Genomic DNA, 57,671 nt, shown 5'->3' on the forward strand with positions numbered 1-57,671 from the left:
GAGAGAAGACCGGAGTGTGGTTTCCACACGAGGATCTGAACGAGTGAAGCGGACGAAGAGATTCGCCGCTCATCACTGGCCGCAGCCTTCAGTGCCGATGGTAGTTGGGGCTCCCCCTGTGAGAGTAGGACGTCGCCAGGCACATAGGAAAAAGAGTAGCTCTTAGGAGTTATTCTTTTTATTTGTATAAAGCCATTCTATATAAAAAACCATTTTTTCCTCTTTCCTTTTTGACCTATTCGGAGAAGTTGACTTCTTATTCAATAAGTTCTACGATAATAGTAAACAGAGGTTTGACTCGAAAGGGTGGTACACTTGCAGGAGTCTCCTAGTGCTACTATTGAACAATTTTTAACATGGCTTGAACATGAAGGGAAATCATCAAATACCATCTCGACTTACCATCAGGAACTTAAGAAATATGAGATATGGCTACAGGATCACAATCAAAAACTTGAAGACATTACTCAGCAGGATGTTCAGGACTATATATTATTTTTGGAGGAAAAGGGAAAGAGTCCGACCACGACGGATAAGGTTCTTGGCGTGATCAGAACCTTTGGGAAATATTTAAAGAGACCTGCCGTTACGTTTGATATAAAGATCAAACAGGGAATTAAAAAAGATGAAATTGAAACTCTTTCAAAGGAAGAGTGTACTACACTTTTATCTGAAGTAAAGGAAAGTGAAAATGAACGAAACATAGCGATTGTTTATATGTTGCTTCATACGGGTATTCGGGTTTCAGAGCTTTGCGCCCTGAATATATCCCATATAGATTTTAGGGGGAAACAGGTAAACGTTCTGGATACCCATGGAGATATAAGGAGCATTCCTTTGTCTGAAGAATTGATAGAGTATCTTTCTTTCTATCTGAATGCTTTCCAACCAAAGAAAGCAGTATTCGTTTCAAAAAGCAATGAGCGTTTAACCGAGCGTTCGGTACAATATATGCTAAAGAAGTTCCATGTAAATGCTCAAAAACTGCGTCATACATTTTGTCAGCATCTTATCGATCATGGTGTCAGCCTTGAAGTGGTATCTAAATTGGCGGGACATAGGGACATAAACGTAACGAAGAGGTATGCGAGGTCGCGCGTTCCCGATACTGAATTTGAGAGAGCGATTCGACAAACTTTTTCGAAGGATTCATAAGTGAACTATATATTGATATGAGGTGAAGATATTGAGTAAGGATATTGGCAAATAAAAGATGGATGGCCATACCAGGTCACATACGTAAAGAGCTTGAGAGGAATGTTTTTTTGTAGAAACTGTGGAGTGACTACGATTATTGATTATATTGTGGGTTCTGAAAACCATAATATTGTATTGGAAGGCAAATGTGAGAAGTGTGGAACAGCGGTAGCCAGGTTAATTGAATAATGAATGGCAGAGCCTCTTTATCAGATAGTGATAAAGGGGTTTTTTTGAAGTGAGTAAACGTGTAATGGTCACCCAGATTTCATACTCTGTTTCCATAACAAGTCCGGTCTGGAATAACAGTAACCTAAATTATTATCCGTCATATTTTTTGTCGGAACTTTGTGGATGGTCATCTACATATATATACAAAATATGTAAGACTCCTTTTGTATCATAGAGTTACAAAATGATAGATTATGGGGGAATTCAGGTGAAGAAGTTTCTGCTAATCATTCTAGCCATTATGACCATTTCAACAGTAATAGGAGGGAAATACCACTGGAATCAAAAGGTTAGCGCCGTTCAAGGAAAGGTGAGTGAAACGGAACAGAAGAGTAAGGTAATTAGTGAAGAAGAATTGAAATCCATTGAGAATCAGAAGGTGGAAAGAGCACGGGAAAAAGATAGATTACTAAAGCTTGATAAGGTCAACTTCTTGCCTAAGGAACTACACCCTGCCTTTCAAAAAGCAATAGAAGAAAGTCGTCCTGTGCACCTAATGATCACCGGTTCATCCTCCACTTCACAAAAGGACGGAGCATGGCCGGAATTGCTGGAAAGGCAATTAGTCGATACATATGGGGAGTCGTTAATCCATGTCACGATTAAGGAAATTGACGGCAAAACATCCCAACAGGTAGTGAAAGAAAATCTATATAATGACATGGTTAAGATGAAGCCAGACATTCTTTTGTTGGAACCATTCTTACTCTACGATAATGGAGAAATCAAGATGTCTGAAAGACTGAAAAATATTTCAAAGATCATTCAGTCTTTCAAGAAAGCGAATCCGGACCTGATCACCTTGCTTCAGCCTGCAAATTCCATCTATGGAGCCACTTATTATCCAAATGAAGAGAAAGATTTAGAACGTTATGCTAAACAAAACGACTATATATATATGGATCATTGGAAAGCGTGGCCAGACTATAATAAGAAGGAAATTGAAGAATATCTAACTGAAAAAAATGTACCAAATGAGAAAGGGAATGAAATGTGGGCTGCGTACTTGAAAAAGTATTTTGTGAGGGATGGCGGTATAGAGTAATCATCACTTAACATTTATATAATTGATAAGTCCTCAAAATTTTGAGGGCTTTTTTAGATGGAAAACACTTTTTTAAACTGTGAATTTAGATTCATGAAATTTCAGCTTTTGCTCATACTGTTTCTTCATTTTTTCATCCAGACAACTTTGTATAAGATTAAAGTAATAAGTGGCAAGAAGCTTATGAAATAGTTTCATAACGCACCTCCTTTTTTCATAATAAAACTCACGACTGCTTCTTTTGAATATCGTATGTATTATTACATTCATTCTGTACTATAAACACTTTAAAATGAATAGGGAATCGTATGTATCTTTCTTACAAATTTCGTCGTCTTTTTCTTTATAATGAGTCAGAAATTAAGTCTAATCAATGCTAATCGATTACACGTTGGTGATGATTAAAGAATAGAATGGGAGGATGGTAATGAAACAGGAGGTTAGGTTTGTTACTAATTGTCGAAGGGGAATTAAATTTTAAGGTGAAGATGGACACGGAGAAGACTGACACTTTATTCAAACGTTTGTTTACAGAGAAAAGAACCACTAATAGAGGTGTAAATAAGTATCGAATTTTTAAACTTCCATTCTATTATCAAACTGCTTAGATTTGGTGATAAATGTAGAAACTAATACAGCATTAGTAGTAAGAAAGTACGTATCTTTCGTTCTTAATAAAGTTAATGGTTTTCTTAGTGAAAACAAAATATTGAGAGAAAGGAAGGTAATTCGAGATAAAGAACGTTTTTTGTTCTTTTTAATGATAAAATGACTATTTTTAACCATTTCTTATCTGGGGAATCTGTCATATACTTCAATTATTGGTTCTTTAAAAAGAACAAAATGTTTTGAAACGAACTACGTAGTTGGAACCGTCGAGGAATTTTGGATGGGAATGAAACAAAAGTGGGGCATGGGTGTAGCTTCCGAGGTTCATCAGGTACTCTAAATATTAATACAGCCCCTATATAGGTTACTCCATGAACATCATGAATTTCAAAAACGGAAGCATGCCCTGCATCATCCCAGGAATTTTACTCCTTTGCTATTCAGGCTTTGTCATCGGTAAAGCCCTTTCTCAGATTGAGATAAAGAAAACATCAGAGCCTATTGATAAAAATGTATCGTAAAGAATGTCTAGAAGGAAGTGGAGTTTATGGGGAATAAGCGATTCACGTTATTAACGATATGTGCAGTATTCCTGCTTGGGTTTTTTGTTTTTTCAATGGAGAAAGCTCAAGCGGATCAAGGGGATGCCACGAATGAAGTGGATATTGCAACATCTCCAACTGGAGTACTTTTTCAAGTGGATAATATGAAGCCGGGTGACTGGGCTACGAAAACCATCAAGGTCAAGAATCAGGGGTTGAAGGATTTTCAATATACGATGTCATCGGAACTGAAATCCGGTTCGGATCAATTATACAATGCACTAATGATGACGGTGTCAGATGCTAAAGGGGTCCTCTATGAGGGAAAGGTTTCTGGATTCAAAGGGTTTGATGCCCGTAAACTAGGTAGTTCAGAAGAGGAAGGTATGACCTTTAAGATCGAGTTTCCTGAACATCTGGGGAATGAATTTCAAGGACTCATGTCTGAAGTGAAATTCACTTTTCAAGCAGAAGGTATTGTGGGCGAATCTCTTCCAGTCGGAGGAATGACGCTTCCGAATACGGGAACATTCATTTATAAACTTCTATTGATAGGAGGACTATTATTCTTTAGCGGGCTTGGGGTCTATGTTTACCAATACCGAAGAAGAATGAATATGGTAAATGGATAGAGCCTTGATGAGCAACAGATCAAGGCTTTCTTTTTTGCATCCATAACCAGGGATATTCTTCAGCAAAAAAGGGTACTATTTGAGTAAGATTGATGGAGGTGAAGTATGAAGAAACTGTTCCTGGGGGTGGCTTTTCTGAATCTGCTGGATGGGATCATTTCTTTCATCGGGCTTAACGGATCCTTTATGGTAGAAGCCAATCCTTTTATGAATGCATTATATAGTACAAGCCCAGTACTATTCTTAGGTTTCAAAATGACGTTATCCCTCCTCCTGCTCCTTCTTGTATTTTACGACAAAATCCCCCGAAGAAAATGGGTGACACTCATGGCAAACGTTGTTAGTATCATCTATATTTTCGTATTCTGTCTTCACGGTATCTGGATCATACAATCCATTTTTTGATTGAAATCATTCGCCTCTCACTTAGGGAGGCTATTTTATTTTCGTGAAATCAACAGTCTATTATGTCCTCATTCGACACTATCTCCCAGGAAATATTCCATTTCCTCAAATTATGAGATTTTTCTCAAAAATTAGCCAAATACAAATGGAAATATTTTGGGATTGGTATATAATAGTAATAAAGTCTCATATCTAAGAAGATTCTGATAATAGAGGCTTATGACAAAAAGGGAAAAAGGAAGGTGTTTGATTTGAAAGGTTTAAAAGAGATGGTTACTCGAAGGACTGTGGCAATTTGCCCGGCATATGATGGGGTTCATCGGTCGGTGGTCCATGACTTTGATAGGAGGAAGACTTTCAGTGGAAAATCCTCCATGGAGATTCTGGACGAATCCTGTATGGCTTACAGGTCCACCTACGATGGAAGGATCAAAGCCGTCCGGCATGCATTCGACTACCTTAGAAAAACACCTCTCATGATCTGCCCGCAGCAATACATCTATGCGATACCCACCAAGGCCCCGACCGATTATGATTGTATGTGGCTGTTCTGCCAGCATATCGAGTCAACCTCCACCAGAGAAGGAAAAACCTATGTGCATTTCACCAACGGAGAACAGCTTGAAATCAACTGTTCAGAAAGTGTCATCACCAAACAGAGGGAGAGGGCAGCCGTCACCATTACCCATTTCTCCACCATCCCGACCATCTCATCCATGAATCGGAACGAAACCGGACTCTACCTCCCTGGATTCCACTCACACCTACAGAACATGGACGAATTCGGCGCCGATTTCTGAGGGACGGACCTCTAACTGAATATCAAAAAACAGGAGTAGGAATCGTGTGTTCCAACTCCTATTTGTCGTTGGTTAAATAAATTGGCTCAATTCGATGAGGTTGTTTTAATAATAGTATCTATATAAGGTTTTGTTATTTAGTATGAATTGGAGGAACTCTAAATATATGTATGTATTTTACCATTTAATCTTAAGCTTATGAGTTGATTGGAGCGGAAGGTGCTCGACTCCTGCGGGAAACTAGGGAAAGCGGAGGCGGCTTGCTCAGCCCCGACCAGCATAAGATGAATGGGCCTAAGAAGGCGTTTTTTGCCTTCTTGGGCCATTTAGCTTATGACCTCGAGGGGCTAGCCGCCGGAGCTGGACAAGGTAGAACACCACTCGCAGCCGAGGAGGCTCACCGTCAGCCCCGCGGAAAGCGAGCACCTGCAGCGGAAATCAACCAGCACTTTCCCTATTAATCAACCACGAATACGAAAAATAACGATTAAATTAGAAAACTTCTCCACTATTCCCACCCAAAACACTGGTCTATTCTAAAATTAAATTTCATATAATGAAAAATGTAATTGAAATTTTATTTTAAAAATGAGTATAATAGAGTTAATGAAAACGCATACAGATTTCTGGGAGGAATGACTTGTGAAAGAAGATAATGTTTTTGAATTATCAACAGAGAAGGTGAATCAGAATACGCTGGGGATCGATACAGCGAGTACCGGCGACATTCTTCACATGATGAATGAGGAAGATCAGAAGGTTGCGGCAGCGGTCAGGCTCGTCATCCCACAAATAGAAGAAGTGGTCGATAAGGTCGTGGCATCCATCTCACAAGGAGGAAGATTGATTTATATGGGAGCCGGCACTAGCGGAAGGTTAGGTGTCCTGGATGCAGTGGAATGCCCGCCGACGTTCAGCGTGGATAGTGACGTCGTAGTCGGGTTGATTGCCGGTGGTGAGAAGGCATTTGTGAAGGCGGTTGAAGGAGCCGAGGATGATGAAGGATTAGGGGTGTCGGATCTGAAAGAAATCGGACTGACTCCTATGGATACGGTAGTCGGGATCGCGGCAAGCGGGCGTACTCCTTATGTTTTCGGTGGACTGAAATATGCAAGGGAGTTAGGCGCGACGGCAGTGGCTCTTTCCTGCAATACAGGGTCGAAAATTTCTGCCGAAGCTGAGCTTGCGATCGAAGTGGATGCAGGTCCCGAAGCATTGACGGGATCCACCCGTTTAAAGGCGGGTACGGCTCAGAAAATGGTGCTGAATATGATTTCCACTGCAAGCATGATCAAGCTCGGGAAAGCCTACGGAAATCTGATGGTGGATGTGAATATCAGCAATTACAAGCTTGAGCAGCGTGCAATCGGCATTATCGAGAGCATCACGGGTACCGATAAAGAAACGGCAGCAGCGACGCTGAAGAAGGCGGACAATGAAGTGAAGCCTTCGATCGTGATGATTACCCTCGGTTGTGAATATGAAGAAGCGAAGAGCCGTCTGGAAGATGCCAACGGATATGTCCGGCTGGCCATTGAAAAATAGTCTGATGGTATAGGGGTACCTGTCCCCATCCGTTCATAGAAATAGAATGGGAGGGACAATAAATAGATATAAGGAACGAAAGGGGAAGGTGAATGTGACGAATAAAGAATTGGCTGGAGTCATTTTGGAACGGTTTGGCGGTGCTGATAATATCGCAAGCTATGAACATTGCATGACGAGATTGAGAGTGAAGGTGTATAACGAGGACCTTGTTCAAAAAGCCGAGATCAAGAAAATAGAAGGAGTACTCGGGTTCGTGGAGGATGAAACGTACCAGGTCATCCTGGGACCGGGGAAAGTCAATAAGGTAACGGAAGAATTCGGGAAGCTGGTTTCAGCCGGTGCAGGAGATCTTGACCTGAAGGCAAGGGCCGCAGAACAGAAGGCTGACTTGAAGAAGAAGAATGCCACACCATTCAAACTGCTTCTAAGACGCGTGGCGAATATATTCATTCCCCTCATCCCGGCACTGATTGCGTCAGGACTGATCACAGGGTTCACAAAGTTCTTCGTACAGGCAGGCTGGCTGAACGGTGAATCCCAGCTTGTCATGATGCTTTCCATCATCGGAAGCGGATTATTCGGGTACCTCGGTATCCTTGTCGGGATGAATGCGGCGAAGGAATTCGGCGGATCGGCGGCACTAGGTGGTTTGGCCGGGATCCTGATCATCAATCCCGCGATTGGTGATGTGACGCTGTTTGGAGAAAATCTATTGCCTGGCCGTGGTGGGTTGATTGGTGTCTTGATTGCAGCCATCTTCATAGCTTTTGTTGAAAAAAACGTTCGGAAAGTCATTCCACAGGCAGTCGACATCATTGTGACGCCTACGATTGCGCTACTGGTGACTGGATTACTTACGTACACAGTATTTATGCCGGTTGGCGGTTTTATTTCAGACATTATTACAAATGGACTTCTTTCTCTTATTGATATGGGCGGTCTTGTTGCCGGATTCGTACTTGGCGCTACCTTCCTGCCACTCGTTGTGACAGGCTTGCACCAAGGATTGACACCGGTGCATTTAGAATTGATCAACACGATCGGGGACGATCCGCTATTACCGATCCTTGCCATGGGTGGAGCCGGTCAGGTTGGAGCGGCATTTGCCATCTTTATGAAAACGAAAAAGAAGAAGCTGAAGCGGGCAATCGGCGGTGCGCTTCCTGCGGGGATGCTTGGAATCGGTGAGCCACTGATTTTCGGTGTCACCCTTCCATTAGGAAGACCGTTCCTGACAGCCTGTTTAGGAGCGGGGTTCGGTGGAGCATTCCAGGCGTACTTCGATGTGGCTACGTTTGCCATCGGGGTATCCGGTCTGCCGTTGATCTTCCTGGTCAACGCTGGGGAGATTCTCTACTATACTCTTGGACTATTGATTGCCTATGCGGCAGGATTCGCTTTGACGTACCTGTTTGGGTTCAAGGATGAAATGGCGAGTGAGTTTGAATGATCGGGATTTCCATCTATCTGTCTGATGAAGATGCCGAGGCGAGGATTCTTCGTGCCTCTTCATCAGGTGTCAAACTTGCTTTTACCTCTCTTCATATTCCGGAAGAATCAGGAATAAGTCCCGACCGGGTGAGGGGTCTCCTATCCCTTTTTAAAAGGGAGGGATTCCGGGTGTTTGCCGATGTGTCGAAGAAGACGCCTGCCATGCTTGGGCTTTATCGTTTTGAAGAGCTCAAAGAATTAGGCGTTACGTCCCTGAGACTGGATGATGGATTTACGACGGATGAAATGCTCGAGTTATCCCGTCATTTTCGGATCGCCATCAATGCCAGTACCGTTGGTGGAAAAGAACTGCAGCGGTGGATCGATTGCGGTCTGGCAACAGGAAACATTATTGCCTGGCATAATTTTTATCCGAAACCGGAAACGGGGTTGGATCAGGACTATTTTCTGGAGCAGCAAAACCTGTATGATACGCTCGGTATTCCTGTTTATGCATTTATACCAGGGGATGAAAAGAAGCGTGGGCCATTACATCTGGGACTGCCTACATTGGAAGACCACCGTGGACAAAGTCCATATGTCAGTGCCTTACAATTGAAAACGTGGGGCGTGACGGGTGTATTCGTTGGCGATCCAGGCTGTTCTGAGGAACTGCAGGAGAAACTTGTGCGATTCGATCAGGAAGATATCATCGAGCTCCGTTACAGTGGAAACTGGGAAATCGATGGGGAGTACCAGCTCAGACCGGATCCGGGCCGGGATGTGTTTCGGTTGTTGGACACAAGGACTGGAAGCGAGATTCCTCCACAAACTACCGAGGAGCGGCCACGGGGTGCGATTACACAGGATAATAATCTGTATGGGCGTTATAGAGGGGAAATGCAGATTGTTCGATGTGACTTAGAGAGTAACCCCGCAGTCAATGTAATGGGAAGAGTATGTGACGAAGATCTTCCTTTACTAGAATGGCTTAAACCTGGTCAAAAGCTGCGAGTGGTCAGAGGGACGGACCTTCTTAAAAAGTAGTGAAAAGAGCATGGGAACATCCCCATGCTCTTTTCATTTTTTACAAGGAATCCACCCAAATGCCTCTTTTCATGACATATTTACATATACTCATTAAATTCCCTTTATTTTCTGTTATGATATTATCAACGAATATTTCGACAATAACCGGAATGAAGGGAATGCCAATCAATGACTAGTGCTTCAACCTTGCTGATACAATACCTGGAAGATCATTCAGACGAATTTCTACATAATTGGCGAAAAAGTATCGTACTTTCAGATAACGATTTATATAAAGAAGAAGTATTGAATAATGGTGTGAAGATGTTTCAATTAGTGAAGCGTGCGATTGTGAAACCTCTCACGGAAGAAGAAATCACTACACTTGCCCACAAGACTGCCCTTGAACGGGTCAATGCCAACGTGAATATCAGCGAATTTGTATATAACGTGAATATAGGCAAGAGCATCGTTATCAAATGGGTGAGTAATTCTGGAATCGAACTGCGGGAATTGCAGCCCTTGATTGAAGATATCAATTCGCTATTTGACCGCTTCTCCTATCTCGCCGTCAGAAAATATACGGAAATCAAAGAGCAGCAGCTTCAAGAGAAGGACCTGTATATCGATCAAACCCACAAGGAACGCTTGACAATCCTCGGTCAGATGAGTTCAAGCTTCGTTCATGAATTCCGGAATCCACTGACGTCCATCATCGGTTTCACCAAGCTCCTCCAGAACGGCTATCCTGATCTTCCCTACCTGGATATCATGCAGCATGAGCTCGAGCAATTGAATTACCGCATTTCCCAATTCCTCCACGTATCGAGAAAAGACCTGATCGATAGTACAAGGGAAGAAATCATCTTGACCGATCACCTGGAAGAGACCATCGAGTTCCTGTATCCGAGCCTCCTGGATGGGGATGTATCAATCGATTTCAAATGTGAGGAAGATATCAAGGTGCTCGGAAATCGTGATGAGTTAAGACAGGTATTTCTCAACCTCATCATGAACTCTATCGATGCCCTTCAAGAAGTGGATGGTCATAAGCAGATCACTGTCTCCTGTAATGTGAAGGATGGCAGGACGAATCTAATCATCTCCAACAATGGTCCAGAGATCAAAGAAGAAACCATCGAAGCAATCTTTGAACCTTTTTACACGACGAAGGACCTTGGGACTGGAATCGGTCTGTATATTTGTAAGAAGCTGATTGAAAAGCACGGTGGCGCGATAAGCTGTCATTCTAATGAGAAATGGACGACGTTTACGATCGTCATCCCTGTTGAATCAAACGTTGTAATGTAATGAAAACATCTCATTCACTCGGAATGAGGTGTTTTTAATACGGAATGAATGACGGGAGGTCTACCTATTGAATAATAATCAATGGCCTCACATTCAGCTTCTTCAAGGGAAAAACAATTTCGACCATCAAATAGTATAGGGTTTTTCATGAGCTTGGAGATGGTTTTCAAACGTAACACTTTAAACTCTTCCCATTCGGTTGCAATGAATAACATCTCCTGATCTTCGATGGCTTCAAAGCAATGGTCTGCATATGTCACACGCGAACCAAGGGCGGATTTTGCATTTTCCTGAGCAACTGGATCGTATACCGTAACCTGGACTCCTTCTTCCAGCAACAGATTGATCATTTCCAAGGAAGCCGCTTCTCTGATGTCGTCCGTATTGGGTTTGAAGGAGAGACCTAATAGTCCTGCCCGCTTACCTTTCAGGTCCTTTAAGCGCTCTTTCGCCATTTGAACCAACTTCACTTGTTGTTTGGCATTGACATGAATGACCGATTCCAATAAGTCGAAATCATGCTCCATTTCCCCGGCCATTTGAACGAGGGCATTCGTATCTTTCGGAAAGCATGATCCCCCATATCCAATGCCGGCTTGAAGGAATGACGAACCGATGCGCTTATCCATGCCCATTCCTTTCGCCACATCTTCAACATTCGCCCCAAGTTTTTCACACAGATTCGCAATCTCATTGATAAAGCTGATCTTGGTTGCTAAAAAGGCGTTAGAGGAATATTTGATCATTTCAGCGCTTTCGATTGATGTGTGTAAAATCGGCACCCCAAACGGTAAGACCATTTCTTCTAATTTCTTAGCTGTTTCTTCCTCTTCCGAGCCGATGACGATCCGGTCCCCGTTGAACGTATCATGAATGGCGGACCCCTCCCTCAGGAATTCAGGATTTGAAGCAATCCTGAACGTGGCGGCTGGGGAAGAATGAGTGTCCAACCAGAATTTCACCTTGCGATTGGTTCCCACGGGAACGGTGCTCTTTGTCACGACAATTGTGCCCGTTTCCCGGGCATGTGAGCCGATGTTTTCCGCCACGTCCTTAAGGGCAGACAGGTCGGCAGAACCATCCGGACGGGAAGGGGTTCCCACGGCAATGATGATGACTTCAGCTTTCTCGCAGGCAACGTGATAGTCTGTGGTAAAGGACAAATGGCCGGATCCGGTGGTCTTTTCCAGTAATTCGTTTAATCCCGGTTCATAGATAGGGGACTCTCCACTCTTTAACACCTCCACTTTTTCTTTGTTTGCGTCCAGGCAAATAACGTGGTGTCCGGTTTCTGCCAGGCATGCCCCTGTGACAAGCCCTACATAGCCGGCACCGATTACTGAAATATTCATTCGGTTCCCACCTTTTCAAGCAGTTCTTTCAAGTATGAGGTTAATGCCGGTTGCAGTTCCGGCCTTCTCATCGCACATTCAATCGTCGCTTTAATGAAGCCGAACTTATCTCCGATGTCATAGCGGTCACCGTCAAATACTTTAGCATACATAGAGTGTTCTTGATTATAGTGGTTCAATGCGTCGGTCAACTGGAACTCTCCGCCCGCCCCCACTTGCAACCGTTCTAAGTAAGAGAAGATTTCAGGAGTTAGAATGTATCTTCCCATGATTGCCAGATTTGAAGGAGCTTCATGTGGAAGGGGCTTTTCAACCAATCCCCGGATGCGATGAATAGGATTCTCATCGGATTTTCCCGTTGGGAATGGGCTGACAATCCCATACTTCGATACTTCTTCATCCTTCACTTCCTGAACCCCGATGATCGGTGCTTGAAACTCATTGAAAGAATCCATCAGCTGGCTGACACACGGCTGGTCAGAAAGGATCATATCATCCCCCAGCATGACGGCGAACGGATCATCCCCGATGAAGGACCGGGCACACAGGACGGCATGGCCCAGCCCCAGTGGCTCCTTCTGTCTGATATAATGAATGTTTGCGAGATTCGCAATCAACTGCACTTCTTCAAGGGCATCCCATTTTTCTTTTTTCTCCAAGGTTGCTTCTAATTCATATGATTTATCAAAGTGATCCTCGATACTCCTCTTGCCGCGACCGGTAATGATGATGATATCCGTGATCCCGGAATGCACGGCCTCTTCTATGATGTATTGTATGGTCGGTTTATCTACGATTGGAAGCATTTCCTTCGGCTGGGCCTTCGTGGCTGGGAGAAATCGTGTACCTAAGCCTGCTGCCGGGATGATGGCTTTTGTTACTTTTTTCTTGGGTAAGGAAAGATCGAATTGATTCACGCTACACACCTCCGAAAATATGTATCTCTTTCTATATTATCAGAGGAGGGGGCGGGATATCCCTTGGGAAAGGCTGGTTTTACGAAGAATTTACATGGACGGAGTAGGTATGGAGGGGGGGATGGTAGTTGTTTGCTGGTTTAGAAAAAAGATTTCTCGAAAAGGAGGCACAATAACTGGGGGAATCTCGTATGATTATTTCAAATCAAGCTTGAAAAATGGCCCCGCCTCGCCCACACAAAAAGCCGACCCCGGCAGGCTCTAAACGCCTGCCAAGATCGGCACCACATTCTGTTTACTCCACACCCACCGCACTATAAGCTGATTCCACCGCTTTTACTTCTGCAGAAGACTCACCATTGCGGTCAGGATACAGATCCCTCGCCGCCTGGATGGCTGCTTGTCTCATTTCGCTGAAGCCGGATGTCGCAGTCAGATAAAGAGTGAGGGCACGGTAATAGATTTTCTCTGCTTTCGCCTTGCCGATTCCCGTCACTTCCACGCCATGGTGGGTTCCGCCATCGGTCAACAGGTAAGCGGCTTTATTATTGATGGAGCTGTTAATATGCACACCGCCATTATCAAGATCCCCAAGATAACGATCGTCATAGTGATCAGGGTAGTAGCCTGATTCCGTGTATCCACCGATATTGACGGATGCCGGATCCTTCATGTCCCGAAGTCCATCGCCGGAGCGGTTCGGTGTCCAAATGCCTTCACCAAGGAGCCACAGGTCGTCTCCTGTTTTATTTTCTACAAAAGACCCCATGATGTCTGCAAGGGATTCGTTGATGGCACCGGACTCATTTTCATATACCAGGTCGGCTGTCCGGTCGATGACACCATGTGTCATTTCGTGTCCGATGACATCAAGACCACCGGAAAGGGAGATCATGCGTTCACCGTCTCCATCCCCGTAAAGCATTTGTTTTCCGTTCCAGGCTGCGTTGTTCCATTTTTCCCCGATATGGACTGTAGAAATGAGTTTCATGCCATTGTTGTCCAAGGAATTACGAGCGAATTTCGTTTTGTAATAATCAAATACTTTCCCTGCATTGATATGGGCGGACACAGCGGCGGGATCATAGAAAAAGCTTTTTGGGCTTGTTACTTCAAAACCGGTCAAACCGAAGAGGGCGGATAGTATGATAAACGTATTGGGTGGCATCTGGTTGGCTTTAAACGTATGAATTCCATTGGCTCTTGTCCCGTCAAATAGATAATGTGTGCCATTGCCCATATCTTTTACAGCGTTAAAGGTCTGCAGATTCCCAAACATGTCCATTCCCCTGGCCTGTACCGGTTGGGTGGCAGGAGGGAGGGCCCTTGTGGAAGTTTTCACGTAACTCGGTGTCATTGCCCCGCTCGATTTAAAGTCTTTCGTTGCGTCTTGGATCTCGTTGTAGTGGTTGATGATTTCCCCGGTCATAGCATCCACGAAGTAGTGGAAGTAGCCTGGTGCAGGGACGGACGTCGAGGCTTTTACCAAATAAGATAGAACATACTTCCCTTCATGAGGATAGATGATAAGTTCCGATTCAATCCCATCATAATCTGAGACTTTCCCAATTTCCACGTCGATACTCGCTTTTACTGTCTCGAGGGCTTCCTCTTTGGAAACGGATGCCTCAGTAGGGACAGCAGATTTTGATAGATTTTGAGAAACACTTCCGAAGAAGGCTTTCACATCATTATTTGAATCTAATGCGATGGTTTGCTCTGATCCATAAACAGGAACCCCGCCGAGCTGCTCGACGGTTCTGTAATGATAGGAACCATTCTTACTGTCGTCTTCCTCTTGAATGATCTTGAAGTGGTTCTTTGCCGCCTCGATGGAGACAACTGACTTCGTTTGGGGTTGTAACACTTTGGACTGCAGGAACTGATACAGCACATCCTGCTTCGACAATCCTTCAGGGGCATCCCATGACTCTACTATGTAGGAAGGACTGTTCTTCACTTGCTCATTTGCCAGCACATTGTACCCCGGTGCTGCCAGACTCCCGAATGCAAGGGAGGTCGCGATCAACACGGGTATTGTTCTCTTCTTCATCTTCTTTTGTTTCAAACCAAACACCTCTCCGAAAAGTAATGTAGAACACCTCCAATTATTCAGAATAATCAAATCATGGTCAATTGGGTTAATGAGAACGGCTTTCTATGGGGAAATAGACGTGGAGAATGACAATTTCCCTGGAAATACCCCTGAATTCGACAAGGAAATGACCCGATTTACAATCAATCACCGCTAATTTACGATTAGAACCAATAAAGCGACCAAGGAGGAGTCAGGAAATGACGTGGCGTTTCGGCAAACTCGTGATTCCATGTTTAGTATGGATCAATCTATCATTGACCCTCCATCTGATTGGGGAAACAGAAGCGGCTTTTTCCACTCAGGTAAAGAGCGGCACCCTGGCATTCTCGGCGGCATTCGTCTTTCCGGCTGCAATTCAGCAGATGGAGGAAGAAGCAAGAGTGCAGGCTGATAAGATTGAGCAGCTGTATCAAGGATATGAGAAATTAAACCAGGAAGAAGCCCTTCTGTCAAAAGAAAAATTGGTTGAGGGGAATGAGGCTTTACAGGGACTTCATGACAAAATGGAAAGCTATTATCAGGAAGCACTAAACGACCCAAAGGAATATCCCTATGTTATAGAAGGATTTTTAACAGTGGACAAGCTTGTGGGGGACATCGATGCTGAAGGGAAAATAACCAGGATGGAATCATATATTCAGAGTTTACGGGTTGCAGGGGAAACCGCTGTCGAACAGAAGATACGGGATGAAGAGGCAGACCCTGTCACAAGCGGATCGATCCCGATACAAGCCTCTGAAAGCGCTGAAAAACAGGAAGGGGAATCCGAATGAGAAAATTATTCTTCATACTCAGAAAAATAACCATCACCATCACTTTCATCCTATTCTGTTCACTTGCCTTCATCGTCTTATCCTCCAGGGCATCAGGAGGAGATCCGACGGTCCTCAATCATCAATTCAAGGTCGTCCTGTCTGGTTCCATGGAGCCCACGTTTCAAACGGGATCGGTGATTGTAATCGAAAAAGTCAAAGCCGATCGGGAATATAAGAAAAATCAAATCATCACCTTCCGATCAGAGGATAAATTGATCACCCACCGAATAATCGACATGAAAGAAAGCAACGGTCAAACTCTTTACGTCACAAAGGGGGACAACAATGACGCACCGGACCGGGGGTATGTCCTCACTCAAAACATCGTGGGAAGCTATTCCGATTTCACCATCCCGTATCTTGGTTATGCGGTGAACTATGCGTCTTCGAAACTGGGATCGGCACTTCTACTATTCATTCCGGGACTACTTCTCGTTTTTTCAGCGGTACGATCCATTTTTGTGACATTGAAGGAAGTTGAAGTCAACACCACTGGTTGATCCTGTTATTTGTCGATTGTGACGAATGATAGATTGATAAATAGATAAAACAAAGGGAGGAAGAAGAATATGAGTTTTGCAAAGAAGGTAAGCAAGGGAGTATTAACGGCAGCATTGGGGTTTTCATTGATGGGTGGAGGTACATACGCTTATTTCAGCGATACGGTGGAGACGCAGAATACGTTTGCTGCTGGAACATTGGATCTTGCTGTGAATCCTGAAGTGGTCGTGAATGTGGAGAACATCAAGCCGGGTGATGAAATCCAGCGTGAATTTACACTGGAAAACAACGGAACACTCGACATCTACAAAGTACTCCTTGGGACAAGCTATACAGTGGAGGATGCGATGCAAAACGGGGCGGCCAATGGAGATGATCTCGCCAAGCATATTAAGGTCACCATCATGTACAATCAAGGAAGCGCCTATTCACCTGTAGTGGAAACATCTTTATTTGAACTGAAGAATCAGACACCGGATCTGACGGCCATGAATACATTCGTTGGAAGTGAAGTCGTTCCAGATGGAATCCCCGCTGGCGGCAGGGAGAAAATCCTCGTCCTCTTCGAATTCGTCGATAATGGCGAAGATCAGAATGAATTCCAGGGAGACGCCCTGAAGGTCAACTGGACGTTCAATGCAGAGCAAGGCGAAGGGACGCTTCATGAATAAACGCTTAACGAAACCCCCTGGATGTCTCCAGGGGGGTTTTGTCACCCGACGGCGGAAGGGGTTTCGCATGCATGGATATAATCCAAAAGCTCCCCGGCCGGTACGGGCCTGCTGATGTAGTACCCTTGTGCATACTCACACTGCAATCTCCTCAGCCATTCCAATTGAGATTCGGTTTCCACCCCTTCTGCCACGATGGTCAGATTCAAATGCTTGGCCATGGCATGGATTGCGGAAACGATCGCTTTATTGGACTCATGATCATCGAGTCCAATGATGAAGCTCCGGTCGATCTTCAACGTTTGAATCGAGAATTTCTGGAGATAACTTAATGAGCTGTATTCGATGCCGAAATCATCGATGGCGATGGATACGCCGATCTCCCGCAGGGCATTCAGTTTTGCCAGGGCTTCCTCGACATGGTGCATCGTCGTGCTTTCCGTGACCTCGAGTTCGATGAGGGAAGGGGGGACATCGTATGTGTTCAGTACATCCCTCACCATGTCGACAAATGTAGCATCGTGAAACTGCCGGGAAGAGACATTGACTGAAATCTTGAACTCATGACCCTCCTGGATCCAGACCTTCAGCTGCTTGCAGGATTCAATCAGGATGCGGTGTCCAAGTGGAATGATCAGCCCCGTTTCTTCGGCTAGAGGAATAAAGTCCACTGGTGAAATCAAGCCCTTTACCGGATGATTCCACCTCACCAACGCTTCCACCCCGACAATCCTGTTCGTCGTTAGTGAGAGCTGAGGCTGGTAATAAAGCTCAAACTCTTCATTGATCAGCGCTTTTCTAAGATTTTCCTCTAGCTCGATCGGATTGATCCCTTTCTCTTCAAGCTGATCGGAAAATAAAAGCTGATAGGCGCCTTCGCTCTTTTTCATCGTATACATGGCGATGTCGGCCTTTTTCAAAAGAGTGGAGAGATCACGCCCATCTTGAGGATAAAGGGAGATCCCGATGGAAGTGGACGTGATGATGTCATGGCCCCCGATATCGAATGGGACTTCCAGGCTTTCATGAATCGCTGCCGTCACCTTATGGACGTCATTCCGGCATCCGATGGTAGGAAGAAGGATGATGAACTCGTCCCCGCTCATCCGTGCAATGAAACCTTTCGTTCCAAGCACCTTCACGCATCTTTTCCCCACACGGGAGATGAGCTCGTCGCCGTACCCATGGCCCAATGTGTCATTGACGATTTTAAATCGGTTCAAGTCGAGGAGCAGGATGGCCATCTGCTCGTGCCCCTCCTGAACTTTTTTCTCGAACTCTTCATTAAAATAGCGCCTGTTCGGTAATCCGGTCAGTTCATCATGATAGGCGAGGTACTGGATTTGCTCCTTGTCCCGGATCGCTTCCGTAATATCCGACGCTAGGACATGGGCACCGGTCACTTCCCCGTCGAGATGAATCGGCACCACAATGATCTGAATGGACATGATGTGCCCTTTCCGATGTGTGAGTTTCATTTCGAACTTCGAGGGTTCCCCAATCAAGGATTTCTGGAATGCGGTCTGGATCTGGTCCAGATCCTTCTCCATGACAAACGATTGGAAGCCTTGACCAATCATCATCTCGATAGGGTAGCCTGTCATTTCCGCTGCCCTATTATTGGCTTCAATAATGACGGCATCTCGATTATAGGTGAAAATGGCGGAAAGATTATTCTGATATAAGGACCTGTATTCCTGTTCCTTCTCGTAAATATCCTTCATCTGTTTTTTATGCAAATCATTGGCCAAATGGTCCGGAATGAACCATAGTGCCAGCAGGATGCCCATTTCAATGATAAAAGGAATCATCTGATTGTTTTCCACCCGGGAAAGCTGCGGTCCATATTTCTCCGGTGAAAGAAGGGAGTAAGCTGTCAGATAGGTAATCCCTGAGAAACCAAGTCCCATAATGAAGCTCCAGAATGCGTGCGTTTTTCCTCTATACGAACTGCTTTCCTGATTATTAAGCTGGAGGAGCATCCGGAAAAAAGGAAACGTCACGCCAAGTGTCATTAGAATCGTCAACCCTATGTACATCGGTTTGAATTCAACATGAGGATAAATCAATCCGCTATACGTGGCGAAATTCCCCGCCATCATGATCAGGGAAAAAATGAACCCTCCCTTGATGAAGTGCACCTTATCCGTATTCACGTCCTGAAATAGCCGTAGAGACAGATAAATGCTAAAAAAACAAATAACGATAAAAATCGGAGCGAAATAGATGAACCGCTGGATGAAGATGTCGTATGAAACCATCAACGTCACTGAAGCGTGGAGCAGACAGTAAAGAATCGTATAAATAAAGGAAGGGAGCCACAACTCTTTTTTGCTCACCAGTTGTTTCTGGCCGTTTCGCTTGAACGCTTCCTTTAGTGCCAAATAGCTGCAACCGGCCGATAATAGAACGCTCAAAGTTATATTAATGAAAATTAGTAGAGTATCAGCCATTAGTACCTCCGTCCAAATACCTATTTCTAACAGTATAGCATGTATTTCGACAGCATTTTCCTATTTTTTCATTTTATCGACAGAGTTCTTCAACGGCTAGCCTCCAATTTCCTGGTCAGGAGTATGGCTCTGTCCAGCTGTTCCATTTCGACGTAGTGCTCATAAAGCACCTTCCCATACCGTTCGATCAACAGAAGATTGTTTGTTTCGAGGAAATGGGGAAGGGCTTCTTTTTCCAAATAGGAAACATATTCATCCCGGCACTGATTCTTTTGGAGGGAGAACAGTTCGAACAATTTAAGAAATAAAGAGCTTTTTAAATGTTTGCTTAATTGAAGCCCAAGGTGGATGTGTTTCTCCAGCTCTTTATCAGAACAAAGCTCACCTTCCATGCAGGCATCCGTGTAATTGCACAGTCTTCCCAAGTAGGTGACGGACCCTTTTTCCGCAAGGGTGAGTGCCTCTTTGAAGCAACGGCTTGCACTTGCAAAGTCGCAACGATTGTAATACTCATAGCCTAAGTTGTTCAAGAGCATCCCTTTCTGCTCAAGGAATCCAAGGGAATCACAATCCTCAATCAGATTCCGGTACCTTTCAATCAAATGGTTTTCATCACTTAATTGCAGTAACATGAGGGACTCTGCTTTGATGGAACCAAGATAATTATTCGTCTCTTTAAAATAACTGAGTGCTTTCTCTGCATAGAAATACGCCATGACCTTATTCCCGACGCAGTGGTAGGCAATGGATAAATGATAATAACATTCACGAATCTGGTAGTCATTCATATCAATTTTTTGTAACACTTGGATGGCTTTCTGCTGGTTCTCATAGGAGTTTCGATTGATATAGATGATCCCCTGTACATGATGAAAGAGATTGGTTTCAAAAGCCGGCAGATTTCCACGGTTGATGGAATCAAGGATGGAAGAAGCCGCGTCCGCTTTTTGATGGAGGATATAGTACCTCGCCCTGAGCAGGTGATAATAAGTACTGTACTTGGAGGATTCAAGAAAAGCTGATTTCTCCAGTTGTGACTTGATTTTCTCCACGAGGTTCATCCTTCTCATAATGATACTGTTATGCCAGAGATGGAGCTGCTGTTCAAGGAGATGGTATGCCTCGATTTCATGATGGATATCAATCCCCAGACGTTCAGAAAAAAGGGAGATGATTTCATCCGAATAAGCCGTTTTGCCCCGTTCAATTTTACTCACATGTGTCGTGGTACAAATTCCCTCTCCGAGCTGAGACTGGGTCAGACCTGCTTTCTCCCTGTAAAGACGAATGATTTCCCCTGTGTGCATGGATGATCCCTCCTGTGTGATGTATCCTGAAGAGTAGTATTTGTTGAGGATGCTGGATTTTCCTGCATAGGAAGGGGGATGAAAGATAAATGAGAAGGATGGCATGGATTTTGGGGTGTGGTGTGAAACAAAAAAACCTCTCCGAACCACCCGGAAAGGTCACTTCAATCGCTCCATATCTTCTATTATTTCTTCATAAGGAGGATTCGACACGCCTTCATACTGCTTCAACAATACACCGTTCTCACTCACTAGATAAAAAGAGGTCCCGTGGACGAACTGGTCTGAACCCTCGACCGCAGCAGCGGGAGTTTTAAACGACACATTAGCGAAGGATTCAATCTCATCCCGGGAGTATCCCGTCAGGAAGCTCCAGTTCCCGGCATCGAATTCATACCGGCTGCTGTATTCCTTCAGTACTTCCGGGGTGTCATGCTCCGGGTCGACGCTGATTGAAACCAATTGGACTTCATCATCCAATCCAGCCTCTGCAATCTTCTTCTGAAGCTTAGCCATATTCGCCGTCATCGGCAGGCAGACGGTATCACAATTCGTGAAGATAAAATCGGCCACCATGATCTTCCCTTTATTGAGAGCGGTAAGCGACGTCTTCTCCCCATTCTGATCAACGGCGGATAAGTCCCCGACCTCCACCTTCATCGGAAACGACTCCTCCACATCCTGACCCTGACATCCGCTCAACAGCAGAAAACATAAGGTAACAATAGAAATCATAGACTTTACACCCACTGCGCTACCCCCTTCTATAATAGAGGTCCGTCCCTCAACGTGGAGGGACGGACCTTGCTCGTTAGTCGATGAATTGTTTGTCGATGAGATCGGTAAATTTTGGTTTTTCTTTCAGGAATTTGAGTTCGTAGGAGGAGTCGGCGAATGCCTGGACGGCGTCTGAGTCCACTTTGTATGTGAATCCGATGCGTTCCCATGCCTGGTCGACAACTTCTTTACTCAGGTCCTGGCCGGTGACTTCTTTTACGTCTTTGATCGTGATTTCTTTCGCTTCTTCAGGATTTTTTTCTATAAATGAAGTCGCTTCTTTATGGGCATCGACGATCTTTTGAATCGTGTCCGGATGTTCTTTGACCGATTTTCCTGACGCCACGAGTACGGAAGCAGGAAGTGTTTCCCCGAAGGAAATTTCATCATGATCGATGATGATGTTGGCGCCTGTTTCCTGTTGGATCACCGCGGCCCAAGGTTCAGGAGCGACGGCGATGTCGACTTTCCCTGATTTCAACATGTTCGCATATTGGGCAGGGTTCCCTGTTACGTGCTTCATCGTGCCCCCGATGCGCTGGGACTCGATCCCGTGCTCGCCGAGGAAGGTTTCCACCTGGACATCATGGGTACAACCGACTGCCGGAGTGATGAACGATTTGCCTGCAAAATCCTCTACGGACTTCACGCCACTTTCTTTACTCGCAAGGACCACGGTTCCACCCGTCGATCCGCCACCGATGATTTTCACATCGGCACCGGTCATATAGTTATTCATGGCTGGCCCTGGTCCAACAAGACCCGCATCGATATCACCCGTTTTCAAGGCGGTCATGAACGAAGAACCATCCGGGAACGTTTTGTATTCCACCTTCGTGCCGTCTCCCAGTTCTTTTTCATAAAATCCTTTGTCTTTGGCAACCATGGCCGGGACGTGGTTAATATTCGGGAAGTAGCCGATGACAACTTTCTTGCTGACATCTCCCGAGCTTTTTTCTGTCCCGCAGCCAGCAAGGACCCCAAGGAATGTGAAGAAAATCGTGAGTAGTAAAAACATCTTTTTCATTATTTATCCTCCTAATGGCGGGTGAACCCGCAAATTTTTTATGATTCCAATCCCCAGCGCTTGATCACAGATTTCTCGATTCGCTGGAAAAGTAACTGATCGACGATGGCCCCGATGACGCCGATGATGATCATGACGGCGATCACCAGGCTCATGTCACCGAAATCCGAAGCGTAGCGGAGCGTGTATCCAAGCCCGGGCCCTGTACTGAGGAGTTCGCCTGCCATCAGTGCCCGCCAGGCGAATGCCCAGGCAAGGCGCGATCCGGTGACCACATAGGGGATCGATGCCGGGAAGATGACCCGGATGAATAAGTCCAATCCTTTCGAGCCCATCGTCTGTGCGGCTTTTAAAAAGAGGGGGGAGACGTTCTTGATTCCCATCCGGATATTAAGGGCCATGACGAATGTTCCCCCGAGGATGACGACGAATATGACAGCTTTTTCATTGAGTCCGAACCACATGATGGCTAAGGGCAGCCAGACGATGCTCGGTACACTCTGAAATGCGAGAAGCAATGACCCCAGCGTATCGTCGGCGGTCTTTGATTTTGCCAGAAGTACGCCGATGCTTGTGCCGATGACTAACGAAATCCCAAGCCCGATAAATAGACGTTTGAAGCTCGCGATCAAATCGATGATCAGCGTTTGATCGGCAATGCCTGTGTAGAGTGCATGGAAAACGGAAGTAGGCGAAGGAAGGATGATTTCCGTCCAGAATCCCAATCGTGACCCGGATTCCCAAAGGCCGATGATGAGGGCAAAGAAGATGATGCGTTTAAGAGCTGTGTTCATAGGCCAATTCCTCACTTATCACTTTGTCGATTTCTTTCTTTAAATAACTCATGATATGTTCTTCGATTTTTACCATTTCTTCCTTATGTGCATCCCGGGGACGGGGGATATCCACGTTGATATCTGCCAAAATCGTTCCGGGCCGGGTCCCCATGACGATGATCCGGTCTGATAGCTTGATAGACTCCGAGATGCTGTGAGTGACGAACAGGACGGTCTTCTTCGTTTCCATCCAGATTGTTTCAAGCTGATGGTGGAGGCGGGAGCGTGTCTGTTCATCCAGGGCGCCGAATGGTTCATCCATGAGCAGGATCTCCGGATTCATGGAGAGGGCACGGGCGATTGCCACCCGCTGCTGCATTCCTCCAGAAAGCTCATGAGGATAATGATCCTGATAGTTTCCGAGCTGGACCATATGTAAGTATTTGGCTGCCTGGGCTCTTGCCTCTTTCTTGGACATTTCTTTTTTTAAAGGGAAAGTGACGTTGTCCCGGACATTCAGCCACGGAAACAGCGCAGCCTGCTGGAAGACCATGCCCCGGTCTTTTCCGGGTTTCTTTATCGGATTTCCGTCTACAAGGACTTCTCCGGATGTAGAATCGGTCAATCCCGCCACAATCGAAAGAAGGGTGGACTTCCCGCAACCCGATGGTCCCAGGATGGATACGAATTCGCCCTTTTCAATCTCGAGATTAATCTCTTTCAGCACTTCAGTGGGATTACCCGTCTTATCAAGGTATTGCTTATTTAAAAGATTGATCTCGATGAACATTCCATCACCCCTTATCTTATAATTCTTATTAGTTTAGTCGGAATATAAATAATACAATTATAGTATATTGGGGGAGGTTGTCAAGGTTTCCTTTATCATGCAATTTACCTACTTATTCTTCTTAGGAGGAAAGGTTTAGAAAATAGATTTTCTTAAAGGAAAATAACTGAACTCAAGACTTTCCCAATAGTCGTTTTTAACCACCCCAAAAAGGGTAACCCTATACTAAATACCAAAATTTTCTTATATACCAATAGGAGGGACCAAATTTGATCAGCCAAACGAGAGATATTGTCCAGAAATCATTAAATGCGTTACTAGAGGATCAGTCATTTTTACCGGAAGTGAAAGGTGAAAACAGAAAGAAAGCGTTTACGTCGTTGACGTCGATCCTGTCGACGCCGAATCACGTACATAAATCGTATCTGCGGATTCCGCTTGATGATGAGAAGGTAGTCCGTATCCCATCGTTCCGCGTTCAGCATAATAATGCCCTCGGACCTTATAAGGGCGGGATCCGTTTCCATGAGTCGGTGAATGAGGAAGAGGTCGTGAACCTGGCATCGTTGATGACGTTGAAGAATGCCCTTCATGACGTCCCTTTCGGAGGCGGGAAAGGCGGAATCATCCTGAATCCCCGTGAGTATTCGGAGAAAGAGCTTCACTTGATCGCAAGGAAATACGTCCAGTACTTCAGTGATATCCTCGGACCTGATAAGGATATCCCGGCTCCTGATATGGGATCCGGCGAACGGGAAATGGACTGGATGATGGCGGAGTACAAGAGCATTCGTCCAGGCATGCCTTACAGGGGAAGCTTTACCGGGAAAAGCGTGGTGAATGGAGGGTCCCTTGGCCGACGGGAAGCGACGGGTAAAGGCGTGTTCTTTACATTCCGTTACCTCGTTCATAATTTCGTGAAGGAGCAGAAGAGCCTGCTGACGAAGACGGATAACGTGTTTGCGAAAACAGCCCTCGATTATGAGGACCGTCCCTTGACGATCGCCGTCCAGGGATTCGGGAACGTTGGATCGGTAGCAGCCCTTGAAGCCCACCAGTCCACCCATCTTCAAAATAAAGTGGTAGCGGTGAGCGACCGGAATGTGACGCTGTACAATGAAGAGGGCCTGGACGTCCCAGCTCTTGTCGAGTTCACGATGAAGAATAAAGGTGACCTGCCGACTGAAAACAGCCAGTTGAAGGAAATAGGAGTAAAGGCGGAAATTCAAGAACGTGATGAGGTCCTTTATCTGGATGTTGACGTTCTGATGCTTGCTGCCCTTGAAGATCAGGTGCACAAGGACAATGCAGGCAAAGTCAAAGCTAGGATCATCGTCGAAGGAGCGAATGCACCGATCACCACGGAAGCTGACACATACTTGAGTGAAAAAGGGGTCATCATCATCCCGGATATCCTGGCCAATGCCGGCGGGGTCATCGTTTCCTACTTCGAATGGCTGCAGGGCAGGGAAACCCAGTTCTACACAGAGGAAGAAGTCTTCAACCTCCTCTACGACAAAATGAAATCCACCCTCGACACCGTCCTGCCCCTATTCTTCGGAGACCCATTCCCACTCCGGCAGAACTGCTACATCCACTCCGTCATGAAACTATCGACGGTCCTCTATAGACAGGGAAAACTGTATTAATATTTGAGGGACGGACCTCCATTCCTAGGAGCTGGTACTAGGAGTCGAGGTCCGTCCCTTTGACTTTTTTCATCTTTGAATCTATTCCGGGAAGATGTTATAGTGGGTTTTAGAATGGGTTTGAACGAAACACTGATTTGGTCAGGGGGTTATGAAAAAGGATGTCTATTGATCGAAGAGAGTTGATTGTAGAAGCGGCGACGAAGTCTTTTTCGCTGTTCGGATATAAGGCGACGACGATGGATCAGGTAGCGAAGCTTGCGAATGTCGGGAAGGGAACGATTTATACGTTCTTTAAGAATAAGGATGAACTGTTCGAAGAAATCGTCTATAGCATGGTAAGGGAAATGAAATCGTCAGCAGATCTTGCCATCCAACCTGACAACAGCTTTTATGAAAATGTCCACGAGGCATTGATTACGCTTCTTGAGTACCGGACCGAGCATCAGCTGATGCTGAAGCTGATCGAGGAAGAGAAACAAATCGGTACACGTGCCGTGGAGGAAATGCTTCATCATATTGAAAATGAACTGATTGCCTTTGTAAAAAGCAAGATTGATCGGGCTATGGAGAGTGGGCAGATCAAGCCTTGTGATTCAGAAATCATTTCATTTATCTTATTGAAAGTATACATTTCCCTTGTGTCCGATTGGGAACGGAATCACTCACCCCTATCGTCTGAAAAAATTGCCGCAATCATGGAGGATTATTTACTGAAAGGATTATCCACGTAAATGGTCCTTTCTTTTTTGGAGCCCTATGACCAAATGGTGAAAATAGTCATATATTCGAAAGGATTGATAAAATGAAAGGATTGCATTCACTGAAAGGTGAATTTCGTAACATCTTTACGAATAAGACCTTGTTGATTGCCGTCTTAGCCGTGTTGTTTATCCCTGTGTTATACAGTGGAACATTCTTATGGGCATTCTGGGATCCGTACGGTCAGGTGGATCAGCTCCCTGTTGCCGTCGTCAACAATGATAAAGGTGCCGACTTTAATGGAGAAAAACTGACGATCGGAGAAGACTTTGTAGAAGACTTGAAAGAGAACGACACATTTGATTGGAGATTCGTAGATGAAGAGAAAGCTGATCGGGGTCTTGAGAACCGGGACTATTATTTGAAAATCGAAATCCCGGAAAATTTCTCTCAGCATGCGACGACCCTCGAGGATGTGCATCCTGAGAAATTGGAACTCGTCTATACGGCCAATCAAGGCTCAAACTATCTTTCTTCTAAAATAGGAGACTCGGCGATTGAGAAGATTAAGGAAGAGGTATCGGGTGCGGTCACGAAAACCTATGCCGAATCGATGTTTGACCAGATCAAGGAGGTCGGGGACGGACTGACTGAAGCGAGTGATGGAGCCGGGGAGCTGAACGACAAGCTTGGCGACGCAACATCCGGTTCCGATGACCTTCATGACGGAATCGATTCAGCCCATGTAGGCGCCAATAAACTTTCCGACGGACTGGGAGATGCCGAATCGGGAGCGAATAAACTCGATGACGGTGTCGGATCCGTTGCTGAGGGTGCGAATAAACTTGAAAATGGAGTCAACTCAGCCCAGAACGGGGCAGGCGCCCTGAAAGAAAACATCGGCAAAGCCCAAAACGGAGCCAAGGATCTGAACGGCGGGATCAACAGCGTGAATAGCGGAGCTCAAACGTTAAATGAAAAGCTTCAGGAACTCGCCGGGAAGTCCACTGCTTTTTCAACAGGGGTCGATTCAGCTTACGCCGGCTCTAAAAAAGTGTCGGCCGGCCTTCAATCCTTTGATGCAGCCCTCACGCAAATGACAGAAGGGAATCAAGAACTTCTGACCGGCGCGAAGGACTCACAGGATGGAGCAAAAGGACTTGCAGGTGGTCTTCAGGAGTCACAGGCCGGATTGAATAAAATGAATAGTAATCTGCCTGCACTCGCAACGGAATCAACAGAGGTTGCCTCTCAAGCTGAAGCTTTATCCGGGAAGGCAACTGAAATCAGCAATGATGTGAACGGTGCAGATACCGGTTCAACCGAGGTCAGTCAAGGACTTCAAGAGGCAGAGGCCAATGTCAATGCCTTGATTGCACAGGAACAGGATCCGGCACAGAAAGAAAAGTTGAAAGAGTTGAAAGCATCTCTTAATGGTTTGACTAGTAAAAGTCAGAACGTAACCGATAAAGTGTCTCATGTATCAGGTGCTGCTTCTGCATTCGACACTCAATCGAAAGAATTGTCCACGAAGGCCCGGGAACTCTCAGACAATCAGATGGCATTAACGGCAGGATTTGATAAGATTACTAAAAACCAGGCGACATTAGCAGAAGGGGCAAATTCCCTGCTGGGTGGCCAGGCCCGTCTTGTTGGGGGCCTTTCCCGAGTGAAAGAAAAGATTTCAGACGCACAAAAAGGAATCGACCAACTTATTGACGGAAGCACCGCCTTAACGACAGGCCTCGGTAAACTCGACGATGGAACCGATGCCTTACAAAAAGGATCCGCGAAACTTGCCAAAGGATCCTCGGATCTGGCTGATGGAACGAGCCAATTATCTTCAGGCTCCGATCAGCTAGTCAACGGTCTCGGCGGCTTGTATGACGGATCCGGGAAATTGTATAACGGACTTGGAGAGCTCTCGAAAGGATCGAATGATCTGTCGGAAGGACTTGGAATGTTCTCATCCAAATTCAAGGATCTAATGAGCGGACTGGGAGAACTCCGGAACGGGTCTACAGACTTATCATCCGGTCTTGGGAAGCTTTCAAACGGTTCAACGGATCTGACAGACGGCCTGAATAAACTGACGGATGGATCATCCGAGTTGAAAAACAAGCTTGCGGACGGCGCTGAAGATGTGAATGACGTCAACGCCAATGACGACATCTATGATATGTTCGCAAAACCTGTCACCTTGACAGACAAACCGATCCACGATGTACCGAACTATGGAACGGGCTTCACCCCGTACTTCCTGTCACTCAGCTTATTTGTCGGGGCCCTCGTGATTTCGATCATCTTCCCGATGCGGGAACCGGCTGTCACGCCGAGGAGTGGATTCGGGTGGTTCATTGGGAAATTCGGCGTTCTCATGTTTGCAGGGGTGTTTCAGGCACTGTTGGCAGATTCTATTCTTTTATGGGGACTCGGCCTTGAAGTGACCAGTATCCCGCTCTTTATTATGATGAGTATCCTGGCGAGCTGGACGTTCTTATCAATCGTCCAATTCCTGGTGACCTCCCTTGATAATCCAGGGCGATTCATCGGGATTCTCATCCTGATTTTACAATTGACGAGCAGTGCAGGTACCTATCCAATTGAACTGGTCCCTGAATTCCTGCAGCATTTCTCAAACTTCCTGCCGATGACGTATACGATCAATGCGTTCAGGGCCATCATCTCCACAGGGGATTATGCGTTCATGTGGCATAATGTGATATTCACCCTCCTCTTCTTATGTGTTGCCATGGGAGGGACCATCCTTTATCTCACATTCAGATTTCGCATCCTGCGCAGGAAGCATTATCGGGAAATAGAAGCATAATGAAAACCGGAGACGTTGATCTCCGGTTTTTTTCGTCAAAGGGTGTCCTATCATCACCCCTTCCCCTATATAAAAGGTGAAAGGAGGTGAGGCACATGGCAACAGCGGATCTGAAGTCGACGAGAATTCGTCTCGCTTACAATGACGGCCAGGATGAGAAAGGGAAGCCTAAGTTCGCGTACAAGTCGTACAGCTACATCAACGCCCTGGCATCAGCCGATGAAATGAACAGTGCGGCATTATCCATCGCAAGTCTTTCATCCAAAACGCTTTTCAACGTTGAGAAGCTACAGAGTTTTGACATTAATGAGTAATCGAAGGAGAGTGATATCAGATGGGAAGGAGGTATAAACGATGGCAAAAGTATTGGAACTGGAATTTAAAACCGAAGCGGGGAAGTCAGCGAAGTTATCCATCAATGACCCGATCGAGCCGATTGATACGGTGGCTGTGAAAGCAGCGATGGACAATCTGATCACGACCAATGTGTTCGCAAGTGCGACGGGCGCATTTGTGAGTGTGGAAGGTGCTCGCGTGGTGGAACGTAATGTGACGGATTATGATGTGATGTAGTGAGTGGTGTTAAAAGGGGCAGCGGAAACCATTACGGTTCCCGCTGCCTTTTTTCTTATACATATACTTCAATCGTATTTGCTTCCTCATGAAGCCATTTTTCAAGTTCCTGTTGCTTCAATTTGATCCCGCCTGAACGGTATCGGTTGGACAGGGATTCAAATCGTACTTCCTCCCCGTTCACCACAACCCGTTTTGAATCAGGGTTGCCAAGATGATAGACGAAGGTGACAGGACGTTTCGTGATCTCGAAGTCCATTCTCAATCCGTCTAGCTTGTCTGGCAGCACCGGGTCGATGATCAAATCTTCCTGTTCTTGACGAACGCCCAAGCAATTTGAAATCAGCTGGTTCATATAGATTCCCGGCCCGCTGGAGTAGATTCTCCATCCGCCTTTGACAGGTACGCTTCCGTCACGGAGTTCGTTGAAACGTTCCTGTGCTTCATAACGGGTATTGAATTTCCCGTCCGAACTGCTGAAGTACGCATTGCTTTGTCTTCTTTCCGCATTCGGGACGACGTCTTTCAGACCGATCGGGTTGATGATTTGTAATCCTTGCCACACTTCATCGGTTTTACCGAGCTTCGCCATGGCTTCAACATACCTGATATGGGCATGGACGTATTGAAGCCCGATTTCACGGCCGAAATTCGATGCCTGCTCGGCCCGTCTGAAGTGGGTGCTCACACCGCCTTCATACTTGGCAGGGCGGTTCATCAAGCGCACGCCGTCGGGACAATACAGATGCTCTTTGACCAATTGATAGTGCGTGTCTGCCTGCTCCGGTGTGAATAATTCTGAAATGATGCTCCGGTTCATGGGCAGCAGGCGGTAATGGATACCGGTCTTTGTATCTGTTGGATGCACCATGAACTCTGGGTTCCCTGGCTCTTCCATGTAAACAAACCCGGGGATGACCTCGTCCTTCAGAATATAGGTGTTGAAATCCTTCTGTATTCCCTGAGCCAGTGCCCTGATCTCCTGTGCCTCCTGATCAAATGTACCTTCAAGAACGGTTGCCAGTTTCTCAAGTACCTGATAGGTGAGGGCGACGGTCCAGCTGCTTGCCATGTATTTTTTTAATTGAGCATTGGCGGGCTGCAAGGTATCGTCCCAATCTCCATCACCATAGGAAGATAAGAAGGTGTCGTGGAGGAAATTCTCCTTGATGTAGGAGATTTCTTTTTGAATATGATGAAGCAGTGTTTCTTTTCTTTCTGTAAAACCAAATCCGTTCCGTTCTGTATATGGGATTCTCTCTTTCAAAATGCTGTAATCGTTCGTCGCAGCGATGTAGTCGCCGACGACTTTCAGCGGCCAGACGATGATATCCCCGTGGCTGTCATCCTGTTGGAACTTGTGGTAACGGTCAAACATGAACCACTGCGGCCAGTTTCCGTCATCTTCATACTGATGTGAGTAGACGGTCTTGATGATATCTTTAACAGATTGATAGTTTTGGGTAGCCATAAAGTATTCCGTCGGCCCCTGGCATACGTCGCGGGTACCCCATGCCGCGCCGCCGTATTGTTCCAGTCCGTGTGGGACGGAATAATGGACAAGCATATTATGGGTGTACCACCAGGCGAGGGAGTTCACCTTCTCTAACTCTGCAGGTACATCGTCGCCTAAGGATAGCCTGAATCCATTCATGACCTTATGATAATAGGCGCGATACGATTCGATTTCTTCCGTTAAATCCCGTGCTTTAAACGGTTGCTTTTCCCCGTCGATCAATCCCTGGATTGTCATACTCCATTCGGACGTTTCATTTACATCGATGACAATCAAGGAGGCAGAATTCTTTTCAACGTTATGAATCATTCTTTCTTCGGTCCCGACTTCAATGGAAGCACCGTCGACTTTCATCCTGTAGAGCAAATTCGGGAAAACCTCACTGCTCTCTGACTGTCGGTCTGCTGAGACCGTCAACCCGTTTTCCCCTTCTTCCACATGAAACCCGACTTCGTATTCGTGGTTGTTCATCGTGACCTGGTTCGTGACAAGGTAGCGGTAGTGACGGTTGTTTTTTGATTCAACATGAAGCGTGACTTCTGGTGAATCGACGACTGTGTAGTTGGTGACGATGATCGTATCATCTGCCGTTTTATAGTACCAGCGGGCATAGTTGAACCCAAGTTCAAACATGGACGGCATGGCGAGTAATCGATACGATCCGTCCGACTCGATGTATATCCGCTGACCGGACGTTTTCATGACATTCAGATGATTTCGTTGATTCGTCAGCATTTTGTTGAAGGACGTGTTGCCGACAACGAGCTGTGAATTGAATAATCCATACATGAATGAAGTTGTGGTGATTGTATCTTCCTTCAATTGATGGTTGTTCCCCGACATCAGAATATGCCCATGGGGTCTTTCCGTCATCAATTCTTTTTCTTTCAGTACGACATGTTCATGGGTTTCAGTAAAGAAGGAGAGGAGTGAATCCCCTTCGCGCTCTTCATTATGTCTGGTAGGGAAATAGGCTCCGACTTCTTCCTCGGTCATGGATAGAGAAGAAAGTGGATCACCGAATTCCGGGTTCAAACGCACCTGCACTTTTAATGGAGCGAATTCAGATTGAACCTGTGCCGCTTCTTTCCATGCGGCTTCTATATCTTCCTGAAACTCTAGTGAAGAAATGGCCGCTTCATGATTTTCTTTGAAGGCGCCATAGAAAACAATATGCGTCGACCCGTTCAGTTGTACTTTTTCTGATTGAAGCGCTGTATAAGCAAACTCATATTGATAGACTTCGTTTGCCAGGGATGCGCTTTTTAACGCTTCTGGCTCATTTGTATCTTTATATGTCAGTCCATAAAATTGAAATCCGTCCGTGGAGTAGCCGCTTGTCTTGCAGAGGGATCCCTGTTGGATATAAGGGAACCCGCTTGATTGGGGCTGGTTCTGCCGGGAGCAGAGGGCGTAGCCTTTCTCTTCATCCTGAAACACTTTGTGGTCGATGTACTGTGACATATAGGCTTCGTTGGAGCGGACGGCCCCGATATCTGCAAGACCGAGATCCTGTCCGTAAATGACGTCCACTTCAGCGTTCGTCCCATCAAGCGACACATCCCAGAACCATACGCCTTTTTCTGTTAAGGTAAACGTGACTTCGTATGAAATCGTTTCATATGTTCCCGTCCATCTGACCTGTGATTCAGCGAATTGGACGTTGCTTGATGACTTCACCCCGATAAGAGGGATGGAGTGGATTCCTGAATGCTCATGGATGCGCAGATACAGATTATTGAGAGAGCCGTCGATGGGATTCGTCATCAACTGATTGATCATATTTTGTTTATGTGTGACGGCGAATAGATCGCCACTTTTCAAAAATTTAAATTGTAGATCTCCTGATGTTACTTGAACATGTGAATGCATCGTTTTCCCCTCGATTCTTCTATTTTTTCAAAATGAATGTGTGTTCGATGACGTCCTTGCTGTTTCTCCCTATATAAACCGTAAACGTCCCCGGATCGCTTGTATATTGAAGGTCTGAATGATGATACCTTAATTGCTCTTCCGAAATGGTAAACGTAACGTTTGTCGTTTCCCCCGGTTCCAGGCTGATTTTCCTGAAATCCTTCAATTCCTTCACTGGGCGGATCACTTCTCCGCTATGATCGCGGATATAAAGCTGTACGACTTCTTCGCCTGCGACCATTCCGTCATTCGTCACCTGAATGGAAACATCCAGGGACTGTTCGTCTGTCATCGTCTCCCGGGAAAGCTTCAAGTCAGCATACGTGAAGGTGGTGTAGCTTAAACCGAATCCAAATGGCAGGAGCGGGTCGTTCGGGATGTCGAGGTATTGTGATACATACCGTTCTTGTGCATCAGGTGCCCCTTGAGGTCTCCCTGTATTGAAATGGTTATAATAAACGGGAACCTGCCCGACATGATAGGGGAATGACATGGTCAAGCGCCCGGAAGGATTCACGTCTCCATATAACAAATCGGCTACGGCATTTCCGCCTTCCGTTCCTGGATACCATGCTTCCAACACTGCGTCGGTTTGATCCAAAACGCCGTGTAAGTCAAGGGGACGTCCGTTGAACAGGACAGCCACCATCGGCTTATCCAATGATTTCAGATGCCCTATAAGTTGTAATTGAGCAGAAGGGAGCTGTATGTTCGCTCTGCATCCGGCTTCACCGCTCATTTCTGAATCTTCTCCTAATGCCAATACGATCACATCCGCGTCTTCGGAGGCTTTCATCGCTTCTTCCACTTGCAGGCCAGTGATGCTTTCGATGTCACAGCCTTGGGCGACGGTCAAGGAGCTCGTTTTCGAAAGAAATCCTTCCTTCACAGTGACGGCATCATCTCTGGATCCGAGCCATGACCATGGTCCCAATATGTCCCCGCTCTCTGCAAATGGTCCGATGAGGGCCACTTTTTGTTCTTTATGAAGAGGGAGGATCTGTTCATTTTTCAATAGGACGGAGGATTTGGCCGCAAGCTCCCGAGCGGCATTTCGATGTTCTGCGCTCATGACGACTTCAGCTTCACGCTCCACGTTCGCCCCGCGATACGGATTTTCAAACAAGCCCAGCTTTTCTTTTAATTGTAAAATCCGTAAGACAGCTTCATCAATGATCGACTCATCCACCATTTTTTCCTCTACAAGCTCTTTTAAGTGATTCACATAGGCGGTTGTCATCATTTCAATATCCACCCCTGCCGTGATCGCCTTATAAGCTGCTTCTTTTTCGTTCTCTGCGACACCGTGGGGGATCATTTCCTTCACGGCTCCCCAATCGGAAATAAGAATCCCGTCAAATCTCATTTCTTTCCGGAGAAGATCACGCATCAACCGTTTGTTTCCGGTTGCCGGGATACCGAAGACGGTGTTGAAGGCGGTCATCACCATCTCACAGCCCTCTTCAAGGGCAGCCTGGTAGGCAGGCAGATAATACTCACGAAGCTCTCTCTCAGACATATCGACAGTATTATAATCACGTCCGCCTTCTGGTGCACCGTAAGCCGCAAAGTGCTTCACGCAAGCAGCCACCCGTTCGACTTCCGTCGTCAAATCCTGACCTTGGAAGCCGCGGACGAAGGCACGTGCGAATTCACTATTGAGGAATGGATCTTCCCCCGGCGATTCCATCACTCTTCCCCAGCGAGGATCGCGGACAAGATCGACCATCGGAGCAAACGTGACATGGACGCCTGAAACAGAAGCTTCCTTTGCTGCAATCTCCGCGCTTTTCTCGGTTAACCCCAGATCCCAGGAACAACCGATGGCGAGTGGGACAGGGAAAATCGTTTTAAATCCATGGACGATATCGGACATGAATAATAAAGGGATTCCCAACCGGTTTTCTTTCAGGTGCGTGCGCTGGATGTTGATGATTTCCTTGGCACCTGATGCCCCGAGGACGGAACCGCTGTTTTGAACGACTTCCCCGGTCACACCCATCTCAGCCATGGGTCCGGTGATTTGTCCCTGTTCTTTTGCCCCTTTGAAAAAAGGTGTGGCCAACTGCATAAGCTGGGCGATTTTTTCATCCAATGTCATTTGATTCAATAGTGAATTCAGCTTGTTCTCCCTCATTGATAGACCCTCCGTATGACGATTCATTCGTTTATTTTTCATCTTTAGTGAAACGTTTCGATAAACAATTGAGTTGAATTATAAGCGGGTTCCAACGGATAGTCAACCCGTACATCCCCATCCATACACTGCCTTTCACCCCTTCAAATCAGTATTTTAATGATAAAATAAGGTTTGGTTGTAGGCTTAAATTATTTTCAATTCAGTAATTTCTAAAAAAGTGTTGAAAGCGTATTCACGTTTGATTATAATATAGTCATCGAAACGTTTCAATAACTTGAATGATTTTTCATGACAGAATCATTCCTTCTATGAAATGGGGGATCATTCAATGCGCTTTACCATTTTTAAAGGGTTCAAATCAAATGGAAATGGAGATGGGGAAATGAAAAAGAAAATGTGGTCCTTACTACTAATCGGTATTCTGGCTTTATCCACGATTCTTACAGCCTGCGGAGGCAATGGTGAGTCGAAGGATGGAAAGAAAGAAATTACCGTGTGGGCGATGGGTGAAGAAGGTAAGAAACTTAAGGAAATGACTTCAAAGTTTGAAGAAGAAAACAAAGATATCTCTGTCAAGATCCAAGCGATCCCATGGGGTAATGCTCATGATAAACTGCTTACGGCAGTCGCTTCAGGAAATGGCCCGGACGTCCTTCAATTAGGGACGACATGGGTACCGGAATTCGCAGATGCAGGTGCACTGCTTGACCTGACTCCTTACTTGGAAGACTACCCGGAATTCAAACCTGAAAATTACTTCGAAGGGTCCGTCACTTCTATGAAGTATGACGACAAAGTCATCGGTGTTCCTTGGTATATCGATACACGCGTACTGTACTACCGCACAGATTTATTGAAAGAAGTGGGATACGACAAGGCTCCTGCTACTTGGGATGAACTGAAGGATGCAGCCGGGAAGCTGAATGATCGAGGCGAAGATGTATATGGTCTTGATATCGACCGTAATGACCAAATCACTCCTTTCATATTCGCGTGGCAGAATGGTTATGAGTTTGAAGGCAAAGATAATATGAACTTTGATTCTCCTGAATTCAAACAGGCGATAGAGTACTACACAGATTTCTTCAAGGAAGGGATCAGTCCTACGACAGAAGGAATCGATATCGTTCAAGCGTTTAAAGATGGTGTGAAGCCAATGTTCTTCAGCGGCCCATGGATGATCAATATCATCAACGACCAGGCGCCTGACTTGAAGGATAAGTGGGCTGTAGCCGTGATGCCTAAGAAAGAAACGAACACATCAAGCATGGGTGGATCCAATCTATCTGTTTTCCATAATTCCGAAAATGTGGACGAATCCCTGAAATTCATTTCTTATATGAATAAAGTCGACACGCAAATGGAATGGCTGGACATATCGAATACGCTTCCTTCGCGCGTCGATGCATGGGAAGAGCCGAAGTTAAAAGAAGACCCGATGCTGTCTGTCTTCGGTAAACAACTGGAAGATACAAAAGCATCACCGCAAATCAAGGAATTCGAAGTGATTGCACAGGAGTTCCTTTCTACCATTGAAAAAGTAACAGTAGGTGGAGCAGATGTGGACAAAGAGCTTGAGAAATTCAACAAAAAAGCAAATGAAATCGTAGAAGAGTAAGAGAGACTAAATAAAACTGACGCTGGCATAAGAATAAAATGGAGTTACAGGTGTACAGCCTGAACTCCATTTTTAACATCATTTTGCGTACGTTTAGATAGGTGGGATATCATGAGCAATGGATGGAAAAACAGTATGAGCAAAAATAAGCATCCCTATGTGTTTATCGCTCCTGCAGTGATCATTTTAACTGTTTTCAGTATTGTTCCTATTATTGTAGCTTTTTTGATCAGTTTCACAGACCTTGATTTAAAAGGGCTTGCCGACTGGTCGAATGTCAGCTTTATCGGATTGGACAATTACTCGGAGTTAGTGTCGGATGAGTTGTTTCACAAGGCGATCTTCAACACATTGTTCTATGTGATCATCGGTGTTCCTCTTGTAATCATCTTCTCATTGGGGATTGCCTTGCTGCTGAATTATGGGACAAGCAAGCTGTTTACCGTGTTCCGCGGAGTATACTACATGCCTTCGATCACGAACATCATTGCCGTTGCCGTGATATGGGGGTTCTTATACAATACCGAATACGGATTATTTAACTACTTATTATCATTACTGGATGTAGAGAAGATTCCTTGGTTAGGAGAGCCAACGATCGCCAAGCTATCGTTGATTGTGTTAGCCGTATGGAAAGGGGTCGGGATCAATATGATCATATTCCTTGCTGCCCTGCAGGGAATTCCAAAATCCTATTATGAAGCAGCGGAAATGGATGGCGCCAACAGATGGCAGGTACTGTGGAATGTGACGATCCCGTTACTGCGCTACGCCACGTTCTTCGTCACGGTCACGACACTGATCGGATGGCTGCAATTCTTCGAAGAACCATTCGTCATGACGAACGGAGGCCCCCTTGATGGAACGATTTCCATGGCGTTATTCATCTATCAACGAGGATTCCAGTTCAGTGAATTTGGATATGCAGCAGCAGGCTCATTCATCCTGTTCATCATCATCATTATCATCACGCTTCTTCAATTTAAATTGAGAAAATCTGATACAGAATATTAAGAATGAAACTATACAGTATCGGGGCTGAATAATATGAAAAACAAAACAACGAAATCGAAGGCAGAGAAGCTCTTTATCATCCTTTTGCTTGCTCTCGGCGGGATCATTGTATCCGTGCCTTTTATTTGGATGATCTCAAGCTCATTCAAGCCTGAAAATGAAGTGCTTCAAATACCGCCAAGCTTAATACCTGAGAATCCGACACTCGAAAACTACGTGAATTTATTTGAAAGCATGAATTTCGGCGTCTATTTACGAAATACGCTCATCATCGTTTTATTTTCCTTTGTCGGTCTATTCTTTAATGCCATGGCCGGTTATGGATTTGCCAAGTATCAATTTAAAGGCAGGGAGAAGATCTTCTATATCGTCCTGGCCACAATGATGATCCCTGCACAGGTGACGATGATCCCTGTTTACCTGATCTTAAATGAAATGGGACTCACGAACACGATGATGGGGATCGTGCTGCCGGGACTGGCCGCTGCCTTCAGTATCTTCCTATTCAGGCAGTTCATGACGACGATCCCGACTGACCTGATCGAAGCAGCGAGGCTTGACGGGGCGGGGGAATTCTACATTTTCTTCCGCTTGATCGTACCGATTGCGAAGCCGATCTTCGCCGTGCAGGGAATCCTCACATTCATCGGTGCCTGGAACAGCTTCCTATGGCCGTTGATCATCGCCAACGACGAAAGCCTCTACACCTTATCCGTCGGGCTTTCACTGTTGCAGGGGCAATATGCCAACAACTTCGGCCTGCAAATGGCCGGGGCAGCCTTCATGGTCGTGCCGATCATCATCATCTTCTCCTTCTTCCAGAAATACATCGTCGAAGGATTCACGATGTCAGGCATTAAATAATTTTCATGTACCAGGTACAGAGCTTTATGGATGTGCCTGGTATATTTCTTTGACTTTGAATATGTATAACACGGGAGCCGTCATGACACTGACCACAAAGTATGTGCGGGCGATTTCATTCCATATAGCAAAGGTTTGGCCGGACATTCAACTCATTGCTGGCGATGTCTCAATGTACATGTTTTTTCTAAAAGAGTCTACAGCTCCTCTTTTTTATAAAAGAAGATTTGCTTAATAGAGCCCAATAGTTACTTTGAAAAAGTCTTCAAGGCATCATTTTAGAATGCACTTAAGAAATTAATGCTAAGAAAAGATTGGAGCGGAAGGTGCTCGACTCCTGCGGGAAACGCGTGAAAGTTGAGACCCCACAGGGCGAAGCCCGAGGAGGCTCAACTCACGCCCCGCGGAAAGCGAGCACCTGGAGCGGAAATCAACCACTACATTTATGAGGAGGACCTATGGAAAAAGCATGGTGGCAGAAGTCCACAATTTATCAAATATACCCCCGAAGCTTCAATGATTCCAATGGGGACGGGATCGGGGACATTCCCGGCATCATCGAAAAACTCGATTATCTGGAACTTCTCGGCATCGATATCATCTGGCTGAGCCCGGTCTATCAATCCCCGAATGACGATAACGGCTACGACATCAGCAATTATTATGACATCATGCCCGATTTCGGTACCATGGAAGACATGGAAAGACTAATAGAAGAAGCAAAGAAAAGGGACATCCACATCATGATGGACCTCGTCATCAACCATACATCTGATGAGCACGCATGGTTTAAGGAATCGAGGAAATCAAAAGATAACCCTTATCGCGATTACTATATTTGGAGGGAAAGCGGGGACGGGCCACCAAGTGACATTCAATCCGTTTTCAGCGGATCTGCCTGGGAATGGGATGAACAGACTGGTGAGTATTACTTTCATCTCTTCAGTAAAAAACAGCCTGATCTCAATCTTCATAACTCTGAAGTCCGGGAACATTTATACAAAATGATGAACTTCTGGCTCTCTAAAGGGGTCAGCGGATTCCGCATGGATGTAATCGATCTGATCGGGAAAGAAGTCGATGAGAACGTACTGACCGACGGGCCGAAGCTCCATGAGTATTTACAGGAAATGCATGAAAAGGTCCTTTCTCATTATCCGACTGTGACGGTCGGTGAGACCCCATCCGCCACCCCTGAAACGGCTCAGCTTTATACAGGGAAAGGTCGTAATGAACTGGACATGGTGTTCACCTTCCAACATATGTCCCTGGACGAGCGTGCAGGGGAAGGGAAGTGGGCGTTGAAGGAACTCGATTTCGTGGAGCTGAAAAAAGTGCTGAGCGAGTGGCAGACCTCCCTTTTTCAGAAAGGGTGGAACAGTTTATACTGGAATAATCACGATCAGCCCCGTATCGTATCCAGGTGGGGTGACGATCAAGAGTACCGGATCACATCCGCCAAGATGCTGGCAACGGTCCTTCACATGATTCAGGGGACGCCTTTCGTCTATCAAGGGGAAGAAATCGGGATGACGAATAGTAATTGGGACGATATCACCCAATACCGTGACATTGAAACGATTAACTACTTTCATGAAAAGAAAACAGAAGGCGTCCCAGAGGGTGAGATTATGAAATCGATCCGGACGAAGGGCAGGGACAATGCCAGGACACCGTTTCAATGGAATGACGATACTCATGGCGGTTTTACCGAAGGGAATCCGTGGATTGAAGTGAATTCCAATTACAAAAAAATCAATGCAGAACAGGCAGTGAAGGATCAGGACTCGATCTTCCATCATTATCAAAAGCTCATTGCACTGAGGAAGCGATTGGATATCCTTGTTTATGGGGAGTATGAGTTACTATTGGGGGATCATCCTGAAATCATGGCGTACACACGGAAATGGGAAGACCAAACCTTGTTGGTCGTGGCGAACTTCTACGGAGGCAATCCTGAATTCCATTTGCCTGAAGCAGCGGATGATTCTCATGCCGAAATGCTCATCAGCAACTATTCCGATACCAGTGAGCGACCATCAGAACTTCAGAGTCTTCGTCCTTACGAAGCGATCGTATACTTATTAGGAAAATAACCCAATACTTGAAGCGCTTTCATGTATAATGAACAGAAGAAATCAGTAAAGAAGGATGCCTTCATTTATTTAGCAATTAGGATGTGAACTTATGGCAACCATCAAAGATGTGGCTAAGCTTTCCGGTGTCGCCGTTTCGACCGCTTCTTATGCATTGAACAACAGTAAGAAAGTCAGTGAAGAAACAAGACAGAAAGTTTTAGCGGCAGCCAAACAATTGAATTACCAAAAAAACGGGCTTGCTTCCGATTTGAAACGGACAAGCACGAATACCATCGCCTTGATTCTGAGCGATCTATCAGGGCCTTACTATTCCGAACTGATCAAGGGCGTACAGGATGTGACCTCCACGAACGGATATGATTTGATCGCCTGTAGTTCCATCGGTGGGGCACAGTCCACCGCCGTGAAATTCTTAAAAGAAAAACGGGTGGACGGTGTTATTATCCTTGCCCATAATATCAATGACGAGACCATCCTGGAGTCGGCAAGGGAAGGCTTTCCCATTGTGGTCCTCGATCGGAGCATCAAAAGCGATTACGTCACCCAGATCGAAGTCGATAATGTGCACGGAGCATTTGTGGCCACGGAACACTTGATTGAAAGGGGAAGCCGTGACATCGCTTTTATCAGTGGGCCATACAACTCACATGACAACGAGCTTCGTTTCCAGGGCTTCCGGGAGGCACTGGACAAACACGGCATCGAATATAAATCCAAATGGAAAGTCTCCGGGGGATTCACACGTGAAGGCGGCTATCAGGCGACGAAAATGCTGATCGCCCAGCGGGATGTACCGCAGGCCATCTTCTATGCGAATGATGAAATGGCCATCGGGGGCCTGCAGGCACTGAACGAAAAAAACATTTCCGTTCCAGGGGACATTTCCATCATTGGCTTTGACGATATCCAGCTGTCAGAATACGTGTCCCCGCCACTGACGACCATGAGGCAGCCGAAATATGAAGCGGGTGCCCTGGCTGTTCATCTTATCTTTCAGATGCTCTTGAAGGAAGAGGTCGATTCGTATTACAAACTGACAACGGAGCTTGTTGAAAGGGATTCTGTGAAAAAGCGGTAGACGAGTGTGAGAGCCTGATCTTTCCCGGATATGTGGGAAGGGTCGGGTTTTTTTAATAGAAAAAAATCTTTCCTTGGTATGACAGTAAAGATAACGCTTACAAAAAATACCCCCGAAATCCCCTATTGACTTCCCGCCAGATCCCCAGTATTATCCTCTATAAGATAAATTTTTGAAAATTACATACATTCAATTATCCAGAGTGACCGAGGGATCAGGCCCTATGACGTCCGGCAACCTCCAGAAATGGAACGGTGCTAATTCCTGCAGAATGATTTCATTCTGAGAGATAAGTCGAGATAAACAGGCGATGCTTCTTTCAGTGGAAAGAGGCATTTTTTATTGGAGAAAAAGGGGTGTGCACATTGATCGAGATTCGGAATCTGGTAAAAACGTACAAAACGAAAAAGCAAACGGTGGTCGGTGTCGACAACGTCTCTGTCACAATCAAAAAAGGGGAGATCTTCGGAATCGTCGGATACAGCGGGGCGGGGAAGAGTTCACTCATTCGATGCCTGAATCTGCTTGAAACCCCGACATCAGGGGAAATCATCATTGATGGACAGGATTTCACGAAACTCACGCCCAAGGAGCTAAGGCTAGCACGTCAGAAAACGAGCATGATATTCCAGCATTTTCACCTGATCAAGTCGAAGACGGTGTTTGATAATCTCGCCTTTGCCTTGAAAGCGGCACATGTACCGAAAGCGAAAATCAAACCAAGGGTCGTCGAGCTCCTGGAGATGGTCGGTCTTTCAGACAAATCCGACGCCTACCCGGCCCAGCTGAGCGGGGGACAGAAGCAGAGAGTCGGGATCGCAAGGGCACTTGCCAATAACCCATCAGTATTGCTTTGCGACGAAGCGACATCGGCATTGGATCCGAATACGACGAAATCAATCTTAAGGCTTTTGAAAAAAATCAACAAGGAACTGGGATTGACGATCGTCCTCATCACCCACGAAATGGAAGTAGTGAAGGAAATCTGTGACCGGATGGCCGTGATGCAGGACGGGAAGATCGTGGAGGAAGGTCCAGTGTATGACTTGTTTGCCGAACCGAAACAGCCTTTGACCAAGCAGTTCATCGAAACGATTCTCCAATTCGAACTGCCACAGCACCTGGTGGAATCGAGAAAAGGGAAACTCATCAAGATTCAATTCAAAGGATCGATCGCCGAGGAAAGCGTCGTATCAGAGGTGTTTCAACGGTACAAGGTGCGCGGGAATATCCTGCACGGCAAAATTGAATACATTCAGGATGTCCCACTTGGGATATTCATTATGGAGCTGATCGGGTCATCTGACGAAATTGAAGCGGCGATCCGTTATATCACAGCGAAGACACAAAGCCTGGAGGTGTTGGAGGATGCTGCCTGATTCATTGACTGCTATACTGCCAGAATTGAATAAAGCCTTTTTTGAAACGGTGTATATGGTGGGGATCTCATTAGCCGTAGCGATTATAGTGGGATTGCCCCTCGGGATTCTGCTATTCGTGACAGACAAGGGCTTATTTTTACAAAATAGTGTGATTAAAAAGGTCGTAGGATTCGTAGTGAACATGGTCCGCTCGGTTCCGTTCATCATTCTATTAGTAGCCCTTTTACCATTAACCAAACTATTAACAGGAACGACAATCGGGCCGACGGCGGCATCGGTATCCCTCTCGGTAGCGGGCATTCCGTTTTTTGCGAGAATGGTAGAAACGTCGCTAAGGGAGATTGATAAAGGGGTCATCGAAGCCTCGGTTTCAGTGGGCGCGAGTCCTTGGATGATCATCAAGGACGTGCTGTTACCTGAAGCGCGGCCTGCCGTCATTCAGGCGATCACGATTACAACGATCAGTTTAGTCGCCTATTCCGCCATGGCCGGCATCGTCGGCGGAGGCGGAGTCGGGGATCTAGCGATTCGTTTCGGGTACTACCGATATGACAACACGGTGATGATCACGACCGTCGTCATTCTGATTTGTCTGGTCCAACTCATCCAATACACGGGTGATATATTTGCACGACTGGTCGATAAACGATAACAACTATAGGGGGAACAACAAGTGAAAAAGTGGATATTATTTGTAGCATTAGCGGTAACAGTGAGCTTACTGGCTGCCTGCGGCGGAGAAGAGGCAAGCTCGGAAGATAAAAAAGAAGTGACCATCGGAGCGACATCCGGTCCATATAGTGATATGGTGACCAAAGCGATCAAGCCCGGTCTTGAAGAAAAAGGCTACACGGTGGAAGTGAAGGAATTCAGTGATTACATCCAGCCGAACAACGCACTGGCACAGGGAGACCTGGATGCGAACCTGTTCCAGCATAAGATCTATATGGAAACCTTCGCGAAGCAGCATAACATGGATTTATCCGAAGTGATTGTCGTACCGACGGCGCCAATGGGGATCTACTCACAAAAATTCGATTCCATCAAAGATATCAAAGAAGGCAGTGCCATCGCCATTCCGAATGATCCGACGAACGCGGCACGTGCCTTTCAAATCCTGGAAGATGCCAAGCTGATCACGTTAAAACCTGACACGGATCCATTGACCGTATCTGAAAAAGACATAGATGAAAATGTGAAAAACCTACAGTTCAAACCGATCGAAGCGGCACAGCTTCCAAGGGCTGTCGACAGTGTCGATCTATCAGCAGTGCCTGGGAACTATGCACTGGCAGCAGACATGGACCTTCTCGATGCCCTGCAATTGGAGGACATGCCTGACCAATACCGAAACCGCGTAGTCATGAACACAAAAGACGTCGACTCACAACTTGCCAAAGACATCAAAGCCGTCGTCCAAGCAGACCAATTCGAAAAAATCATCGACACAGAATTCAAAGGCTTCGGCAAACCGGAGTGGATGAAGTAGAGGGACGGACCTCCAATTTCATCGTAATCGAACAGCAGAACGTGATAGGGACGGACTTCCGCATGAAAATGCGGAGGTCCGTCCCTCGCTTATAGGCAGCATTTCTTATATTTTTTTCCGCTTCCACACGGGCAGGGGTCATTGCGACCTACTTTGTCTCCTGTTTGGACGGGTTGTGTCACGAGGATCGGTTGCTCATCCAATGATTGGCGTTCCACTTCTTCGATGAAGTTCCTCCATTTAAGGAGTTTAGGATGGTCGATTCCATTCATGACGCAGTTCACATAAATGGATTCTTCCAGACAAAGCATGTTTTCATCATAGCCTTCTTCGAGGAATGCTTCGATTTTGGGAATCGCTTCAGTTGATAACTGCTGACATAAATAATCTGATATCAGCGTTTTGGCGGTAATGTCATCTGTTTGATCAAATAACCGTAACAGTGCTTGTTCCGCCTCCGCGCTTTTGATTCTTCCTAATACGTCCAGTGTATAGAAATAGGTATTCCCATAGAGAGCTACTTTTTCAACCTCTGCCACAGCCTGATCTGTTCCTATCTTCACCAGGGCATTGGCCGCTTCCTCCAATAGCAAATCTTCTGCTTCCTCATTTTTGAAAAGGTTCATCAATTGTTGAATCACGCTTTCTTCGCGGATTTCCCCAGCCATATATACTGTGTATATGAGCTCGAAGCCGACTAACTCATCTTCCTCGATCTGTACGTCCAAGCTTTTAATTTCGCCATTTTTAACTAGCTCGTGAACGATCCTTTTCCCATGGTCAAAATACACTTGGTCATAATCATAAGTATTCAAGTTAAACATGACGTCAGCAAGCTCCATGAATAATTCCTCATCTTTCAAATCAGGAAGCTTCGCAATCTTCTTCAATTGCCCTTCATCTATAAAAGGTTTTACTTCGTTACTGTACTTGATCAGCAATTCTGTATCGGCATTCGCTAGTAATTGAATGTAGAAGAGTACGTCGGTCTCCTTTTTGCTAAGGCTGTTCAACCGATTGACTACCTCCTTCATCCCTTCCTCATTCAACGGCATGTACATTAAGTAAGGGAGTACAGGCGAAGAGAATTCCGAAACCTCTCCCCGGTCATGGGCTTTTAACCCAGTTAAAAATGTATCACCATTTACCAAATAGGAACCTTCCAACATTTCAATCGCATACCTCTGCACAAACGGATCCTCACTCAAAAAATAAGGCTCGACCCTCTCAACAAAACGACTCATCCAACCATCCTTTATCATGATATTTTCCTTAAGTGTAATGGGAGGGAGGGGAAAAGGGAAGAGGGACGAATCTTGACACACAATAGCTTGGCTCCCAATGCGATGAAATAAGGAGAGAAACAATAACACTAACTTTTAAACTTATTCAATAATGGCAATAATGGTAACCAGGGAGGGGTTGCTTATGAAAACGGCGGCAGTAGTCACATACATGGGACTACTATTTTGTTTAACTTGTACCGAAAATATCCACAACTTACTCCACTACTATGATTTGAGATTTCAATGGACAGGTCAACCTGACGTTAAACCATTTTTTAACTTTTCAGACTATCCGTTTAGCAGTCCGGGATATTTACAACAAAAAGCGGGTCATGCTTTTTGTTTCTTTTGGCTGGCTACTTTTTTTCATTGGATATTTAAAAGGCTGACCACAGTATTTTTATTTTCTGTTGCGTACGCATCTTTTACTGAAATCGCGCAATTATATTTTTCCAGGACAGGTTGTTTATTAGACGTTTGTTATGACAGTGTGGGAATACTATTATTTATTTTTATAGGTAAAAGTCTTCATTATATGGACAGGTCAAAATCCAAATGGCAGTCAAATTCTACACATCATTAAAGATATCCTATAGGAACGGGAATCCCTCCTTTTTCGACATGCTTTTTTAAGGAACTATGAATCCATTGTCCCATTTTTGTAAATTTTTATATAATTCAATAATCCTCGACAAAAAAATGATATATTTATAGAGTACTTGTTTTACAAGATTCAACAGAATGTGAACAGGAAATAAACATGCGGGGGTGTTTCCAAATAGGTAGATTGTAGTCAATATCATTCATTAATCTACGTATTTTTGGCATGAATCGATGCCTTCCAAGGGAACCGATTATACTATTAAGAAAGCGCTTACAAAACCTTAGAAGGTATTTATGCCATAGACAAAGGGATTGGGGATATAGCTAAAACATGTAGATGAACAGGTACATAGGCTTATCTCACTATTCGAAAACATTTTGAGGAGGAACCAGGTTGAAGATTTTGAAGAAACAGTTGTTCATCGTAACAACGATCTTGGCCATGCTTGTAAGTTATATTGTTCCGATTGGCTCAATGGCTTCAGCAGCAGACTATTTAACGGTCCAGGAAGCGATCGCAAACAATAGTGGTACCGGTACCGTTACGGGGTATATTGTAGCTCATACAAAAGCTACTAACAGTTATGATTTTGAAGCTCCTTTCACAGGAGATACGAATTATGCCATTGCAGACAGTCCGGATGAGACAGATCCATCAAAGATTCTTCCGGTTCAACTGCCATCTGCTTTCAGAGCGGAATTCGGACTTCTAACAAACCCGGAGATCATAGGAAAAAAAGTCATTATTACTGGAAGTCTGGAAGCTTACTTTACCGTTCCGGGATTAAAAGCTCCTACAACGATGACTTTTGAAGGGGAAGATCCGGATGAACCAACCCCATATGATGGTATTGAAGGCTTGCGGATTCATGATATTCAAGGTGAAGCACATACATCGCCTTACAATACAGAAAAAGTAAAAGGCGTAGAGGGTATCGTCACTCACGTCGTGGATGCCAGCAATTTCTACATGCAAGATGCCCAAGCAGATGATAATGATAAAACATCAGAAGCAATACTTGTCTATAAGCCGGCTCATGGAGTGAAGCTTGGTGATAAAGTGGCTGTTGATGGTCAGGTGAAAGAATGGGTACTGGATGGATATGACGAGAAATTACAAACAGATCTAGCGATGACCGAATTAAACGCACAGTATGGGAATGTGATCGTTGCTTCAGGTAACAATGACCTCCCGGCAGCTCTGGTGATGGGAGAAGATGTAAACCCTCCTACAGAAGTGGTCGATAACGATCAATTCGGGGAATTCGATCCAGAACAGGACGGGATCGATTTTTACGAAAGCCTTGAAGGAATGCGTGTTTCACTTGATAATCCAACTGTAACAGGTCCTCAGAAATATGGGGAAGTCCCAGTCATTACTGAACAAGTGGAAGGAAAAGCATATACGAAAGAAGGAGCACCATTATTAACAAAAGAAAACCAAAATCCTGAAAGAATGTTCCTACTATTGGATAACCGAGATTTTGTTACGAAAACAGGTGACCAGTTTAATGGATCAGTAACAGGAGTAGTCAGTTACAGTTTCAGTAATTTTAAAATACTTGTAAATGAAGAAAGTCTTCCGGAATTGACAGAGCGTGAATTCACTCCGGAAGTGACAACAATTGAAAAGGCAGATGACAAATTAACAGTAGCAGGTTACAACATTGAGAACTTTGCAGCATCCGATACAGCGAAGCGGGATAAGCTTGCGAAATCAATGGTGGAGAATTTAAAATCTCCTGACATCATCGGTTTAGTGGAAGTATTGGATGAAAGTGGTACCACGGATGATGGAGTTGTGAAGGCTGATGCTAACTATAAAGCACTGAGTGACGCTATTGCAGGTTTCGGAGGCCCTACCTATTCTTGGACGGAAATTGCTCCTCAAGATAAAGAAGATGGCGGTGTACCTGGGGGGAATATCAGAGTAGGATTCCTCTATAATCCAGACCGTGTGTCATTGGCTGAAGGTACAAAAGGTAACGCCACAACCGCTGTGGCATATGAAAACGGCTCCTTGACATTGAATCCGGGAAGAATCGATCCGACGAACCCTGCATTCGACGACAGCCGAAAGCCATTAGCTGCACAGTTCAACTTTAAAGGCGAAGACATTATCGTCGTGAACAATCACTTCAACTCTAAAGGTGGAGATCAACCCGTTTTCGGTAAAAATCAGCCACCTGTACTGGGCAGTGAAGAGCAACGTCTACAAATCGCGGAAATTGTGAATTCATTCGTATCTGATATTGAGAAAAAGAATGAAGATGCCAATGTAGTTGTAATGGGAGATTTAAACGACTTTGAATTCTCAGCTCCTTTACAAAAGCTGAAGGGAGAAGAGTTGACAAATCTTGTTGAAACGCTTCCTGCAAGTGAACGATACACGTATACGTACCAAGGGAATGCACAGGTACTGGATCATATGCTTGTTTCCAATCGCCTTGCTGCAGGTGCAGAATATGATATCGTCAACTTTAATTCTCCGTACATGGAAGAACATGGCCGGGCAAGCGACCATGATGCCTATATCGGGCAGTTTGACTTATCAGCGGAAAGCAATGATGAATTTGACCTTTCCATTATGCATACGAACGATACGCACGCACACGTGGAGGGTTATCCTAAGCTCTTTACAGCGGTGAACGAAGTCCGTGCTGAAAAAGAAAACGCTCTATTATTAGACGCGGGAGATGTATTTTCAGGAACTCTTTACTTCCGTCAATATAAAGGTCTTGCTGATCTTTGGTTCATGAATGAGCTTGGTTATGACGCCATGACCTTTGGTAATCACGAATTTGATAAAGACTCTAAGACACTTGCAGACTTCATTAAAGAAATGAACTTCCCAATGGTGTCGTCAAATGTTTCGGTTACCGGTGACATGGATTTAGAGCCACTTATGAAAAATGACATCGGCACCCCGGGTGATGGCGGTAATATCTATCCTGCCATGATTAAAGAAGTAGACGGGGAAAAAGTAGGGATCTTTGGATTAACCACTCCGGATACAGCATTCATCTCGAATCCAGGAGAAAATATTTTCTTCGAAAATCCTTCTGAAAAAGCAGCCTCAACAATTGAAATGCTGAAAAATGAAGGAGTCAATAAAGTCATCGCCCTATCTCACTTGGGTTATGCTCAAGATTTGGAACTGGCAGAAGCGGTAGATGGTATTGATGTGATCGTCGGCGGTCACTCCCATACCGTATTGGAAGAACCAGTTGTCATCGATAAAGAAGAACCGACTGTGATCGTGCAGGCTGGAGAGTACTTAAACCTGCTTGGTTTATTGGATGTTACCTTCAATGATGAGGGTGTCGTAACCAATCATTCAGGTGAAGTGCTTGACCTAGGGAAATATGAAGCAAATGAGGATGCTCTTGCAAAAGTGGAAGAATTTAAAGCTCCACTGGAAGAATTAAAGAGTGAAGTGGTCGGCACCTCAGAAGTAGCTCTGAATGGTGAACGTGCCGACGTCCGCAGAAAAGAAACAAACTTAGGTAATTTAATCGCTGATGGAATGGTTGCAAGGGCCAATGAGTCCGTCGAAACGTACATCGGACTCCAAAATGGCGGAGGAATCCGGGCGTCGATCGATGCCGGTGACATCACCCTTGGAGAAGTATTAACGACAATGCCTTTCGGAAATCAACTTGTCACACTGGATTTAACTGGTCAGGAAATTAAAGACGCCCTTGAACACAGTGTATCAAGAGTTGAAGGTCAGGACGCACCAGGGGAATTCCTACAAGTATCAGGAATCAAATACAAGTATGACGTTAATAAGCCTGCCGGGGAACGGGTATGGTATCTGGAAGTGAAAACAAGCAATGGATATGAAAAGATCGACCCTGAAAAAATGTACTCTGTTGCCACTAACGCATTCACGGCAAATGGTGGAGACGGATATACGATGTTCAAGGAAGCGAAAGAAGAAGGTCGCCAAACGGAACTGTTTGTAGCGGACTTTGAAGTGTTCACTTCATATCTTGAAAAGAACAATCCGGTTTCACCAGATGTGGAAGGACGCATCGTTCAAGAAGCAGCTCCTGAAGAAAATACAGATTTCAATTTATCCATCATGCACACGAACGATACACATGCCCACGTGGAAGGATATCCGCGCCTATTCACAGCAGTTAAGGAAGTTCGTGCAGAGAAAGAAAATTCTCTTTTATTGGATGCAGGGGATGTATTCTCCGGAACACTCTACTTCCGCCAATACTCAGGTCTTGCCGATCTATGGTTCATGAATGAACTGGGTTATGATGCTATGACTCTAGGAAACCATGAATTCGATAAAGACTCTAAGACAATAGCAAACTTCATTAAGGAAATGAATTTTCCAATGGTTTCTTCAAATGTCCAAGTGACAGGAGATGCTGACCTTGAACCACTAAAGAAAAATGAAGTGGGAACTCCAGGTGAAGGCGGGAACATCTACCCTGCCATCATTAAAGAAGTAGACGGAGAAAAAGTAGGGATCTTCGGACTGACAACTCCTGAAACAGAATTTCTCTCAAGCCCAGGAGAAAATATTGTTTTTGAAGATGCTGCCGAAAAATCAGCTGCTACAATCGACATGCTAAAAGATGAAGGTGTAAACAAAATCATCGTTCTTTCTCATCTTGGCTACTCACATGACCTGGAACTTGCTGAAGCCGTTGATGGAATTGACGTTATTGTCGGAGGCCATACGCATACTGTATTGGATGAGCCGGTAGTCATTGATAAAGAAGAACCTACTTTGATCGTACAAGCAGGAGAGTATTTAAATCTTCTTGGATTATTAGATGTAACGTTCGACTCTGAAGGTGTCATAACAAGTCATGAGGGGGAGGTACTTGACCTCAAGGAATACGAAGAAGATCCTGATGCACTTGCGAAAGTACATGAGTTCAAAGCCCCTTTGGAAGAAATTAAAAACGAAGTCGTAGGTAAAACAAAAGTAGCTTTAAACGGTGAACGTGCAGATGTCCGTACGAAAGAAACCAACTTAGGAAACCTGATTGCAGATGCCATGGTAGAAAAGGCAAATGAATCGGTGAAGACCCATATTGGACTTCAAAACGGCGGCGGTATCCGTGCTTCCATCGATAAAGGGAAAATTACTTTGGGTGAAGTTTTAACAACGATGCCGTTCGGTAATAATCTGGTAACCCTTGACTTAACTGGCCAGGAGATTCTGGATGCCCTTGAGCACAGTGTAAGTGGAATTGAAACCGGGGAAGGCCGTTTCCTTCAAGTATCTGGAATCAACTTCAAATACGACATTAACAAACCGGTTGGTGAGCGTGTATGGTTTGTAGAAGTGAAAACAGATAAAGGGTTTAAGGAAATTGACCCTGAGAAGATGTACACAGTTGCAACCAATGCCTTTACGGCTGATGGCGGTGACGGTTACAGCATGTTTAAAGCAGCTAAAGATGAAGGTCGAATGACGGAACTATTCCAAGTGGATTATGAAGTATTCACTGACTATTTAGCTAAACATAAAAACGTCTCTCCAAAAGTTGAAGGGAGAATCATTCAAGAGGAACAGCAGGATGAACCCGGAGATGGTGGCTGGCAAGACGATTTCTTCGACTTTATTAAAAAGTTAAAGAATTGGTTATGTACATTATTTGGATTATGTGGCAGACCGTAATTCCGGAAGAAGATTAAAAAAGCACTGGCTGATTACTCAGCCAGTGCTTTTTATGCAATTTACATCGTCGCTTTTTCTTTTTCATTCTCAATCACTGCCAAACGCTCTGCCACTTCTTCCTCCGTCAAACCATGTTCCATGACATAGCGGTTCTCAGGGCTCTTGCGGCACTCATCCGAGCAGCTTCTCATATATTTATGCTCATTTTCTTCTGAGCAAAGAATCTTTCGGTTACAAGGCGGGTTGGCACAGTTTACGTAGCGCTCACAAGGTTCTCCACTGTAGAAATCTTTCCCTACGACAACGTGCTCGGTCTGGTTGACGGGAACACCGATACGCTCGTCGAATACGTAAAGCTGACCGTCCCACAGTTGACCTTTTACTTCAGGGTCTTTTCCGTAAGTTGCGATTCCACCGTGGAGCTGTGCAACATTCTCAAAGCCTTCTTTCACTAACCAGCCCGAGAATTTTTCGCAGCGGATTCCACCTGTACAATACGTAATGATCTTTTTGCCTTCTAATTTATCTTTATTATCGCGGACCCAGTTCGGAAGATCGCGGAAGTTTTTGATGTCCGGCTTCACGGCTCCTCTGAAGTGTCCAAGTTCATATTCATAGTCATTACGTGCATCAAGAAGGATCGTATCTTCCTGCTGGATTTGTTCAAAGAAATCCTTTGGATCAAGGTATTCACCCGTAAGCTCATTCGGATTCACATCATCTTCAAGACGAAGAGTCACAAGCTCTGGACGGTGCTTCACTTTCAATTTCTTGAACGCATGCCCGTCTGCTTCGTCGATCTTGAATACAGTGTCCTTGAAGGGAGGATCCTGTCTCATCGCTTCCATATACGCGTCCGTCTGCTCGATCGTACCGGAACATGTCCCGTTGATTCCTTCAGACGAAATCAGGATGCGTCCCATAAGGCCGATATCAGCACACATTTGTTTGTGCTGGGCAGTGACTTCCTCCGGGTTCTCAATGTCAACATAGTTGTAATACAGTAGTACTCGATAATCTTTCATGTTTATTTCCACCTATCGATATATATTTGCAAGATATAATCTTAGGATTCAGTTCCTTATTACTCTTACGATGTACTATTATAACAAATTTTTGTGAAATTGCATCATATGAGAATGAGAAATACTGGGGATTGTGAGGAAATGGTGGTGGGATTTGGTTTTGAAACAAAAAATTAAATACATTAAATTTGTAAATCTGGATACGATTTGAAACAATGAATATAACAAGAAAAATAATCAAGGGGTTGTCACTACATATGATCAAAAAAATCATGCTGCTTTGTCTCTTCGTCGCTATCAGTCTACTATTCGCAGGATGTCAGGAAAAGGCCCAGCCGGATGATCGCCTGCAGGAATACGTGGATCTTTGGAATAAAGGGAAATTTGATAAAATGTTCTCAGACTATGTGAACACCTCTACTAAAGAAACATTCAAAAAAGAAGATTTCGTCACGAGATATAAAGATATCTATAAAGATCTGGAAGTGAAGGATGTCAAAGTATCTTTTAAAAAGCCGGACAAAGAAGTCGAATGGGACAAAGAAACACAAGCGAAGTTTCCCATGACCATTGCATTTAACACCCTCGCCGGTGAGGTTTCGTATAAAAAAGATGTCACGTTGACTAAAGAAAAGAAGGACGACGATGAAAATTGGTTCGTGGATTGGGACTCTTCGTTCATCCTGCCTGAAATGGAAAAGGATGATAAAGTCGGAGTGGAAAGCATCCCGGCCAAACGGGGGGAGATCCTCGACCGGAATCAGCAGCCCCTTGCTGCCAACGGGGAAGCATTTGAGCTCGGGATTGTCCCGAAAGAGTTCAATGAAAATGACTTGAGTAAGCTTTCATCCTTACTGGATATATCACCAGAACAAATAAAGAGTAAATTGGACGCAAGCTGGGTGAAGCCTGACTATTTTGTCCCAATTAAAAAAATTGCCTTAAAGGAGCGTCCTCTCGCATTGGACGTAATTGAACTGGACGGGCTTTACTCCAAGCGGGTGCCTGCAAGGGAATACCCGTACGGAGAAGCCACTGCCCACCTCACCGGTTATATTGGAAAGCTTACAGCAGAGAAATTGGAGAAGCTGAAGGACAAAGGCTATACTGCTCAGTCATTGATGGGTTTAAGCGGAGCGGAGGAAGTCTATGAGGATAAGCTGCGGGGCAAAGACGGTCAGCGTATCTATCTAAAGAAACAAGATTCAGAAGACACCTTCACCGTAGCCGAGCAACCAGTTGAAGACGGAAAGAATATCACTCTTACCATCGATGCCGAGATGCAAAAGAAAATATTCGCACAAATGAAGGATGAGGCGGGAACGGCAGCCGCCATCAATCCACAAACGGGAGAAGCGCTCGCCCTTGTGAGCACCCCTGCCTATGATCCGAATGAATTCGTATTGGGGATGTCTTCAGAACAATATAAGAAACTGGCGGATGATCCGAACAAGCCCCTCCGGAATCGATTCCCACTTGCTTTTTCACCAGGGTCGACGATGAAAGGCATCACGGCATCCGTCGGTCTGAAATCCGGCAAGCTTGATCCAAACAAAATCTATGATATCCCGGGGAAGAAGTGGCAAAAGGATGAGTCATGGGGGAATTATAAAGTGGTCCGTGTCTTTGACAATGAAAGCAAAGTGGATCTGGAAAGCGCCCTTAAATTCTCGGATAACATCTATTTTGCACGGGTCGGACTGGATATGGGTGCAGAGACGTTTATTGCCGGTTTGAAGGATTTCGGTTTTGGCGAAGAAATCCCTATGTCGTATCCCATTTATGAGTCACAGGTTTCGAACGACGGCAAAATCTCCAAAGAAGTCCAGCTGGCGGATTCTGCTTTTGGTCAAGGGGAAGTGCTGATGAGTATCGTTCATATAGCTAGTGCATACGGCGGGATCATCAACGATGGTACCATGATGGAACCAAAACTCCTTAAAGAAGAAGAACCAAAAGTGTGGAAGAAAGACCTGCTTTCGAAAGAGCAGGCTGACATGATGAAGACGAATTTTCGAAAAGTGGTCACAGAAGGCATCGCCGGAAAAGCGAGTGTAGAAGGAAAAGCGATTGCCGGTAAAACAGGGACGGCAGAGATCAAGTCAGAACAGGGGACAACAGGAACAGAAAATGGAGTGTTCGTTTCCTACGATCAAAATGACCCGTCCATGGTTCTCGCCATGCTGCTTGAAGATGTACAAGATGCCGGCGGGAGTACCCATACAGTCCAAGTAACTAAGAAGTTTTACGATAGTTGGAAATAGTGGTAGAGAGGGGAAGATGACCCTCTCTTTTTTGTCATCATGTTCCATCTCTCATCCCACTGCGATTACGCTTTCAATCTGTGATATGATAAACGGAATGACCAACGAGATTGAAATTCAACAGGGGTGATCAATGTGAACGTATTTTTAACGGGATCGACAGGCTTTCTTGGTGGAAAACTGATCAAGAACCTTTTACAAGATAAACAGAATGAAATCTATATTTTAGTGAGAAATGTAGAGAAGGCTGAGAGGTTGCGAGACTCTTTGCAAGCAGCCGACCAAGGAAGGATTCATATTTTTCAAGGAGATATCACTTTCCCACATGCCGGTTTGAGTGCGGAAGACCTGGAGTGGTTAACTGGTAAAATAGATGCTGTCTATCATCTTGCAGCCCTTGTGAAGTTTGACCTGGATCTGCGAGATGAACTGTTTGCGGCAAACTACGATGGTACAAAGAATGTTCTTGAACTGGCTGAATCCCTGGGAGTGAAGACATTTTACTATGTGAGTACGGCTTACACAGTTGGAACGTTGGCGAAAGGAATAGAGGAGCTTTACCCGACAGACGGAGAATTCCATAATCCATATGAGGAAAGCAAAGTGAAATCGGAACATCTTGTGTTTTCATACCGGGACAAAATGGACGTGTCCATCTTCCGGCCGGCCATCATTGTGGGCGACTCCAAGACGGGTGAAGCGGATTCTCAATTTACACTGTATGGATTCATGCGTGCTCTCGCAGTATTTAAGCGTAAGACAGAGAGACGAAATGGTGAGCGTACCTACAGACTGGTTGCTGCTAAGAACGGAACATCGAATCTGGTTCCCGTCGATTACGTTGCAGATATTCTAAGTCTTGCTCCTCTCAAAGCCCGACCGGACAAAATCTATCATATTACCAATCCCAATCCACCAGAAAATATTGAACTGCTCAAGAAGCTAAAAGAAGCCCTTCAATTCGAGAACTTATCGGTAGTGGAAAACGTGGATGAACATGAATTGGATGAAGAAGAGATGAAGTTAAACAATTTGATTGAAGTGTTCAAAGTGTACCTGGCCGGGGCGTTGACGTTTGAGGACCACAATACACAAGAACTGATTGCAGGGACGGATACAGCACACCTGAAAATGTCGGATGAGACGATCGAAATGATCATCCGTGCTGGATCTGGGGAGAATAGTGGAAAACTCATTGTATAGATGAAGAAGAGGCTGGGACAAAAGTGTTTTGTCCCAGCCTCTTTCTTACTATAAAGCTGTAACCATTCCACCATCTACAACCAGGGATTGACCGGTTAAGTAGGTATTTGCGTCTGAAACGAGAAAAGCAATCACCCTGGCAAACTCGTCTGGCTCACCGTATCTCCCTATAGGAATCGCTTTTTCACTCATACTTCTCAGCTCGTCAACGGTCATATTCCGCTTCTCAGCGTTTAGTTGATCAAGCTCCGCCACCCGGTCTGTTGCAATTCTTCCGGGACCGACCGTATTGATGAGAATGTGATCCTGGGCGAGTTCCCTTGATAAGCTTTTAGATAACCCGACCATTCCGGTCCTGAACGTATTGGATAGAATCAGACCGTCGATGGCTTGCTTCGTGGAAGATGAAGCAATATTCACGATCCGCCCACCATTATTCCTTCTCATATGGGGGATAACCTCCCTGATCGTTCGAATATAGCTGAGCAGGTTCAATTCAAAGGCA

Annotated in this window: 45 protein-coding genes and 1 riboswitch (1 of these 46 running past the window's edge); of the genes, 30 read left to right on the forward strand and 15 right to left on the reverse strand. The window is 45.2% G+C overall.

Annotated elements, in window-relative coordinates:
* Nucleotides 1–315: 315 nt before the first annotated feature.
* Entirely contained in the window at nucleotides 316–1,155 is an 840-nt protein-coding gene (locus NQ095_RS18365; RefSeq protein ID WP_258264887.1) for a tyrosine-type recombinase/integrase, read from the forward strand.
* A gap of 481 nt (nucleotides 1,156–1,636) precedes the next feature.
* Entirely contained in the window at nucleotides 1,637–2,473 is an 837-nt protein-coding gene (locus NQ095_RS18370; RefSeq protein ID WP_258264888.1) for an SGNH/GDSL hydrolase family protein, read from the forward strand.
* Between the two features lie 72 nt (nucleotides 2,474–2,545).
* Here NQ095_RS18370 and NQ095_RS18375 read toward each other — a convergent pair whose 3' ends face one another.
* Nucleotides 2,546–2,671 (reverse strand): hypothetical protein, encoded by a 126-nt coding sequence (locus NQ095_RS18375; protein WP_258264889.1) that lies wholly within the window; start codon nucleotides 2,669–2,671, stop codon nucleotides 2,546–2,548.
* 958 nt (nucleotides 2,672–3,629) lie between these two features.
* Here NQ095_RS18375 and NQ095_RS18380 point away from each other — a divergent pair.
* The 8 genes from NQ095_RS18380 to NQ095_RS18415 all read left to right on the forward strand — a co-directional run bounded on the left by NQ095_RS18380 (nucleotide 3,630) and on the right by NQ095_RS18415 (nucleotide 10,780).
* On the forward strand, nucleotides 3,630–4,256 hold the full coding sequence (locus NQ095_RS18380) for a TasA family protein (RefSeq protein ID WP_258264890.1): 627 nt from the start codon (nucleotides 3,630–3,632) through the stop codon (nucleotides 4,254–4,256).
* Between the two features lie 105 nt (nucleotides 4,257–4,361).
* Nucleotides 4,362–4,661 (forward strand): DUF5658 family protein, encoded by a 300-nt coding sequence (locus NQ095_RS18385; protein ID WP_258264891.1) that lies wholly within the window; start codon nucleotides 4,362–4,364, stop codon nucleotides 4,659–4,661.
* Nucleotides 4,662–4,912: 251 nt separating this feature from the next.
* Nucleotides 4,913–5,461, forward strand: a complete 549-nt coding sequence (locus NQ095_RS18390; protein WP_258264892.1) for a competence protein ComK — start codon at nucleotides 4,913–4,915, stop codon at nucleotides 5,459–5,461.
* A gap of 260 nt (nucleotides 5,462–5,721) precedes the next feature.
* Nucleotides 5,722–5,922, forward strand: coding sequence for a hypothetical protein (locus tag NQ095_RS18395; RefSeq protein ID WP_258264893.1), 201 nt, complete (start codon nucleotides 5,722–5,724; stop codon nucleotides 5,920–5,922).
* A 181-nt stretch (nucleotides 5,923–6,103) separates the two neighbouring features.
* Entirely contained in the window at nucleotides 6,104–7,006 is a 903-nt protein-coding gene (murQ, locus tag NQ095_RS18400) for an N-acetylmuramic acid 6-phosphate etherase (RefSeq protein WP_258264894.1), read from the forward strand.
* A gap of 94 nt (nucleotides 7,007–7,100) precedes the next feature.
* Nucleotides 7,101–8,459 (forward strand): PTS transporter subunit EIIC, encoded by a 1,359-nt coding sequence (locus tag NQ095_RS18405; RefSeq protein ID WP_375162861.1) that lies wholly within the window; start codon nucleotides 7,101–7,103, stop codon nucleotides 8,457–8,459.
* Entirely contained in the window at nucleotides 8,456–9,487 is a 1,032-nt protein-coding gene (locus tag NQ095_RS18410) for a MupG family TIM beta-alpha barrel fold protein (RefSeq protein WP_258264895.1), read from the forward strand. Before NQ095_RS18405 ends, NQ095_RS18410 begins: the two co-directional genes overlap by 4 nt.
* 171 nt (nucleotides 9,488–9,658) lie before the next feature.
* A complete protein-coding gene (locus tag NQ095_RS18415) occupies nucleotides 9,659–10,780 on the forward strand; it encodes a HAMP domain-containing histidine kinase (RefSeq protein WP_258264896.1) in 1,122 nt (373 codons plus the stop codon).
* A gap of 14 nt (nucleotides 10,781–10,794) precedes the next feature.
* On the opposite strand, the gene NQ095_RS18420 is transcribed toward NQ095_RS18415, so the two are convergent.
* The 3 genes from NQ095_RS18420 to NQ095_RS18430 all read right to left on the reverse strand — a co-directional run bounded on the left by NQ095_RS18420 (nucleotide 10,795) and on the right by NQ095_RS18430 (nucleotide 15,102).
* Nucleotides 10,795–12,132 carry a UDP-glucose dehydrogenase family protein gene (locus tag NQ095_RS18420; protein ID WP_258264897.1) on the reverse strand — a complete coding sequence of 446 codons (1,338 nt, stop codon included), beginning with the start codon at nucleotides 12,130–12,132 and terminating at the stop codon, nucleotides 10,795–10,797.
* Nucleotides 12,129–13,049, reverse strand: a complete 921-nt coding sequence (gene galU, locus NQ095_RS18425) for a UTP--glucose-1-phosphate uridylyltransferase GalU (protein ID WP_258264898.1) — start codon at nucleotides 13,047–13,049, stop codon at nucleotides 12,129–12,131. The genes NQ095_RS18420 and galU overlap by 4 nt, the downstream gene beginning before the upstream one ends.
* Nucleotides 13,050–13,344: 295 nt before the next feature.
* Nucleotides 13,345–15,102 carry a M4 family metallopeptidase gene (locus NQ095_RS18430; RefSeq protein WP_258264966.1) on the reverse strand — a complete coding sequence of 586 codons (1,758 nt, stop codon included), beginning with the start codon at nucleotides 15,100–15,102 and terminating at the stop codon, nucleotides 13,345–13,347.
* 242 nt (nucleotides 15,103–15,344) lie between these two features.
* Between NQ095_RS18430 and NQ095_RS18435 the strand changes: the two genes are divergently transcribed.
* From NQ095_RS18435 to NQ095_RS18445, 3 genes are all read left to right on the forward strand, one after another.
* Nucleotides 15,345–15,920, forward strand: a complete 576-nt coding sequence (locus tag NQ095_RS18435; RefSeq protein WP_258264899.1) for a hypothetical protein — start codon at nucleotides 15,345–15,347, stop codon at nucleotides 15,918–15,920.
* Complete coding sequence (gene sipW, locus NQ095_RS18440) at nucleotides 15,917–16,462, forward strand: signal peptidase I SipW (protein ID WP_258264900.1); 546 nt, start codon at nucleotides 15,917–15,919, stop codon at nucleotides 16,460–16,462. The genes NQ095_RS18435 and sipW overlap by 4 nt, the downstream gene beginning before the upstream one ends.
* 69 nt (nucleotides 16,463–16,531) lie before the next feature.
* The gene (locus NQ095_RS18445; RefSeq protein WP_258264901.1) at nucleotides 16,532–17,134 is read left to right on the forward strand and encodes a TasA family protein; all 603 of its coding nucleotides are present in this window, start codon (nucleotides 16,532–16,534) and stop codon (nucleotides 17,132–17,134) included.
* 41 nt (nucleotides 17,135–17,175) lie between these two features.
* Here the strand turns inward: NQ095_RS18445 and NQ095_RS18450 are convergent, their stop codons facing one another.
* From NQ095_RS18450 to NQ095_RS18475, 6 genes are all read right to left on the reverse strand, one after another.
* Nucleotides 17,176–19,551, reverse strand: coding sequence for a putative bifunctional diguanylate cyclase/phosphodiesterase (locus NQ095_RS18450; RefSeq protein ID WP_258264902.1), 2,376 nt, complete (start codon nucleotides 19,549–19,551; stop codon nucleotides 17,176–17,178).
* 125 nt (nucleotides 19,552–19,676) lie between these two features.
* Nucleotides 19,677–20,894: a helix-turn-helix domain-containing protein gene (locus NQ095_RS18455; RefSeq protein WP_258264903.1), complete on the reverse strand. Its 1,218-nt coding sequence runs from the start codon at nucleotides 20,892–20,894 to the stop codon at nucleotides 19,677–19,679.
* A 159-nt stretch (nucleotides 20,895–21,053) separates the two neighbouring features.
* Nucleotides 21,054–21,644: an SCO family protein gene (locus NQ095_RS18460; RefSeq protein WP_309137666.1), complete on the reverse strand. Its 591-nt coding sequence runs from the start codon at nucleotides 21,642–21,644 to the stop codon at nucleotides 21,054–21,056.
* A gap of 61 nt (nucleotides 21,645–21,705) precedes the next feature.
* On the reverse strand, nucleotides 21,706–22,698 hold the full coding sequence (locus NQ095_RS18465) for an aliphatic sulfonate ABC transporter substrate-binding protein (protein WP_258264904.1): 993 nt from the start codon (nucleotides 22,696–22,698) through the stop codon (nucleotides 21,706–21,708).
* A 38-nt stretch (nucleotides 22,699–22,736) separates the two neighbouring features.
* Nucleotides 22,737–23,492: an ABC transporter permease gene (locus NQ095_RS18470; RefSeq protein WP_034764554.1), complete on the reverse strand. Its 756-nt coding sequence runs from the start codon at nucleotides 23,490–23,492 to the stop codon at nucleotides 22,737–22,739.
* Nucleotides 23,476–24,264 (reverse strand): ABC transporter ATP-binding protein, encoded by a 789-nt coding sequence (locus NQ095_RS18475; RefSeq protein WP_258264905.1) that lies wholly within the window; start codon nucleotides 24,262–24,264, stop codon nucleotides 23,476–23,478. The genes NQ095_RS18470 and NQ095_RS18475 overlap by 17 nt, the downstream gene beginning before the upstream one ends.
* 269 nt (nucleotides 24,265–24,533) lie before the next feature.
* Between NQ095_RS18475 and NQ095_RS18480 the strand changes: the two genes are divergently transcribed.
* The 5 genes from NQ095_RS18480 (at nucleotide 24,534) to NQ095_RS18500 (ending at nucleotide 30,018) form a co-directional block, all read left to right on the forward strand.
* Nucleotides 24,534–25,913 carry a Glu/Leu/Phe/Val family dehydrogenase gene (locus NQ095_RS18480; RefSeq protein ID WP_258264906.1) on the forward strand — a complete coding sequence of 460 codons (1,380 nt, stop codon included), beginning with the start codon at nucleotides 24,534–24,536 and terminating at the stop codon, nucleotides 25,911–25,913.
* 161 nt (nucleotides 25,914–26,074) lie between these two features.
* Nucleotides 26,075–26,647: a TetR/AcrR family transcriptional regulator gene (locus tag NQ095_RS18485; RefSeq protein WP_258264907.1), complete on the forward strand. Its 573-nt coding sequence runs from the start codon at nucleotides 26,075–26,077 to the stop codon at nucleotides 26,645–26,647.
* Between the two features lie 71 nt (nucleotides 26,648–26,718).
* Nucleotides 26,719–29,445, forward strand: a complete 2,727-nt coding sequence (locus tag NQ095_RS18490) for a YhgE/Pip family protein (RefSeq protein ID WP_258264908.1) — start codon at nucleotides 26,719–26,721, stop codon at nucleotides 29,443–29,445.
* Nucleotides 29,446–29,540: 95 nt separating this feature from the next.
* Entirely contained in the window at nucleotides 29,541–29,759 is a 219-nt protein-coding gene (locus NQ095_RS18495) for a DUF1659 domain-containing protein (protein WP_258264909.1), read from the forward strand.
* Between the two features lie 40 nt (nucleotides 29,760–29,799).
* Nucleotides 29,800–30,018, forward strand: coding sequence for a DUF2922 domain-containing protein (locus tag NQ095_RS18500; RefSeq protein ID WP_258264910.1), 219 nt, complete (start codon nucleotides 29,800–29,802; stop codon nucleotides 30,016–30,018).
* Nucleotides 30,019–30,073: 55 nt separating this feature from the next.
* Here the strand turns inward: NQ095_RS18500 and NQ095_RS18505 are convergent, their stop codons facing one another.
* Together NQ095_RS18505 and bglX are read right to left on the reverse strand one after the other, a co-directional pair.
* Nucleotides 30,074–33,406 carry a GH36-type glycosyl hydrolase domain-containing protein gene (locus NQ095_RS18505; protein WP_258264911.1) on the reverse strand — a complete coding sequence of 1,111 codons (3,333 nt, stop codon included), beginning with the start codon at nucleotides 33,404–33,406 and terminating at the stop codon, nucleotides 30,074–30,076.
* Nucleotides 33,407–33,425: 19 nt separating this feature from the next.
* Nucleotides 33,426–35,585, reverse strand: a complete 2,160-nt coding sequence (bglX, locus tag NQ095_RS18510; protein WP_309137667.1) for a beta-glucosidase BglX — start codon at nucleotides 35,583–35,585, stop codon at nucleotides 33,426–33,428.
* Between the two features lie 385 nt (nucleotides 35,586–35,970).
* Here bglX and NQ095_RS18515 point away from each other — a divergent pair, with 385 nt between their 5' ends.
* The 8 genes from NQ095_RS18515 (at nucleotide 35,971) to NQ095_RS18550 (ending at nucleotide 45,132) form a co-directional block, all read left to right on the forward strand.
* Entirely contained in the window at nucleotides 35,971–37,206 is a 1,236-nt protein-coding gene (locus tag NQ095_RS18515; RefSeq protein WP_258264913.1) for a sugar ABC transporter substrate-binding protein, read from the forward strand.
* A gap of 111 nt (nucleotides 37,207–37,317) precedes the next feature.
* Nucleotides 37,318–38,220: a carbohydrate ABC transporter permease gene (locus NQ095_RS18520; RefSeq protein ID WP_258264914.1), complete on the forward strand. Its 903-nt coding sequence runs from the start codon at nucleotides 37,318–37,320 to the stop codon at nucleotides 38,218–38,220.
* A gap of 33 nt (nucleotides 38,221–38,253) precedes the next feature.
* The gene (locus NQ095_RS18525; RefSeq protein ID WP_258264915.1) at nucleotides 38,254–39,084 is read left to right on the forward strand and encodes a carbohydrate ABC transporter permease; all 831 of its coding nucleotides are present in this window, start codon (nucleotides 38,254–38,256) and stop codon (nucleotides 39,082–39,084) included.
* Nucleotides 39,085–39,542: 458 nt separating this feature from the next.
* Nucleotides 39,543–41,180, forward strand: coding sequence for an alpha,alpha-phosphotrehalase (locus NQ095_RS18530; protein ID WP_258264916.1), 1,638 nt, complete (start codon nucleotides 39,543–39,545; stop codon nucleotides 41,178–41,180).
* Between the two features lie 91 nt (nucleotides 41,181–41,271).
* Nucleotides 41,272–42,261: a LacI family DNA-binding transcriptional regulator gene (locus NQ095_RS18535; RefSeq protein WP_258264917.1), complete on the forward strand. Its 990-nt coding sequence runs from the start codon at nucleotides 41,272–41,274 to the stop codon at nucleotides 42,259–42,261.
* Between the two features lie 190 nt (nucleotides 42,262–42,451).
* Nucleotides 42,452–42,557, forward strand: a riboswitch (SAM riboswitch).
* 69 nt (nucleotides 42,558–42,626) lie between these two features.
* Nucleotides 42,627–43,640 carry a methionine ABC transporter ATP-binding protein gene (locus NQ095_RS18540; protein WP_258264918.1) on the forward strand — a complete coding sequence of 338 codons (1,014 nt, stop codon included), beginning with the start codon at nucleotides 42,627–42,629 and terminating at the stop codon, nucleotides 43,638–43,640.
* Nucleotides 43,630–44,295 (forward strand): methionine ABC transporter permease, encoded by a 666-nt coding sequence (locus tag NQ095_RS18545; RefSeq protein ID WP_258264919.1) that lies wholly within the window; start codon nucleotides 43,630–43,632, stop codon nucleotides 44,293–44,295. The genes NQ095_RS18540 and NQ095_RS18545 overlap by 11 nt, the downstream gene beginning before the upstream one ends.
* Before the next feature lie 21 nt (nucleotides 44,296–44,316).
* Nucleotides 44,317–45,132 carry a MetQ/NlpA family ABC transporter substrate-binding protein gene (locus tag NQ095_RS18550; RefSeq protein ID WP_258264920.1) on the forward strand — a complete coding sequence of 272 codons (816 nt, stop codon included), beginning with the start codon at nucleotides 44,317–44,319 and terminating at the stop codon, nucleotides 45,130–45,132.
* Between the two features lie 89 nt (nucleotides 45,133–45,221).
* Here NQ095_RS18550 and NQ095_RS22520 read toward each other — a convergent pair whose 3' ends face one another.
* Nucleotides 45,222–46,394 (reverse strand): YecA family protein, encoded by a 1,173-nt coding sequence (locus tag NQ095_RS22520; protein ID WP_309137668.1) that lies wholly within the window; start codon nucleotides 46,392–46,394, stop codon nucleotides 45,222–45,224.
* Nucleotides 46,395–46,560: 166 nt separating this feature from the next.
* On the opposite strand from NQ095_RS22520, the gene NQ095_RS18560 reads away from it, so the two are divergent.
* Together NQ095_RS18560 and NQ095_RS18565 are read left to right on the forward strand one after the other, a co-directional pair.
* A complete protein-coding gene (locus NQ095_RS18560; RefSeq protein WP_258264921.1) occupies nucleotides 46,561–47,001 on the forward strand; it encodes a VanZ family protein in 441 nt (146 codons plus the stop codon).
* A 414-nt stretch (nucleotides 47,002–47,415) separates the two neighbouring features.
* A complete protein-coding gene (locus NQ095_RS18565) occupies nucleotides 47,416–52,674 on the forward strand; it encodes a 5'-nucleotidase C-terminal domain-containing protein (RefSeq protein WP_258264922.1) in 5,259 nt (1,752 codons plus the stop codon).
* Nucleotides 52,675–52,733: 59 nt separating this feature from the next.
* Here NQ095_RS18565 and trhO read toward each other — a convergent pair whose 3' ends face one another.
* On the reverse strand, nucleotides 52,734–53,699 hold the full coding sequence (gene trhO, locus NQ095_RS18570; RefSeq protein WP_258264923.1) for an oxygen-dependent tRNA uridine(34) hydroxylase TrhO: 966 nt from the start codon (nucleotides 53,697–53,699) through the stop codon (nucleotides 52,734–52,736).
* Nucleotides 53,700–53,956: 257 nt separating this feature from the next.
* On the opposite strand from trhO, the gene NQ095_RS18575 reads away from it, so the two are divergent.
* Together NQ095_RS18575 and NQ095_RS18580 are read left to right on the forward strand one after the other, a co-directional pair.
* Nucleotides 53,957–55,963, forward strand: a complete 2,007-nt coding sequence (locus NQ095_RS18575; RefSeq protein ID WP_258264924.1) for a penicillin-binding transpeptidase domain-containing protein — start codon at nucleotides 53,957–53,959, stop codon at nucleotides 55,961–55,963.
* 135 nt (nucleotides 55,964–56,098) lie between these two features.
* Nucleotides 56,099–57,166, forward strand: coding sequence for an SDR family oxidoreductase (locus NQ095_RS18580; protein WP_258264925.1), 1,068 nt, complete (start codon nucleotides 56,099–56,101; stop codon nucleotides 57,164–57,166).
* Nucleotides 57,167–57,214: 48 nt separating this feature from the next.
* Here the strand turns inward: NQ095_RS18580 and NQ095_RS18585 are convergent, their stop codons facing one another.
* On the reverse strand, nucleotides 57,215–57,671 hold the 3' portion of the coding sequence (locus tag NQ095_RS18585; protein WP_258264926.1) for an SDR family oxidoreductase. Its footprint extends 335 nt past the window's final position; only the last 457 of its 792 coding nucleotides appear in the window; its start codon lies off the right edge, out of view — the gene reads right to left on this strand; its stop codon occupies nucleotides 57,215–57,217.

Source organism: Rossellomorea sp. SC111, assembly GCF_024733565.1.
Taxonomy (GTDB): domain Bacteria; phylum Bacillota; class Bacilli; order Bacillales; family Bacillaceae_B; genus Rossellomorea.

Bases quoted from the DNA above. Each gene is read 5' to 3' on its own strand.
- NQ095_RS18375 (WP_258264889.1), bottom strand. From the start codon at position 2,671: ATGAAACTATTTCATAAGCTTCTTGCCACTTATTACTTTAATCTTATA.
- NQ095_RS18380 (WP_258264890.1), top strand. From the start codon at position 3,630: ATGGGGAATAAGCGATTCACGTTATTAACGATATGTGCAGTATTCCTG.
- NQ095_RS18385 (WP_258264891.1), top strand. From the start codon at position 4,362: ATGAAGAAACTGTTCCTGGGGGTGGCTTTTCTGAATCTGCTGGATGGG.
- NQ095_RS18410 (WP_258264895.1), top strand. From the start codon at position 8,456: ATGATCGGGATTTCCATCTATCTGTCTGATGAAGATGCCGAGGCGAGG.
- NQ095_RS18415 (WP_258264896.1), top strand. From the start codon at position 9,659: ATGACTAGTGCTTCAACCTTGCTGATACAATACCTGGAAGATCATTCA.
- NQ095_RS18420 (WP_258264897.1), bottom strand. From the start codon at position 12,132: ATGAATATTTCAGTAATCGGTGCCGGCTATGTAGGGCTTGTCACAGGG.
- NQ095_RS18430 (WP_258264966.1), bottom strand. From the start codon at position 15,102: ATGAAGAAGAGAACAATACCCGTGTTGATCGCGACCTCCCTTGCATTC.
- NQ095_RS18435 (WP_258264899.1), top strand. From the start codon at position 15,345: ATGACGTGGCGTTTCGGCAAACTCGTGATTCCATGTTTAGTATGGATC.
- sipW (WP_258264900.1), top strand. From the start codon at position 15,917: ATGAGAAAATTATTCTTCATACTCAGAAAAATAACCATCACCATCACT.
- NQ095_RS18445 (WP_258264901.1), top strand. From the start codon at position 16,532: ATGAGTTTTGCAAAGAAGGTAAGCAAGGGAGTATTAACGGCAGCATTG.
- NQ095_RS18455 (WP_258264903.1), bottom strand. From the start codon at position 20,894: ATGCACACAGGGGAAATCATTCGTCTTTACAGGGAGAAAGCAGGTCTG.
- NQ095_RS18465 (WP_258264904.1), bottom strand. From the start codon at position 22,698: ATGAAAAAGATGTTTTTACTACTCACGATTTTCTTCACATTCCTTGGG.
- NQ095_RS18470 (WP_034764554.1), bottom strand. From the start codon at position 23,492: ATGAACACAGCTCTTAAACGCATCATCTTCTTTGCCCTCATCATCGGC.
- NQ095_RS18475 (WP_258264905.1), bottom strand. From the start codon at position 24,264: ATGTTCATCGAGATCAATCTTTTAAATAAGCAATACCTTGATAAGACG.
- NQ095_RS18485 (WP_258264907.1), top strand. From the start codon at position 26,075: ATGTCTATTGATCGAAGAGAGTTGATTGTAGAAGCGGCGACGAAGTCT.
- NQ095_RS18490 (WP_258264908.1), top strand. From the start codon at position 26,719: ATGAAAGGATTGCATTCACTGAAAGGTGAATTTCGTAACATCTTTACG.
- NQ095_RS18495 (WP_258264909.1), top strand. From the start codon at position 29,541: ATGGCAACAGCGGATCTGAAGTCGACGAGAATTCGTCTCGCTTACAAT.
- NQ095_RS18500 (WP_258264910.1), top strand. From the start codon at position 29,800: ATGGCAAAAGTATTGGAACTGGAATTTAAAACCGAAGCGGGGAAGTCA.
- NQ095_RS18505 (WP_258264911.1), bottom strand. From the start codon at position 33,406: ATGCATTCACATGTTCAAGTAACATCAGGAGATCTACAATTTAAATTT.
- bglX (WP_309137667.1), bottom strand. From the start codon at position 35,585: ATGAGGGAGAACAAGCTGAATTCACTATTGAATCAAATGACATTGGAT.
- NQ095_RS18515 (WP_258264913.1), top strand. From the start codon at position 35,971: ATGAAAAAGAAAATGTGGTCCTTACTACTAATCGGTATTCTGGCTTTA.
- NQ095_RS18520 (WP_258264914.1), top strand. From the start codon at position 37,318: ATGAGCAATGGATGGAAAAACAGTATGAGCAAAAATAAGCATCCCTAT.
- NQ095_RS18525 (WP_258264915.1), top strand. From the start codon at position 38,254: ATGAAAAACAAAACAACGAAATCGAAGGCAGAGAAGCTCTTTATCATC.
- NQ095_RS18530 (WP_258264916.1), top strand. From the start codon at position 39,543: ATGGAAAAAGCATGGTGGCAGAAGTCCACAATTTATCAAATATACCCC.
- NQ095_RS18535 (WP_258264917.1), top strand. From the start codon at position 41,272: ATGGCAACCATCAAAGATGTGGCTAAGCTTTCCGGTGTCGCCGTTTCG.
- NQ095_RS18545 (WP_258264919.1), top strand. From the start codon at position 43,630: ATGCTGCCTGATTCATTGACTGCTATACTGCCAGAATTGAATAAAGCC.
- NQ095_RS22520 (WP_309137668.1), bottom strand. From the start codon at position 46,394: ATGATAAAGGATGGTTGGATGAGTCGTTTTGTTGAGAGGGTCGAGCCT.
- NQ095_RS18560 (WP_258264921.1), top strand. From the start codon at position 46,561: ATGAAAACGGCGGCAGTAGTCACATACATGGGACTACTATTTTGTTTA.
- trhO (WP_258264923.1), bottom strand. From the start codon at position 53,699: ATGAAAGATTATCGAGTACTACTGTATTACAACTATGTTGACATTGAG.
- NQ095_RS18575 (WP_258264924.1), top strand. From the start codon at position 53,957: ATGATCAAAAAAATCATGCTGCTTTGTCTCTTCGTCGCTATCAGTCTA.